The 53,347-nt window shown below is 54.9% G+C and carries 53 protein-coding genes, 2 tRNA genes and 1 pseudogene; 27 read left to right on the plus strand and 29 right to left on the minus strand.

What is annotated here, in order from left to right; genetic code table 11:
* Positions 1-404: 404 nt before the first annotated feature.
* The 6 genes from FYJ24_RS11455 to fepB form a co-directional block, all read right to left on the minus strand.
* Entirely contained in the window at positions 405-1,652 is a 1,248-nt protein-coding gene (locus FYJ24_RS11455; protein WP_154546522.1) for an enterochelin esterase domain-containing protein, read from the minus strand.
* 4 nt (positions 1,653-1,656) lie between these two features.
* Entirely contained in the window at positions 1,657-2,760 is a 1,104-nt protein-coding gene (locus FYJ24_RS11460; RefSeq protein ID WP_154546524.1) for an LLM class flavin-dependent oxidoreductase, read from the minus strand.
* Positions 2,761-3,618, minus strand: coding sequence for an ABC transporter ATP-binding protein (locus FYJ24_RS11465; protein ID WP_318656684.1), 858 nt, complete (start codon positions 3,616-3,618; stop codon positions 2,761-2,763).
* 3 nt (positions 3,619-3,621) lie between these two features.
* On the minus strand, positions 3,622-4,734 hold the full coding sequence (locus FYJ24_RS11470; RefSeq protein WP_154546526.1) for a FecCD family ABC transporter permease: 1,113 nt from the start codon (positions 4,732-4,734) through the stop codon (positions 3,622-3,624).
* On the minus strand, positions 4,731-5,879 hold the full coding sequence (locus FYJ24_RS11475) for a FecCD family ABC transporter permease (RefSeq protein ID WP_206192691.1): 1,149 nt from the start codon (positions 5,877-5,879) through the stop codon (positions 4,731-4,733). The genes FYJ24_RS11470 and FYJ24_RS11475 overlap by 4 nt, the downstream gene beginning before the upstream one ends.
* A 129-nt stretch (positions 5,880-6,008) precedes the next feature.
* Positions 6,009-7,046 (minus strand): Fe2+-enterobactin ABC transporter substrate-binding protein, encoded by a 1,038-nt coding sequence (gene fepB / locus FYJ24_RS11480; protein ID WP_206192692.1) that lies wholly within the window; start codon positions 7,044-7,046, stop codon positions 6,009-6,011.
* Positions 7,047-7,437: 391 nt separating this feature from the next.
* Here fepB and FYJ24_RS11485 point away from each other — a divergent pair, with 391 nt between their 5' ends.
* Positions 7,438-8,400: a hypothetical protein gene (locus FYJ24_RS11485; RefSeq protein WP_154546528.1), complete on the plus strand. Its 963-nt coding sequence runs from the start codon at positions 7,438-7,440 to the stop codon at positions 8,398-8,400.
* Positions 8,401-8,483: 83 nt separating this feature from the next.
* On the opposite strand, the gene FYJ24_RS11490 is transcribed toward FYJ24_RS11485, so the two are convergent.
* Positions 8,484-9,524 (minus strand): DNA adenine methylase, encoded by a 1,041-nt coding sequence (locus tag FYJ24_RS11490; RefSeq protein ID WP_318656685.1) that lies wholly within the window; start codon positions 9,522-9,524, stop codon positions 8,484-8,486.
* Between the two features lie 246 nt (positions 9,525-9,770).
* Between FYJ24_RS11490 and rpsF the strand changes: the two genes are divergently transcribed.
* Genes rpsF through rplI form a run of 4 tightly spaced genes read left to right on the plus strand, consistent with a single transcriptional unit; the run spans position 9,771 to position 11,395 of the window.
* Positions 9,771-10,061, plus strand: a complete 291-nt coding sequence (rpsF, locus tag FYJ24_RS11495; protein WP_154546532.1) for a 30S ribosomal protein S6 — start codon at positions 9,771-9,773, stop codon at positions 10,059-10,061.
* 26 nt (positions 10,062-10,087) lie between these two features.
* Entirely contained in the window at positions 10,088-10,648 is a 561-nt protein-coding gene (locus FYJ24_RS11500) for a single-stranded DNA-binding protein (RefSeq protein WP_154546534.1), read from the plus strand.
* A gap of 34 nt (positions 10,649-10,682) precedes the next feature.
* The gene (gene rpsR / locus FYJ24_RS11505; protein WP_154546536.1) at positions 10,683-10,922 is read left to right on the plus strand and encodes a 30S ribosomal protein S18; all 240 of its coding nucleotides are present in this window, start codon (positions 10,683-10,685) and stop codon (positions 10,920-10,922) included.
* 20 nt (positions 10,923-10,942) lie between these two features.
* Entirely contained in the window at positions 10,943-11,395 is a 453-nt protein-coding gene (rplI, locus tag FYJ24_RS11510) for a 50S ribosomal protein L9 (protein ID WP_154546538.1), read from the plus strand.
* A gap of 246 nt (positions 11,396-11,641) precedes the next feature.
* On the opposite strand, the gene FYJ24_RS13075 is transcribed toward rplI, so the two are convergent.
* Together FYJ24_RS13075 and FYJ24_RS13080 are read right to left on the minus strand one after the other, a co-directional pair.
* Positions 11,642-11,851, minus strand: a complete 210-nt coding sequence (locus tag FYJ24_RS13075) for a helix-turn-helix domain-containing protein (RefSeq protein WP_318656694.1) — start codon at positions 11,849-11,851, stop codon at positions 11,642-11,644.
* A pseudogene (locus FYJ24_RS13080) lies at positions 11,837-12,100 on the minus strand (transposase); the annotation flags it as partial. The pseudogene FYJ24_RS13080 and the gene FYJ24_RS13075, both read right to left, overlap by 15 nt.
* A 273-nt stretch (positions 12,101-12,373) precedes the next feature.
* On the opposite strand from FYJ24_RS13080, the gene FYJ24_RS11520 reads away from it, so the two are divergent.
* Both FYJ24_RS11520 and FYJ24_RS11525 read left to right on the plus strand, forming a co-directional pair.
* Positions 12,374-12,877 (plus strand): phosphoribosyltransferase, encoded by a 504-nt coding sequence (locus tag FYJ24_RS11520; protein ID WP_318656686.1) that lies wholly within the window; start codon positions 12,374-12,376, stop codon positions 12,875-12,877.
* A gap of 70 nt (positions 12,878-12,947) precedes the next feature.
* The gene (locus FYJ24_RS11525) at positions 12,948-13,832 is read left to right on the plus strand and encodes a diacylglycerol/lipid kinase family protein (protein ID WP_154546542.1); all 885 of its coding nucleotides are present in this window, start codon (positions 12,948-12,950) and stop codon (positions 13,830-13,832) included.
* A gap of 24 nt (positions 13,833-13,856) precedes the next feature.
* Here FYJ24_RS11525 and dnaB read toward each other — a convergent pair whose 3' ends face one another.
* The gene (dnaB, locus tag FYJ24_RS11530) at positions 13,857-15,212 is read right to left on the minus strand and encodes a replicative DNA helicase (protein WP_318656687.1); all 1,356 of its coding nucleotides are present in this window, start codon (positions 15,210-15,212) and stop codon (positions 13,857-13,859) included.
* Between the two features lie 232 nt (positions 15,213-15,444).
* Here dnaB and FYJ24_RS11535 point away from each other — a divergent pair, with 232 nt between their 5' ends.
* On the plus strand, positions 15,445-16,833 hold the full coding sequence (locus tag FYJ24_RS11535; protein ID WP_206192693.1) for an MATE family efflux transporter: 1,389 nt from the start codon (positions 15,445-15,447) through the stop codon (positions 16,831-16,833).
* 11 nt (positions 16,834-16,844) lie between these two features.
* On the opposite strand, the gene FYJ24_RS11540 is transcribed toward FYJ24_RS11535, so the two are convergent.
* Positions 16,845-18,266 carry a CCA tRNA nucleotidyltransferase gene (locus FYJ24_RS11540; RefSeq protein WP_154546619.1) on the minus strand — a complete coding sequence of 474 codons (1,422 nt, stop codon included), beginning with the start codon at positions 18,264-18,266 and terminating at the stop codon, positions 16,845-16,847.
* 116 nt (positions 18,267-18,382) lie between these two features.
* On the opposite strand from FYJ24_RS11540, the gene FYJ24_RS11545 reads away from it, so the two are divergent.
* From FYJ24_RS11545 to trxB, 4 genes are read left to right on the plus strand one after another with little or no spacing between them, the layout of a single operon-like run.
* On the plus strand, positions 18,383-18,907 hold the full coding sequence (locus FYJ24_RS11545; protein WP_154546544.1) for an NUDIX hydrolase: 525 nt from the start codon (positions 18,383-18,385) through the stop codon (positions 18,905-18,907).
* Positions 18,904-20,649, plus strand: coding sequence for a DUF6049 family protein (locus FYJ24_RS11550; RefSeq protein WP_154546546.1), 1,746 nt, complete (start codon positions 18,904-18,906; stop codon positions 20,647-20,649). The genes FYJ24_RS11545 and FYJ24_RS11550 overlap by 4 nt, the downstream gene beginning before the upstream one ends.
* A complete protein-coding gene (gene murJ / locus FYJ24_RS11555; RefSeq protein ID WP_154546548.1) occupies positions 20,646-23,312 on the plus strand; it encodes a murein biosynthesis integral membrane protein MurJ in 2,667 nt (888 codons plus the stop codon). Before FYJ24_RS11550 ends, murJ begins: the two co-directional genes overlap by 4 nt.
* Before the next feature lie 10 nt (positions 23,313-23,322).
* The gene (trxB, locus tag FYJ24_RS11560; protein ID WP_154546550.1) at positions 23,323-24,252 is read left to right on the plus strand and encodes a thioredoxin-disulfide reductase; all 930 of its coding nucleotides are present in this window, start codon (positions 23,323-23,325) and stop codon (positions 24,250-24,252) included.
* Positions 24,253-24,297: 45 nt separating this feature from the next.
* On the opposite strand, the gene FYJ24_RS13595 is transcribed toward trxB, so the two are convergent.
* On the minus strand, positions 24,298-24,510 hold the full coding sequence (locus FYJ24_RS13595) for a WYL domain-containing protein (protein WP_404814713.1): 213 nt from the start codon (positions 24,508-24,510) through the stop codon (positions 24,298-24,300).
* 207 nt (positions 24,511-24,717) lie between these two features.
* On the opposite strand from FYJ24_RS13595, the gene FYJ24_RS12705 reads away from it, so the two are divergent.
* A complete protein-coding gene (locus FYJ24_RS12705; protein ID WP_206192694.1) occupies positions 24,718-24,981 on the plus strand; it encodes a hypothetical protein in 264 nt (87 codons plus the stop codon).
* Between the two features lie 651 nt (positions 24,982-25,632).
* Here the strand turns inward: FYJ24_RS12705 and FYJ24_RS11570 are convergent.
* The 8 genes from FYJ24_RS11570 to rpmH form a co-directional block, all read right to left on the minus strand.
* Complete coding sequence (locus FYJ24_RS11570) at positions 25,633-26,667, minus strand: ParB/RepB/Spo0J family partition protein (RefSeq protein ID WP_318656688.1); 1,035 nt, start codon at positions 26,665-26,667, stop codon at positions 25,633-25,635.
* Complete coding sequence (locus tag FYJ24_RS11575; RefSeq protein ID WP_154546552.1) at positions 26,664-27,545, minus strand: ParA family protein; 882 nt, start codon at positions 27,543-27,545, stop codon at positions 26,664-26,666. Before FYJ24_RS11575 ends, FYJ24_RS11570 begins: the two co-directional genes overlap by 4 nt.
* Before the next feature lie 44 nt (positions 27,546-27,589).
* Positions 27,590-28,243 (minus strand): 16S rRNA (guanine(527)-N(7))-methyltransferase RsmG, encoded by a 654-nt coding sequence (gene rsmG, locus FYJ24_RS11580; RefSeq protein ID WP_154546554.1) that lies wholly within the window; start codon positions 28,241-28,243, stop codon positions 27,590-27,592.
* Positions 28,209-28,709 (minus strand): Jag family protein, encoded by a 501-nt coding sequence (locus tag FYJ24_RS11585; protein ID WP_154546556.1) that lies wholly within the window; start codon positions 28,707-28,709, stop codon positions 28,209-28,211. Before FYJ24_RS11585 ends, rsmG begins: the two co-directional genes overlap by 35 nt.
* 6 nt (positions 28,710-28,715) lie before the next feature.
* A complete protein-coding gene (yidC, locus tag FYJ24_RS11590) occupies positions 28,716-30,083 on the minus strand; it encodes a membrane protein insertase YidC (RefSeq protein ID WP_318656690.1) in 1,368 nt (455 codons plus the stop codon).
* 80 nt (positions 30,084-30,163) lie between these two features.
* A complete protein-coding gene (gene yidD, locus FYJ24_RS11595) occupies positions 30,164-30,463 on the minus strand; it encodes a membrane protein insertion efficiency factor YidD (protein WP_318656691.1) in 300 nt (99 codons plus the stop codon).
* Positions 30,463-30,807 carry a ribonuclease P protein component gene (gene rnpA, locus FYJ24_RS11600; protein WP_154546558.1) on the minus strand — a complete coding sequence of 115 codons (345 nt, stop codon included), beginning with the start codon at positions 30,805-30,807 and terminating at the stop codon, positions 30,463-30,465. Before rnpA ends, yidD begins: the two co-directional genes overlap by 1 nt.
* 27 nt (positions 30,808-30,834) lie before the next feature.
* Positions 30,835-30,972, minus strand: a complete 138-nt coding sequence (gene rpmH, locus FYJ24_RS11605; RefSeq protein ID WP_318656693.1) for a 50S ribosomal protein L34 — start codon at positions 30,970-30,972, stop codon at positions 30,835-30,837.
* A 353-nt stretch (positions 30,973-31,325) separates the two neighbouring features.
* On the opposite strand from rpmH, the gene dnaA reads away from it, so the two are divergent.
* The 11 genes from dnaA (at position 31,326) to FYJ24_RS11660 (ending at position 41,976) form a co-directional block, all read left to right on the plus strand.
* A complete protein-coding gene (dnaA, locus tag FYJ24_RS11610; protein ID WP_154546560.1) occupies positions 31,326-32,723 on the plus strand; it encodes a chromosomal replication initiator protein DnaA in 1,398 nt (465 codons plus the stop codon).
* A gap of 350 nt (positions 32,724-33,073) precedes the next feature.
* Complete coding sequence (dnaN, locus tag FYJ24_RS11615; RefSeq protein WP_154546627.1) at positions 33,074-34,210, plus strand: DNA polymerase III subunit beta; 1,137 nt, start codon at positions 33,074-33,076, stop codon at positions 34,208-34,210.
* A gap of 2 nt (positions 34,211-34,212) precedes the next feature.
* Entirely contained in the window at positions 34,213-35,361 is a 1,149-nt protein-coding gene (gene recF, locus FYJ24_RS11620; protein ID WP_154546562.1) for a DNA replication/repair protein RecF, read from the plus strand.
* The gene (locus tag FYJ24_RS11625; protein WP_225872150.1) at positions 35,351-35,899 is read left to right on the plus strand and encodes a DUF721 domain-containing protein; all 549 of its coding nucleotides are present in this window, start codon (positions 35,351-35,353) and stop codon (positions 35,897-35,899) included. Before recF ends, FYJ24_RS11625 begins: the two co-directional genes overlap by 11 nt.
* A gap of 115 nt (positions 35,900-36,014) precedes the next feature.
* The gene (gene gyrB / locus FYJ24_RS11630; protein ID WP_154546564.1) at positions 36,015-38,012 is read left to right on the plus strand and encodes a DNA topoisomerase (ATP-hydrolyzing) subunit B; all 1,998 of its coding nucleotides are present in this window, start codon (positions 36,015-36,017) and stop codon (positions 38,010-38,012) included.
* Positions 38,013-38,024: 12 nt separating this feature from the next.
* Entirely contained in the window at positions 38,025-40,595 is a 2,571-nt protein-coding gene (gene gyrA / locus FYJ24_RS11635) for a DNA gyrase subunit A (RefSeq protein ID WP_154546566.1), read from the plus strand.
* Entirely contained in the window at positions 40,588-40,983 is a 396-nt protein-coding gene (locus FYJ24_RS11640; RefSeq protein ID WP_154546568.1) for a DUF3566 domain-containing protein, read from the plus strand. The genes gyrA and FYJ24_RS11640 overlap by 8 nt, the downstream gene beginning before the upstream one ends.
* A 63-nt stretch (positions 40,984-41,046) precedes the next feature.
* Positions 41,047-41,120: transfer RNA gene (locus FYJ24_RS11645), tRNA-Ile, on the plus strand.
* A gap of 66 nt (positions 41,121-41,186) precedes the next feature.
* Complete coding sequence (locus FYJ24_RS11650) at positions 41,187-41,387, plus strand: DLW-39 family protein (protein ID WP_206192695.1); 201 nt, start codon at positions 41,187-41,189, stop codon at positions 41,385-41,387.
* A 9-nt stretch (positions 41,388-41,396) separates the two neighbouring features.
* A tRNA-Ala gene (locus FYJ24_RS11655) sits at positions 41,397-41,469 on the plus strand.
* A gap of 150 nt (positions 41,470-41,619) precedes the next feature.
* Positions 41,620-41,976: a transposase family protein gene (locus FYJ24_RS11660; protein WP_154546570.1), complete on the plus strand. Its 357-nt coding sequence runs from the start codon at positions 41,620-41,622 to the stop codon at positions 41,974-41,976.
* Positions 41,977-42,008: 32 nt separating this feature from the next.
* Here the strand turns inward: FYJ24_RS11660 and FYJ24_RS11665 are convergent, their stop codons facing one another.
* Genes FYJ24_RS11665 through FYJ24_RS11700 form a run of 8 tightly spaced genes read right to left on the minus strand, consistent with a single transcriptional unit; the run spans position 42,009 to position 50,325 of the window.
* Positions 42,009-42,365 (minus strand): hypothetical protein, encoded by a 357-nt coding sequence (locus FYJ24_RS11665; RefSeq protein ID WP_154546572.1) that lies wholly within the window; start codon positions 42,363-42,365, stop codon positions 42,009-42,011.
* 54 nt (positions 42,366-42,419) lie between these two features.
* Positions 42,420-43,112 carry a response regulator gene (locus tag FYJ24_RS11670; protein WP_154546593.1) on the minus strand — a complete coding sequence of 231 codons (693 nt, stop codon included), beginning with the start codon at positions 43,110-43,112 and terminating at the stop codon, positions 42,420-42,422.
* The gene (locus FYJ24_RS11675) at positions 43,109-45,604 is read right to left on the minus strand and encodes an ATP-binding protein (protein WP_154546595.1); all 2,496 of its coding nucleotides are present in this window, start codon (positions 45,602-45,604) and stop codon (positions 43,109-43,111) included. The genes FYJ24_RS11670 and FYJ24_RS11675 overlap by 4 nt, the downstream gene beginning before the upstream one ends.
* A gap of 2 nt (positions 45,605-45,606) precedes the next feature.
* Positions 45,607-46,221, minus strand: coding sequence for a potassium-transporting ATPase subunit KdpC (kdpC, locus tag FYJ24_RS11680; protein ID WP_154546597.1), 615 nt, complete (start codon positions 46,219-46,221; stop codon positions 45,607-45,609).
* 26 nt (positions 46,222-46,247) lie between these two features.
* A complete protein-coding gene (gene kdpB / locus FYJ24_RS11685) occupies positions 46,248-48,395 on the minus strand; it encodes a potassium-transporting ATPase subunit KdpB (RefSeq protein ID WP_154546599.1) in 2,148 nt (715 codons plus the stop codon).
* Positions 48,396-48,398: 3 nt separating this feature from the next.
* Positions 48,399-50,072, minus strand: coding sequence for a potassium-transporting ATPase subunit KdpA (gene kdpA / locus FYJ24_RS11690; RefSeq protein WP_154546601.1), 1,674 nt, complete (start codon positions 50,070-50,072; stop codon positions 48,399-48,401).
* A complete protein-coding gene (locus FYJ24_RS11695) occupies positions 50,072-50,161 on the minus strand; it encodes a potassium-transporting ATPase subunit F (protein WP_206192696.1) in 90 nt (29 codons plus the stop codon). The genes kdpA and FYJ24_RS11695 overlap by 1 nt, the downstream gene beginning before the upstream one ends.
* Positions 50,158-50,325, minus strand: coding sequence for a hypothetical protein (locus FYJ24_RS11700; protein ID WP_154546603.1), 168 nt, complete (start codon positions 50,323-50,325; stop codon positions 50,158-50,160). Before FYJ24_RS11700 ends, FYJ24_RS11695 begins: the two co-directional genes overlap by 4 nt.
* Before the next feature lie 350 nt (positions 50,326-50,675).
* Here FYJ24_RS11700 and FYJ24_RS11705 point away from each other — a divergent pair, with 350 nt between their 5' ends.
* Both FYJ24_RS11705 and FYJ24_RS11710 read left to right on the plus strand, forming a co-directional pair.
* A complete protein-coding gene (locus FYJ24_RS11705; protein ID WP_206192697.1) occupies positions 50,676-50,999 on the plus strand; it encodes a hypothetical protein in 324 nt (107 codons plus the stop codon).
* Between the two features lie 177 nt (positions 51,000-51,176).
* Positions 51,177-51,674: a hypothetical protein gene (locus tag FYJ24_RS11710; RefSeq protein WP_154546605.1), complete on the plus strand. Its 498-nt coding sequence runs from the start codon at positions 51,177-51,179 to the stop codon at positions 51,672-51,674.
* 70 nt (positions 51,675-51,744) lie between these two features.
* On the opposite strand, the gene FYJ24_RS11715 is transcribed toward FYJ24_RS11710, so the two are convergent.
* Complete coding sequence (locus FYJ24_RS11715; protein ID WP_206192698.1) at positions 51,745-52,224, minus strand: DUF6611 family protein; 480 nt, start codon at positions 52,222-52,224, stop codon at positions 51,745-51,747.
* A 240-nt stretch (positions 52,225-52,464) separates the two neighbouring features.
* Between FYJ24_RS11715 and FYJ24_RS11720 the strand changes: the two genes are divergently transcribed.
* The coding region (locus FYJ24_RS11720; protein ID WP_225872151.1) for an IS256 family transposase at positions 52,465-53,347 on the plus strand (883 nt) is incomplete at its 3' end.

Raw genomic sequence — 53,347 nt, forward strand, 5'->3', positions numbered from 1 at the left:
CTTTCAAACTCACCAAAGCCTGAAGAATCAACGTAGGATCAGAGACAGTGAAGGTGTTTCTATTATCTTTTTGGATCACACCTAAAAGTATGAAACACCTTCACACCCCACCAAAGTCCGAAGAGCCGGTATAGAGCGTTCTTCACTGGTGAGTGCTTGGTTTTTACCGATTTGTGCGAAAGAAAACGGTAAAAAGCAGACACTCACAAAAGCACCCACAGACTTGAACGCTTTCTCGCACCGGTTGTGTGGCCAACTCTCACAAAAACCTGGCATCCTATTCGCCCCTGGGGCTTCCCGTACAACAGCCTGGGCGTTCTGGTAGCTGCCGGGGCGGCACACAGCCCCAGGAACAGTATCATGTCCCCGTACGTGGGAAGAGGAGAACCCAAGAGCCACATTTATTATTCACCGGCATGTGAGCTCCTCAGGTGCCTTCCTCCCAGCAGCACCGCAAGTGCATCTCCGATACCACCACGCCAGCAGGCCATATCGTGTCCCCCCACATATTCGCGATAGTGAACGGTGGCCCCAGAACTGCGCAACGCAGAAACCAACGGAGGATGGTACGGCAACAAAACTGGTTCGTACGCTCCTACCTCAAGCCAAATATTCGCATCTGTGCGCGCCTGAGAAGCCCGATCAAGCATGTCACACTGCCATAGCGATGATGACTGCGCAACAGCGTTACCGACACAATCAGGATGGTCTAATGTGATCTTGAGTGCACTGAGCCCACCGAGGCTCTGACCAACAACAACGGTATTGTGGGCGGACGCCGCAATCGGAAGATGTTCCCTCGCCCATGGTAAAAGCTCAGATACGACGTAGGAACTGATGTTCCCGTCGATCGCCAGGTCACGCAGTCTCTGCTCGGTTCCTTGCGAGTCGACAAGCAAGAAATACGGTGGTCTGATGAATCCACTGAGCGCAAGATTGTCTGCAGTGTGAGTGAAGCTATCGGAAGTTCGCCACACGTCACCGTCAAGCATAACAACGCACGACGCCGGATCCGTCTCACCAACCCCCGGAGGCGCGTAGATCCACACGGTACGTCCTGAGATCTCTATTGCTGGGGACATACTGCCACGCACATTATCGGGACTGGGGCTTTCGATCCATTTTTGCACCGGTGCCCGGTCAAGATGTGCAACGGAGGTTGCGCGCCCTCCAAAAGTCATCTCGCTGTCGGGATTCTTGGGGTCGAAGCGCGCCTCTTGACGCAATGCTCGTAGAGCAGTGAAACGATCCCCCCGGGACATTGCTTCGTATTGCTTAGCCCCTAGAGAAACAAAGGCATACGACCCACGCCATGCGCGGTCCAGTATGAATGTTGCTGCCCATAAGCCGCTTTCCGCAACTCGGCACATTTTCCCCTCTGACGGACTATTGGTTACCTTATTGACGTTGACAAGAACGCATTCGGCACTCGGGTCTTCATAGAGGAATGTGACGAGTGCTTGGTCTGGCGACTCGTCCATATCTTCAACCAGGGGAGTGCTCTCTATTGTCTTCCAGAATCGATCGATTGCCCGCGGGTCGTGTTTTGCTCTCTTTTCTAATGCGTCGATCGTGGGGCTGTATGCTCGCGGCGCAGCCGGAAAAGACTCTGGCATGGGTGGTCGACGCGGAATAGTAAATGATGATGACACGTGGTTACTCGCCCATTCCGAGGTGACCGCGCAACGTGTGAGAATGATACTCGGAACGGAAAAGTCCCAGTTCAGCTAAGCGGGGGATCACCTCGTCCACCAAGAGTTGCAAGGAGTTCCACGAGCCGGCTGGCAGTGCTATGAAGCCGTCAGCGCCACCTGCCTCATAGCGGCGCACAATCGCTTCGACGGCGTCACTGGGGGTTCCCACCACACTCCAATGCTTCACATGGCCTGGGGCATAAGAGTCAAAGGATTGCGCGGCCAAATCCTCGGCCTTCTCACGGTTAGAAGCCAAGCACAAACTTAGTCCGGGCAACACCCTCACGGCCGTTGGTTCACGGCCCTCGCGCTCAGCCAATTCTGCGAGTTCCTCTTTGAGTGCCACTCCCGACTCTGTTGTAGCATTCATTGCGAATACAGCATCGGCATATCGCGCCGCACAATGCTTTGACTGCGCAGATCCTCCCGCATGTAAGAGTGGGAGTGGATGGTCGTCGTAGGCGGGAACAGTCAAGGGCCCAGCCACGTCAAAAACTCCGGGCGAACTAATCGGTCTCACAAGCTCCGGTTTCGCGAATATCCCTTGATGCCGGTCAAGAACTATGGCGGAAGCCGGATAGCTGCCCCAGAGCCGTCGTACAGTTTCAACGTAATCTTGAGCATCTTGGTAGAGCTCAACGGAAGTCCGCTGCTCGACTCCCACAAAATTATCTTTCCCGCCCAGCGAGGTGACTACATTCCATCCTGCGCGACCACGACTGATGTGATTGAGGGATTGGGTCTCTCGAGCAACGAAATAAGGTTGTGTAAAGGAAGAAGAGAAGGTGGGAACTAAGCCGATCGAGTGAGTTTCTCTGGCGATGACACTCATCATCACTACCGGGTCAAGTCCTGTAAAGCCGGGCCATGTTACCAGCGGTTCTTTCTTGAGAAGTAGCGCATCGGGTTTGAAAACAAAATCCATATGCGCTTGTTCAGCAAGTTGAGCAGCGCGGATGAAGAGTTCGCCCGATAGAAGGTCTTCGATACCGGAAGAGGGGTCGCGCCACGCACCACCGCGCAACCACGTGGGTGAAAGTGAGAGTCCAATAGTGAGGCCAGTCATTTACGCATCACTTCTCAACGCACCAATGGGAATGACCAAGGGGGTGCCGAATACTGGATCAGGGATTATCCGCGCGTCTAGATCGAATACTCGATGAAGTAGCGATTCGGTCATAATGTCCGAGGGGACGCCCTGTTCGACGATATCGCCGTCTTTCATGACAATAAGGTGATCGGCAAAGCGACACGCTTGGTTCAGATCATGAAGGACCAACGCCATAGTCCTCCCCTCTTCCCGATTGAGACGTCGCACCAGTTCCAGCACCTCAAGCTGATGAGAAATGTCAAGAAATGTTGTGGGCTCATCCAAAAGCATCAGCGGAGAATCTTGGGCCAATAGCAGTGCAATCCACACTCGTTGGCGTTGACCCCCGGAAAGCTCCTCAACAGGCCTTGTAGAAAGGCCAGCAATGCCCGTAGCTTGGAGCGCGCGGGCAACAGCGACCTGGTCATCCTCCGACCACTGCTGCAGCATTTTTTGATGGGGAAAGCGGCCACGCCCAACCAGCTCAGCAACAGTGATTCCAAAAGGAGCAACTGACGATTGCGGCAACAGGCCAAGTTTCCGCGCCAACTCCTTGGGGGCCATGCTACGAATATCCGTTCCGCTGAGGTAGACAGTGCCCTGCGAAGGTTGCAATAGGCGTGAAAGAGCCCGCAACAGTGTAGATTTACCACAAGCGTTCGGCCCGATAATGACACTGACTTTCCCTGAAGGAATCTCGACGTTGAGTGATGAAGAGATGACGCGGGCATCATATGCCAAAGTGAGATCCACGCCGGTGAGAGCAGATGGCCGTTCCTGACTCATGCTGCTTTCGCGGGATGCTGTTGACGCGTGAGCTTCGCGGTTATTCACGTTTTACACCTGCCTAGACCTGGTCAGAAGCCAGATCAAATAAATACCACCGATCACACCGGTGATACGACCTATTGGAACTGTCGCGTTCATCGGCAACAGTTGCGTGACAACATCAGCCATGACGAGCAACAGCGCTCCCATAGCCGCTGAGCTCACCACAGGCACAGCGCTTGAGTGAGTGATACGGCTAGCCAACTGCGGAGCAGCCAGGGCAACAAAGGCGATCGGACCCGCGGCTCCAGTTGCCAACCCCGCTAAGATCACTGCCAAGGCGATGAGAGCCAGCCTGGTGCGCTCAACCGAAATGCCCAACTGACTGGACATGTCATCGCCCATTTCCATCAAGGTTGCCCGCCGTCCCAGTGCGATCACCAGCGGAGCGATCACAACGGTTCCTATCATGATGGTCAACGCCTGAGACCACTTGCGGGCCTCTAGGGATCCGGACATCCAAATATTCGCGGTGATCGCGTTATCCAGGTCCCCCATCACCAACAAGAGATTATTGGCTGCGGAGAGTACCGCCCCCACGCCGATACCCACCAATATCAGTCTGAATCCACCGGTTACACCACCTTTAACCGACAATAGATACACGACTAAAGCTGTCAGAAATCCTCCGATAACGGCACTTGCTGCCACAGCAAGTGCGTCACCTTGGAAAATAATGATTTGGGTGATAGCCCCCGTGGCAGCGCCGGTAGTAAAACCAATCACGTCAGGAGACCCCAAAGCATTGCGCGACACCGATTGAAAGATTGCCCCAGAAATTCCCAAAGCAGCCCCTGCAAAGAGTCCTGTCACAACCCGCGGTAGTCGTAGTGTTTGCACCACCGTTGCGTTCGTCTCTTCAGAAAAATGTCCGCGCAGTGGGTCGATAAGGGCTGCAAACACTTCACCGGCCGGAATCCATAGACTCCCCACCATCATGGCAACGATGCCTAGGAGAACAGCACACGCAAGGAGTATCACGGTTGTCCATGCGGTGCGAGGCCGCACGATGATACTCACGTTTCTCACTTTGACCACTCGGCCCGGCGGTGCTGCAGCATTCCATACCTCGGCATTGATTCCTGCAGGGGCACCATCATCCACACGTATTTGGTGGGTCATAGTTGAATTAACCGTTTTCTTCTTACGAGAAAGACAAAGAAAGGGCCACCGATAAGAGCAACCATGATTCCCACACTTACCTCGGCTGGTGGCGCTATCAGGCGGCCAAGGACGTCTGCCAACACCATGAGAACTGCTGAGATCATTGCAGAATAGGGCAAAACCCATCGGTGATCAACGCCAGCAAGAAGGCGAGCAATGTGTGGGGCTGCCAGACCTAGAAAGGTGATCGGACCAGCGGCTGCAGTGGCGGCACCTGCCAACACAATGATCGACACTCCTGCGATCGCCCAGGTTTTGGTGGGGTTTGCACCCAATGCTCGGGCGGTATCTTCCCCCAAAGCCGTTGAGTCTAGTGAGCGGGCAACTGAAAAAGCTAAAAGCAACCCGACTAAACCTAGAGCCCCTGTGGCAGCTAATACTTCGAAGCCGCGACCAGCAAGAGAGCCAGCGATCCAATTGCGGTATCTGTCATACACCTGCTCCACGCTATTGAGGAGGATGAGCTGGGTGAGTGCAAGCAACACTACAGATAGCGCCGCTCCCGAGAGCACTAATTTGACCGGGTTGGTTCCTTTTCTTACGCCACCAAGAATGTACACAAAAACCCCGGCGATAGCAGCACCCACCATTCCCAACCACATGTATCCCAGGACGTTACTTATCCCCAGAAATGCTATACCGGCGGCGATAGCGGCAGCGGCACCAGCATTAACTCCAAGCAATCCAGGTTCTGCCAGAGGATTGCGGCTTAGAGCCTGCATTACTGCGCCCGCCACGCCTAAACATAGGCCCACAACAACGCCTAAGAGGACCCGCGGGAGTCTGAGTTGCAGTACCAACAAGTGCTCACTATTTGCTGGGTCAAAAGCAGTGAACGCCTCCCAGATTGTCTCCCACGATATTGATCGGGACCCAACTACAATGCCGGCAATGCATAAGAGCATTAAAGCTCCTGACATTAAAGCCAGCCCTAATATCTTGCGCCCGGTGCGCTGCTGGCGCGCTCTTTCGGCTACAGCTCCCACTTCCTCAGCCGGCCGTGTGAGTGGCTGCTTTGAATACCGTAGAGGAGGGACTATCGCAGTGCGTTCTCGTGGGGGAGCAACCTGTGAAGAAGTGGGCATCGATTCGCTAACTACCATATGGCCAAAGTTCTACGTTGTCGTTGTATCTGAGTAGCTGGCGTGTAGTGCGGTCAGCATGCTTTTCGATACATGCCAACCGCACTATAGCCTCGCCTTATCGATTAATCTGTCGTGGCAACAATGGCTTTATTTGCCGAAGTTTTCAAGGACAGATTCGACAATTTCCGTTGCACTGAACTGGTCAATGCGGAATGAGTTCGCTCCCAGTCCATAGACTTGCCCAGCCTTAACTGAGGGAAGGTTGGCAAGTAATGGGTCCTGAGCAAATGCCTGAGCCTTTTCATTGTCTGCAGAGAGAATAAAGGTGGTCTCGGCGGTAAGTTCGCTGAGATTTTCATATGTTGCCCACACGAAATCTTCACGTGCTTGAGGCTGTGTATGCCATTCGCGGTTTGGTTCTTCGATAGTGAACCCCAGTTCTTGAAGGATTCCTGCCTGAGCGGAACCTGGGAGTGCAATGGGGTTGTTTTCGCCCGCGCCATTGAAGGAAACGATATTCGCCTTGCCCTCAGGAACAGTAATCTTTTCCTTGGCATCAGCAACAAGCTGGTCAAACTCTTCAACAGTTTCCGCTGCTTGGTCTTCCAGACCAGTAGCCTCACCCAACTGTGCAGCAAGCGATTGCCACGTCTGGCCACCGTAATCAACAACAATGGTGGGAGCGATATCTTGGAGTTCTTTTACCTGATCAGCCAAAGAATCAGCACCCGCGGCAGATACCACAATAAGATCTGGCTTCTGACCAATCAGCGCTTCTAAATCCACGCTTCCTGCTGACCATAGGTTGGCAACATCGCGCTCTTGGGCAACGTCTGCCCACTGGGCAAAGAATTCTCCATTAGCTGCCGAAGCACTGGCAAGGACCGGAGCGTCAATTGCCAACAGCGTTCCAGTCACGGTAACCGACGTTGAGGCGATGCGTTCTGGCTGCGCGGGAATCTCGGTGGTACTTCCATCAGCATTATCAAACGTGCGAGGCCATTCGCCGTCAGTTCCGGTGGCTTCAGCAGCACTCGATTGTTGGTTTGCATCACTTTGACTGGACTGTTCAGCATTGGACTGCGCGTCGTTTCCGCTTCCGCAAGCGGTCAACATTAACGCGGCACTCGCTGCCAGGCCAACTAGTGTGCCAATTCTTCCGTGCGACCTTAGCGTCGTACTCATTGAGTTCCCTTCTGTGTAGATTGCGCCTCATGAAAAGGGTGTGGTCTGAATTGCCGTCCCCCACATTTCACATGGCACGGTTATGGCCTCCCGCTACTGGCGGCCAATAAGGTAAGGCTACCCTCATTTATTTCTGGATACCAGTAGTAGCCTGCATCAGATTGAACTGCAGCATGAATTTTTATATGCACGAGTCCGACACCAGTTGCGGTAGCTTGCCTATCTGGCATAAAACTGGCGTCGCATGTGACTAAGTACATACCTTCGACATATTGCCCTCATACGTCAGATATTCGTGAAGTACCGTCACTGCTAGCGCCTACTAGAGAGCGATGATAATTCGGAGTAAACTCCGGTTGATATCAGCTGACACACCTTGAGCGGAGCAACAATGGAGTACAGCATACAAGCAGGTGGGACCACCGCATTCGTTCAGGCACACGGCGCAATGGTGACAGCTGAATTTACTGTCAATGGACACACTGTTCGGCCCCTATATCAGGCACCGTGGTCTGACTATGCGCATGACCCTCTACTAGCTCATTTACGCGGAGACTTTCCTTGCGTGCCATTTGGCATTGCACCTTCCTCAACAGTGAGCTTCCCACCACCATGGAACCTTCTTGACCCCGGCACTACGGCTTACGCTCACGGCTATTCATCCGTCGGATTATGGGATGAGATTGAAGAGGGGACGTTTCACCTACAGTATCCGGAAGAGGACACGGTAGAAAGTATTACTCGCACGGTTGCGCCAACAGGTGGGCGCATCGACATTAAAGACCGCATTCATATGCGTCGCGAAGCCAACCTCCCGCTCGGATTGCACCCTATAGTGCGTTTACCAGAGAAGCCAGGGGCAGCTCGACTAAATCTTCCGCCGATGCGGTCAGCGCGAACGTATCCGGTACAACCAGAAGAAACCTCGGTACTAGTCCCCGACACACGTCTCATCGCATTGGATCAAGCTCCAATGTTGGATGGGGGAAGCCTGGACCTCACGCGACTGCCCCTTCGTCAACACACAGAAGAGTTGGTTGGACTTTTTGATGTCACTAAGCCGGTCGTATCTTTAGACAATCTGGATGAGGGGTACAGGGTCACCATCGAGTGGGACAACACCTACCTGAAACACTGCATGTTGTGGATCTCTAACTACGGTCGCGGATACGAGCCGTGGAACGGAAGAAACCTGTGTCTGGGAATCGAACCGATCACTTCTGCTTTTGATCTAGGACAAGCCATCTCTGCAACATCAAATCCTCTCAGCGCTGAAGGCCTACAGACATCGGTTCCACTGGCGGGTGGCATGTCATACACGCTGAAGCATTCGATCAGTGTGGAAGAGCTCTAGAAGCACCTCAGGTGCTGGATTTTTGCGACCTCGTAGCTTCCATTACAGACACATAACACGCACCTGATGAGGTGGGAGGGATGCTAGAGGCTCACCATCGCATCCAACCGCTCCGAGTCTCCTGTCAGGATCACGTATTCCGTGTTTTTCGTGTGGGAAACCTTCCCCACCTTTTTTCCTTCCAGATTATGGATGCCGATTTTTGCCCCCACGTACCGCCGGTAATCAAAGGACAAAACCCTGGTGTCGCCTCCTCGGGCTTCACACAGTTCAACAAGCTCTTCCAGAGGAAGAAAACCTTCGTCAGAAAAACTCAACATCACTATGTCTGCCTGCACATTGCTAATCACATGAGCTAAAGCTGCAGGCATCTCACGTTTCCGATTGAAAACGCTCTTATTCTCCTCATCGCGAGTATCTGCGCGTTTACACGCGACGCCATAATGTTCAGGCGAGTCCCAACGGACCAGCGTCTCCCATACGTGATAGTTCCCAAAATATCTGTGCTGGTTGTATGGGGGATCCAAATATGCAAGGTCCACATGGGGAAGCTCGTGAACCAACTCAACTGCGTCACCGCGAACGGCCCGACCTGGACCCGGCGTCAATTGGGGAACGCGCAGTTCAAGAGGTTTGAGCGCCCTAGGCGCCCACTGTTTCAAATATGCCATCTGTATCCCAACGGTTGAATCCACGGCATCGGCGGCTTCCAAAAGAGACGTCAACAGAATCGGGCGTAGCGGCGAATCGGAATATAGTTGGTCAATCCCTTCACGAATGGCGTCAATGCGCTGCCCGTTATCGGGATGAAAATACCGGGACGCCTCACAAAACGTCTCCGTAACATAACCTCGACGAGGTGGAAGTGCGCTCAAGCGATCTAGCGCCTCTTGTATCTCCCGCGTATCAACCTGAGTGGCATCAGCCTCCACGTAGCATTGTGCCAGAACCTCAGAATATGTAGCGAGGTCACTAGCGGTTGTGAAAGCGCCTCTGCGACAAAACTCTTGGGCAACTCGGGTTGTTCCTGTGAAGAGGTCCAATGTAGTGCGGGCACCACTTGCCTCCATCAGGTCACCCAATACTGGTACCAGGAGACGCTTGGAGCCAAGATACTTGATCACGCTGGCAATGATGGCACATGCACCTCCCATTGGTGCAATACAGTGTCATAATTCTCAAGCCCTGCCGCTATTTCACACTGTGTTGAGAATTATGACACTGTGTTGCGGGCGAGGGGGACAGCACTTCATCCAAACTGGTAGCATGATTGCTTGGAACAATAAGGTAAATGCTTTGTTGCTCCACCGCATAGCCCTCCTGTCACGGACCGTCCGTGACCGTTTAGACCGTAGGAGGTGGGTATTTATATGCGCGCATATGAACTGATGGTGATTCTCGACCCAAGTGTCGATGAGCGCACCGTCGCCCCTTCAATGGAAAAATTGCTGGCCCAGGTAACTGAAGCTGGTGGCTCCGTTGAAAAGATCGATGTATGGGGTAAGCGCCGACTAGCATACGAAATCCTCAAGAATTCTGAGGGTATCTATGTTGTCATCAACATGACCGCCACCCCTGAGGTAGCTCAGGAAGTGGATCGTCAGCTGACCCTCAATGAGACCGTCCTGCGCACGAAACTGCTGCGCGCGGACTCTAAGTAACCACCGCCAGCCCAGGAGCAATAGCAATGGCGAATGACACGATCATTACAGTTGTCGGCAATTTGACCGCTGACCCAAATCTGCGTTTCACCAATACTGGAACTGCAGTTGTTGATTTCACGGTCGCGTCCACGCCGCGCACATTCGACCGCCAATCAGGCCAGTGGAAGGATGGGGAAACCCTGTTCTTGCGCTGCAGTGCATGGCGTGAATACGCGGAGAATATTGCTGAGTCCTTGGGTAAGGGAATGCGCGTCATCGTGCAAGGCCGCCTGGTGCAACGTTCTTACACTCCACGTGAGGGTGGAGAACAGCGCACAGTGGTCGAACTTCAGGTGGACGAGGTGGGACCAGCACTGCGCTACGCAAAAGCACAGGTGACCCGGACACCTCGTCAAGATGGAGGGAATTACGGTGGCGGAGGCCCGCAAGGTGCCCCACGCCAGCAAGCACCAGCCCAACAAGGCGGACCCGCGCAGGCGGATTATTCGCAAGGTGGCTATGGTGCTCCCACCGGAGGCCAAGAAGGCGATCCATGGGGCGCAGCCCCAGCTGGGTCCAGCTTTGACGACGCACCCCCGTTCTAATACATCAATCTTTCACATCATTTAGGAGACCATCATGGCGAAGCCACAACTTCGCAAGCCGCTTAAGAAAAAGCCCGGCCCAGTAAAAACCATCAAAGTCGGCGCGGTTGACTACAAAGACACCGCTCTTCTTCGCAAGTTCATCTCTGACCGTGGCAAGATTCGCGCCCGCCGCGTCACTGGCGTTTCCGTTCAGGACCAGCGCCGCATTGCCAAGGCCGTGAAGAACGCCCGCGAAATGGCCCTGCTGCCTTACTCCAGCTCAGGCCGCTAAACCCAGGAAGGAAAGACGACATGCGTAAGCTAGTACTAAACCGCGACGTCGAGAACCTGGGTAAAGCCGGGGATGTCGTAGAGGTAAAAGACGGGTACGCCCGTAACTACCTGATTCCTCGCGGCTATGCCGAGGTATGGACCCGTGGAGCACAACGTCACATTGACCAGATCATCGAACAACGGCGCAAGCACGACATTGCCACTGCTGAGGAAGCCATCGCCCTGCGCGATGCCATCCAAAGTGGTGACTCCGTGGTTGTGACTCGCAAGTCCGGAAGTAACGGACGCCTCTTCGGTGCTGTTTCGCCGAAGCTGGTTGCTGAGGCCCTCTCAGCTGCCTTCGGTCGTGTGATCGACCACCGCAAGGTCGACTTGGTTGAGGTCATCAAAACCACTGGTGAATACCCCGTAGTGCTGCGTTTGCACCCAGAGGTAACCGCCACAACTACCGTTCAGGTGGTTGCTGAATAGCATTCAGATGCTCTTGCGGTGAGGATGAGAGACCTTAGAGTTTCTCATCCTCACCGCATTTGTATTTGACCCCGCACCCTCATAAGCATTACCGCTCATGGAACCGTTATCTTTCGCGCAGTCGAACAGCACGCTTAATATGGGACTGATGTTCCTATGGGACTGTCTTTATAAGTGTGATGCTTCTATATGTGATGCTCCTATTGTGTGTCAAGGCGGTTAGGTGTGATGTGGGTCGTGGGTGGTTTAGGCGGTTTGGAGTCCTTGTTGGTAGTTGGCTCGCAGGGTTTTTAGTGGTCGTCGGTCGGTTTCGATGTCGCTGATTCTTGCGGGCCAGGTGTCTAGTGCTTTGGCGGCTTGGGTTTGGCTGATGCCTTGGGCTGTTCGTCTGGCGCGCAGGTCAATACCACGGACAGGTTCTTGGGTGGTTTGGGGTCTGGTGAGGGCCCGGTAGATTTCCCGGCAGAGAGCTCGTTTGAGTTGGCGAAGGGTCTCTTTCTTGGTTTTCCCGCGACCGGTTTGGCGCTCCACGTAGTCTTTGGTGTTTTGATCGGTAGACATGCGGACCAGAGCGATGTGATGCAAGGCTTTGTTACCGCGCCGGTCCCCACCCCTGTTTAGCCGGTGCCGGTTGGTTTTGCCGCTGGAAGCGGGGATGGGGCAGGCTCCGCATAGTTTCGCGAAGGCCGCCTCGGATCGGATTCGTTCGGGATTGTCCCCTCACCCAGCAATTAGATAAACGACACACCAAAGCGCCCCTAGCTGGGGGCAGCTGCGCCTCTGCCTGAAGTGACGATTCGGTTGGCTCTCACTGTCAATCGATATCCTTGCTGTTGCTGCCGCATCATTGGGCGGCGTAATACAATCAGTCAAGTGTCTTGGTGAACCAATCCAAAGCCGATCTACGTAACGGGAAAACATAGGCTGAAGAAAACTCGCCGCTACAGAAAGAACCTGAGGTGCAGGTAGAGTAGTTGAGTGACTGAACGTGAAATACTCACCTGGGAAGATTTTGGCCAAGCATCAAGAGATGTTGCGCTAGAGATTGTCGACTCTGGATGGCATCCAGATTTCATCATCGCGGTTGCTCGTGGGGGCTTGCCACTGGCTGGAGCCTTGGCCTACGCGTTGGACATCAAGCCCGTTGGCGCGCTCAATGTTGAGTTCTACACTGGTGTTGGTAAGACCCTCCCGGCCCCGGTCTTACTTGAACCTGGTATTCGCCTCGATGCCTCACTTGGGCAACGAGCTCTCATTGTCGATGATGTGGCAGATTCGGGTAGGTCGCTTCGCCTGTTATTAAGACTTCTTCGGGATGAGGGAATACCCACCGATCAGGGTCTTGCCACCTTCGATGTGCGGACGGCTGTTCTTTATCACAAGCCGCGTTCAGTCGTGATTCCAGACTATTCGTGGATGCAAACAGAAAAGTGGATCAGCTTCCCCTGGTCTACATTGCCACCAGTCACATGGCCTCAATAGAGACTACAGTAGGTATTGCTAGTCAAAAAAGAGCTATATTGCCGGTCCCTATGTACTACGCTTCAAAGTAATGCATAACCACCTACATCTCCTAGTATCATCAATGTCGGCGCGCGGAAAAGCACTTGAAGTTGGCAAAGAAGTTGTCCGAATATTACGTGGTGCCGGATGGGACGTTACTGTACAGGTCACCAGGTCTTCAGATAGTATCCCTGCTGCCGCACAAAATGCTGATACAAGATTGGTTGGTGCAGTTGGTGGCGACGGCTATATCGCGGCTGTTGCTCAAGGATTGGCAGAAGATCCTGACCGCGTAATGGTCCCATTCCCGGGTGGACGAGGCAACGATTTGTGTCGGTCTCTGGGAATCGGAACAGATTCCTTGACACATGCCAAAACACTTACTCAACCAGACCTAGAAAACCGAATTCGTGCCATCGACGGCATGTGGATTGGCTCGAAGCGACAGCTGGCTTTGGGAGTTGTATCCCTTGGAATCGACGCGACAGCTAACCGCTTTGCCAATCAGTCTAGGTTTCGATCAGGCCCCTTGGCATATTCGTGGGGTGCAATAGCCGCCTTTACCCAGTCGCACCCCAATGAGTTTGTGGTTGACGTTGATGGTGTAGTCTGTGATCTTCCCGGCTGGGTATGTTCGATTTCCAATAGCGGGTGGATCGGTGGGGGAATCAATATCCTTCCCACGTCAGATCCCTATGACGGGGTCCTAGAAGTACTCCAGGTTGCCCCCACATCGAAAGCACGAGCATTGCCTCTATTGGCAAAAGTCCTCGGGGGGCGCAATCTTGATAGTCCTTTGGTGCAAGTAATCTCCGCTCGTGAAGTGCACTTTATGGCACCAACAGGAATTGTTGCAATGGCTGACGGTGACATGGTCGCAAAAGTACCATTCACAGTACGTGTAGCCCCTCAGGTCGTTCGTGTCGTCATATGACTCTGTAATGCGCAGAAGGAGTGGCTAGAAGGAATCTGGTGGCGTGGTCCGAGCCATATTCACAAAGCGCGCCATCTGCCCTTGGAAGGCAACAGGAATCGTCCGCGTTTCACCATTGCGGTGTTTGGCGACAATAATGTCTGCCTCTCCCACCCGCTCATCCTCGTTGTAGTACTCGGGCCGGTGCAACAACATGATGACGTCTGCATCCTGCTCTAGCGAACCCGATTCACGCAAGTCCGCAATCATCGGCTTTTTATCCGTACGCCCCTCAGGACCACGGTTTAGCTGCGCTACAGCAATGACTGGAATCTCAAGTTCCTTTGCCAACAACTTCAACTGTCGTGAAAACTCACTGACTTCCTGCTGTCGAGACTCTACTTTTCGCCCCGAACTCATCAGCTGCAGGTAGTCAATGACGACCAAGCCCAAGTTATATTTTTGTTTGAGACGTCGACATTTTGCGCGAATTTCCATCATCGTCATATTGGGAGAGTCGTCAATAAAAAGCGGTGCTTCAGAGACTTCCCCCACCCGCTTTGACACACGTTCCCAATCTTGTGCGCCCATGTTGCCTGAACGCATCTTCGAGAGAAAAACTCCGGTTTCAGCTGACAACAGACGCATGGCAATTTCAGCGCGAGACATCTCTAGGCTGAAAATCCCAGCAGTGACATTATTGTGTATGGCAGCTGAGCGGCAAAAATCTAAGGCTAACGTTGACTTACCCATGGCGGGACGTCCAGCAACGATGATCATTTGGCCAGCATGAAGTCCTTGGGTCAAATCATCAAGGTCTTTGAATCCGGTCGGAACCCCGCGGAATTCATCTTTATGGCGCTCGATATCAATGAGTTCATCAATGAGCTCTTCAGACATATCGGCAAGCTTCACATAGTCTTCTTTGTCGCGCCTTTCAGCAATCGCGAAAACTTCTGCTTGGGCTTCATCCACAATCATGTCGACTTCACCGCCGTCCTCAGAATATCCGAGCTGAGCAATGCGAGTTCCCGCGGTGACAAGTCGCCTCATGATAGCGCGTTCCCTGACAATGCGCGCATAATATGCAGCATTCGCTGCCGTGGGGACAGTCGCGATCAGTGTATGGAGGTAAGGAGCTCCCCCAACGCGCTGCAGTTCCCCGCGCCGACGCAACTCTCCTGAGACGGTGACGGGGTCAGCTGGTTCTCCGCGCCCGGAAAGATCGATGATGACGTTGTGAATAAGCTCATTGGCTGGTTGATAGTAGTCCGCTGACGTGACAATATCTGCCACTTCGAGAATTGCGTCTTTGGATAGCATCATCGAGCCAAGCACCGAACGCTCAGCTTCTAAGTCCTGTGGTGGCACACGGTCAAATGCGTATTCTGTTGCCTCCACCAAACCTCCTGCACTATGTCCTGTTCGAGGGTATCGGGTGCAATGCTCAAAACCAATTCTTCAATGTGGACAGAGGGGCTATAGCTTGTGTATTAGTTGTGAATTGCCTGTGGATTAAGCGGGGATAGACTGTAGCGCGGTGGGTGAGAATCCGTCACCCCTTGGATAAAAGCGCTGGAAGATGTCCACATATCTGTTCACAGCTTGTGGATAACAATTGAGGATAAAACTGGTGGATAACTCGCAGGGTGCCGCTCACGATGCAGACAAGTCTCAACCTCACACTGAGACTTACTCTACTCGGTCAATATTTGCGCTGGCCATCCCAGCTTTGGGTGCTCTAGTTATCGAGCCAACTCTCACATTTATCGACTCCGTTATGGTTGGTCACCTGGGCGTTTCACAACTAGCTGGCCTCGCCGTCGGTGCAGCAGTTATGAACACCCTTGTGGGTATCTTCGTGTTTTTGGCGTATTCCACAACCGCCTCAACCGCCGCACACATCGGCGGTGGGAATCGCACGCGCGCGTTAGAAACCGGTGTCCACGCAATATGGTTAGCCTTGGGATTAGGAATCGCAGTTCTCATCCTCGTCGAAGTATCAGCCCCGTGGTTAGTAGAACTTTTAGGCGCCGACAGTCAGACGCTAGCCCCCGCAGTTGAATACTTGCGTTTCGGAGCACCCGGCATGGTTGGAATGCTCACTATCCTGGCGGCCACAGGAACGTTACGCGGTATGCTCGATACGAAGACACCACTCTATGTTCTCGCTGGCGGAGCAGTAATCAACGTCAGCGGAAATTTCCTTTTCATTTACGGACTCAACCTCGGTATTATCGGCGCCGGAATCAGTCTTTCTATTACTCAAACTCTCATGGCCTGTGTACTGGTGCTTAAAGTTCTGGCCGAGGCGAAACGCACTGGCGCTAGCCTGCGTCCTCAACGCACCGGAATATGGGACAGCGCCCGCACGGGAATACCACTCTTGTGGCGCACCATCTCGCTTCGCATAGCACTCTTAGCTACTCTTTCAGTGGCAGCAGTTACTGGGGCTACTGCCCTGGCAGCTCACCAAGTAGTCATGTCGATTTGGACTATAGCTTCTTTTGCTCTTGACGCTCTTGCTATCGCTGCGCAGAGCTTAGTGGGCGTCGCAATTGGGGCGGGAAACTTAGAGGAGTTACGGCGCTTGGTGCGTCGACTGACTCTGTGGGGAGTCTGTGGAGGGGTGGGCCTTGGCGTAATTCTGGTCGCCTCCTCCCCCTGGACACCATTGCTTTTTGGTTCTGATCCCTCAATGCATCAGATAGCAAGCGGCGCGCTCCTTGCTGCAGGTCTTTGCCTTCCCATAGGCGCTTTGGTATTTCAGCTTGATGGAATACTCATCGGCGCACAGCAGGGCCCTTACTTGGCAAAAATGGGTGTTCTTACGCTAGTTGGCTATCTTCCGGCTCTCGGGATTCTTTACTGGTGGATTCTTCACCAAGGGACTCTTGACGTGGCCGCACAAAGTACCGTGATGATCTGGCTGTGGATCGCGTTTAGCGGGTGGTTCATGACACTTCGAGCGGGCACCAACTGGATGCGGGCTCGCTCACTGGGCGAGCCTCGAGCCAACTAGGACTACTTCTCTCATTGTGCTGAGCGCTGCTCCCACCACTCCAATAGTCGCCGCGATGCCTCTTTCTCGCCCAACGGGCCTTCCTCCATGCGCAGGCCCAACAAGTATTTGTATGCCTGCCCCACCTCGCGCGAAGGTTTCAAACCAAGAAGTTTCATGATTTGCTCTCCATCGAGATCTGGACGTATCGCTTCCAGGGCTTCCTTTTCTCGCAATGCAGCAATACGAGCCTCTAAATCGTCATATGCAGCGGAAAGAAACTGTGCCTTGCGACGGTTCCGGGTTGTGCAATCAGCCCTTGTCAACCGATGCAGACGTTCCAGTTGGTCACCCGCGTCACTGACATAGCGGCGCACAGCCGCGTCTGTCCACGATTGCTCTCCATATCCGTGGAACCGTAAATGTCCAGCCACGAGGTCTGTTACGGCCTTTGTAGTTTTTTTGTCGAATTTGAGTGCATTCATCCGCTTACGTGTCATCTTCGCTCCCACCACCTCGTGATGATGGAATGATACTTTCCCACCGCCTTCAAAACGACGCGTAGCGGGTTTCCCAACGTCGTGCATCAACGCAGCAAATCGCAAAATAAAGTCAGGTGCTGGCACAGGTCCATCTGCATCGGTCTCAAGATCCATAGCCTGGTCAAGTACAGTCAATGTGTGTCGGTACACATCTTTATGACGGCCGTGCTCGTCAACGGTTTCTCGCAAAGCAGCCAGTTCTGGCAACACATATTCGGCAACACCCGTATAGACCATCAACTCGATTCCTCGGCGAGGCTCTGCGCTGATGATAAGGCGTTCCAGCTCGGCCCGTATCCGCTCTGCCGAGACTATTTCCAGGCGAGGTGCAAGCTCTTCCATCGCCTGCATCACTTCGTAGTCCACATCCATGGACAGTTGTGCAGCGAACCGAGCGGCCCGCATAATGCGCAACGGGTCATCATCAAAGGACTGGAAAGGGGAAACAGGCGTAACAAGGTGTCCACCGGCAAGTGCCTGCAAGCCATCAAAGGGATCGACAAGCACCATAGTTGGTAGGCGCATAGCCATAGCGTTAACGGTGAAGTCTCGTCTCGAGAGATCACCCTCCAAGGTTTTCCCGAAATTGACAGTAGGCTTGCGCGAACTCGGATCATATTCTTCCGTCCGATACGTCGTGATTTCCACCACGAGTTCACCTTGGCGCGCTGCAATAGTTCCAAAGTCCCGTCCCACGTCCCACACAGCATCTGCCCACGGCTTTACTAATCCCATGACATCATGTGGAAGCGCATTCGTAGTCAGATCAAAATCATGCGGTGTAAGACCCAAGAATGCGTCGCGCACAGGCCCTCCCACCAGCGATAACTCGTAGTCTGCTTTTGAGAATGACTGTGCAAGGTCTGTGAGCTGAGATGGCAGTTGAGCAAAGGTCTTGGTCGCGTTGGCCATCATCTGGGGAATAGTCAGTGTTTCCATCACCTCCAAGATTGCCACTAAGTTACGCCGCTTGGGAATTCTATCTGCGCAATGGGGTAAAGCCCGGCAGGTCCACCTAAGCTGTAGTCATGAGTTTTCCCCGTCCGGAGCCGACGCGCCCGCAGCCACCGCAGCGCATCCGCAAGCGCACGCGCGTGCGCAGGGGACTGCCTGTCTCGGAGGAGGTATCAGCGGGGGGCGTATGCGTGAGGATTGATGAGGGGATTGCCTATGTCGCGGTTATCGCCCGGCGAAATCGTTCCGGCTCAATTGAATGGTGTCTACCCAAGGGACACATTGAAGCCGGTGAAACCGCAATTGCAGCAGCAGAAAGAGAAGTTGCCGAGGAAGCGGGCGTAACGGGACGAGCTATTCGCCACCTTTGTTCCATTGACTATTGGTTCTCCAGCCCTCGTACTCGTATTCATAAAACTGTTCACCACTATTTACTGGAATATCTTCATGGCGAGGTGACAGCTGAGCTGGATCCTGACCACGAAGCTGAAGATGCCGCGTGGATCCCGCTGAAGGAAGCGCGACACATTTTGGCCTACCCTAATGAACGACGCGTGATCGAGACGGCATTGAGCTTACTATACCCGGAGGTTCCATGAGGCGCGTCTTCGGTTGGATCCTCGGCATTGCAGTACTTGTATTGGGCTGGTGCATCCCAACGTTCACGGCCAGTGCAGCCGAATCTTCCGATATTGAGATTTCCTCACTCTCCCCAGAAGTATGGACAGGGGGTTCAGATCTCACGATTTCAGTGAAATCGTCACTTCCTGTCGCCCCAGGTTGGGATGTCGAAGTTTTTCTCTATGATTCCTCCCTCACCGATGATGAACATGCCCAGCGATATGTTGCTGGTGAGACATTTCCTGGGTGGAGAGTGCTAGCTGGGAGCCTTAGCCGAGAACAAATCACCACTTCAGATTCGACTAGTTCAGTTCACGTCACCATACCTGCAGACATCATGGCAGACGTGATTCCGGATGGGTCCGGCTTACGCGGCCTCAGCGTGGAACTCACCGGACCTGACGGAGCCTCATGGGTTGCGCGTTCACTTGTGGTGTATAACCTACAGGAAGTTCCTTCCACTCAGATTAATGTGGTGGCATTGGACCCCGAGGACTCCCAGGAGTGGTCCGCGCTTCCTGGAGTTTCCGTCGCTAGCCCCACACCTACCGGTACCGATCTACCATTGCCAATGGAGAATGCTGATTTGTCTTTGCTTGCGGCCACTGGATCAAAGGATTTACTGGATCTGGCACTATCAACACGTTCCCCCTCGGACATACCGGTTGTATTTGCGTCCGAGGCGGGATTCAGCATAGACGCAATATCAGCACTGCCAGAACAAGTGTGGGTAGCACCTCCTTCATGGAGCGCGCCACAAAGCCTGGTGACGCCCACCTCGCGCACAGAGGTGGATGGAGTAAGCCTCTTGGATCAGTGGGATCCGGGAGCTGAGTTGCTCAACATGCCCGAGGGCTCTGATAGCGAAGAGCTTCAGATTAGGCAGCGCCTGCGCGCGTCAGCTCTATGGGTTGGACTGGAAGACCCTGAAGATCAACGTACATTATTCATGGTTGTTAACAAGCCAGATACCGGCACCGCTTTGCACCGAGTGAGGGCTCTACTAGATGGCTCGTGGATAACTCCAGTTTCTTTCCAAGCTGTTCTTGACTCTCCATTGTCAATTGTTGAACGTGGGATACTTCCGTCGATCGGTGACGATGCCTTGGCCGCTGCACACATACTCTCCCCCCTGTCAGAGCATTATTCTCAAGCCCGCTCCGTGGCAGAGGCAACTCCTCTAGGTGTCTCCGCACTGGACGCCTACCTACCGAAGGTTTTGGCTCCAACTGCATATGATTTGAGTCTTGGCGACCGAGAAAAACTGGTATCGGCGGCCCTGCGTGAGCTCCATGCTTTCGTCGATATTATTGACGTTGTTCCTTTAGGAACAGTTAATGTCGTCAACAGTTCGGCAAATTTTCCCGTATCGGTAATGAATAAGGGAGATACCGAAATCTCACTTCGCGTAGCTTTACGGCCCAGCGATCCTCGTCTTCAATCGAAAAAGCCCGCGTATATTCAAGTCCCCGCAAGAGAGCAGGTAGAGGTGCAAATACCTATTACGGCGGTAGGTTATGGAGATGTGGAAGTTGCGGTGGAAGTCGCAACAGCGGCAGGCGTAGTCTTGGATGATTCTGAAGTGGTGAGCGTACGAGTTCGCGCTGATTGGGAGGATACGTGGACAATCATCGCCTTGTCGGTCTTTGGGGCGTTATTCGTATTTGGGCTGGCCCGCACTATTATCAAGCGTCGCAAACCTGTGGGAGATAATCAATGACCGATGCCGCCTCGCCCGATGACGAGGGCATACTTCAACCGAAACAACAGTCTCTACTACGTTCCTCAGCTCTCATGGCCTCAGGAACCCTAGTGTCCCGGTTACTTGGTTTTATTCGCTCTGCCCTTCTCATCGCGGCCTTAGGGAGTACCGCGGGTGCAGCAGCAGCCTTCCAGGTAGCCAACACTCTTCCGAATACGGTATATAACCTGCTTGCCGCCGGTATCCTTGACGCAATTTTGGTTCCACAAATCATTCGGGCACTCAGGCGCCGTGGAGGAAGCGAATACCTCAACAAGCTCATCACCTTAGCTGGCACTATACTTTTCGGAATTACCGTATTGACTATGATCGGAGCACCCCTTCTGATCAGTATTACTAGTGCACAATACGGCGGATCAATCCGCGCGCTGGCGATTACTTTCGCTCTATGGTGCCTACCTCAAATCTTCTTCTACGGGGTATACAACCTCTTTGGAGAAATTCTCAATGCCAGGGGGATTTTCGGCCCGTATATGTGGGCACCGGTAGTGAACAACATCGTGGGTATTGCCGGTTTAGGTGCTTTCTTAATGACGTGGGGTCCTTCAGGTGAGACGCTACCCCCAGAGGGATTCACTTCAGCGCAAATATGGGTTATTGCAGGCTCAGCAACATTAGGCGTTATTGCGCAAGCTTTATGTTTGGTGATACCTCTTCGCGCATCAGGGGTAAAACTACGCCTTGATTTTCACTTTAGAGGTACCGACTTTGGCTCTGCATCAAAGGTTGCGGGATGGACCTTTGCGACTCTCATGGTCAGCCAGTTAGGGGTCCTTTCCACAAGTAATCTCAATGGCGCAGCAGATATGTGGTCTGAGGGTACCGGAGTGGCGGTTGCTGGAACTCCTGCATACAACATGTCGTTCATGATCTATATGGTTCCGCAGTCTTTGATAGCAGTCACATTAGCCACTGCTATCTTTACCCGGCTGGCAAATAATGTTGCAAATCGTAATTTCAAGGCGGTAGCCCAGGACTATCACACCGGCGTTCGTCTGATCACGATGCTTTCTATGTTGGCAGTAGCTGTCCTCATGGCCGGAGCCGTTCCCATGATGCAGATGGTGATGCCCAGCCAGGGCCCTGAGGCTGCGGCTATTTACGCTCCTGTATTGATAGCCCTGCTCTTAGGCGTTCCCTCGACTGGCATAGTCATCATTTCTCAAAGAGTGTTCTTTGCGTTCGAAGATGCCAAGCCCGTATTCCTCATGGGTATCGTGCCGACCGCTCTCCAACTCATCGTTGGATGGACTATTTACTTCACTGCCGATGCCCAATGGTGGACTATCGGCGCAGCAGCGGCTGAAACGGTGTGCCGCGTTGTCCAAGGATTCATTGCGATCATCTGGACGGCGAAGCGTGTTCGCGCCATCAGCGCCGGCCGTTTGATTGCCTCGTATCTTCTCTACTTCTTCGCTTTCGTCGGCTCGGCGGTCTGTGGTCGGCTTTTATTGCGGTTAGTTTCTCCATTCAGTACCAGTTCGGGAACACTGTCACGTTTTTTCGGGGCGTCATGGCGTCTAGTGATGGTCGCTGTCGTAGTCACTGTGATTTTTCTGCTCATTTTGCGCCTCTTAGACCCAGAGGGATCACGCGCTGTCACTGAGCAGATTCGCGACCGGCTGGGTAAGGGGCCAAGCACTCCAGCCAATGAGCCGACGCCAGCGTCTGGCGTTACCGACGAAAATCTCGAAGAGCCTGAAGCCCTCACCTCCCAATTACAGACAATTTCCGACGCTGGAATCAATGCTTACGCAGCTGGAGCTCTTACTCCCCCGCCTTCCTGGGAAGAGATTATGGCTGAAGAGCAAGCTCACCAAACCCTCTCGCGTGCAATGGGAAGTCAGGATCCAACTGCGACCGGAAGTTTCCCCAGGCCCATCACTCCCACACGGGCCCCCCAGACCGAGTACGATGTGAACCAGAGTCCACATGCAAGAGGATCCGCTTTGACACCGACATCTACTCTCCAGTCATCCGATAACCGCTTCAACCCCACCGCCATATCTTTGGTTTTCGGTGCGGTCCTTGTCGTAATCGCATTGATCTTTGCGGTAAGGACACTGGGGGCTCCGGCTGGTGGCTCGCTTCTTGGCGCAATAGAACAGAGCGAATCGCAGCAGTCTCAGCAAAGTGACTCGCAATCTGGCGAAGAGCCAGCACCTCCAGCACCTCCAGAGCCGGAAGCCGGTACGCCAGTTATCTCTACTATCGAAGTCTTCTCCTGGAATGATGATGGTAGCGATCACCCAGAGCTCTCAGGGGCACTCACCGACGGAGATCCAGAGACCCTATGGTATTCACGCTACTACGATGCAAATCAGTTTTCGGAAGACAATACCGTCTCACTGCTCGTAAACTTTACTGAAGAAGCTAAAGTCTCAGAAGTCGTGCTCGATTTCATTGGCGGATCTGGAGAAGGTGAAGTGGTCCTACGCGCCGCCCAAGACGGAAATCCTCGTGCAGGAGATGTTCTAGCGACCGCAGCGATCACTGAACGCACCGTCATTAAACTTCCCGAGCCTGCAACCTTGTCTTCATTGGGTATCAATTTCACACGTATGCCTATTGATGATGAGGGAGTCCCCCGCGCTAAGGTATCTTCACTAACGATCAACTGAAAGAGTGCATATGTCTGATCTTCACCAACTCGTCATTGTCGGTTCAGGACCCGCTGGCTATACGTCTGCTATTTATGCAGCTAGGGCCGGGTTTAAACCAGTGGTTGTTGCGGGAGCAATCGATGCCGGTGGCGCTCTCATGACAACGACACTGGTAGAAAACTTTCCAGGTTTCCCTTCCGGTATTGATGGCCCTGACCTCATGGCGAATCTTCAAGCTCAAGCCGAAGCATTCGGAACTGAGGTGATTTTCGAGGATGCCAATAAGCTGGAATTGGAGGGGTCTATCAAACGTATACACCTCGACAACTCGATCTTAGAAACACAGTCTGTCATTCTTGCTACCGGCTCAGCATACAAACACCTCAATGTTCCTGGCGAGGACCTTCTTTCTGGGCGAGGTGTCTCTTACTGTGCGACATGTGATGGGTTCTTTTTTAAGGAAAAACACCTAGCTGTCATCGGTGGAGGCGACTCGGCAATAGAAGAGGCTACATTTCTTACACGATTTGCTTCGAAAGTGACTATCGTACATCGACGTGACCAGCTTCGTGCGTCCAAAGTCATGCAGGATAGAGCTTTTGCTAACGACAAAATCGATTTTGTGTGGAACTCCATTGTTGAATCCATAGAAGGGTCCGATTCGGTGACGGGCGTGAAACTTCGTGATACCGAGACCGATGAGACTTCGGTTCTTCCAGTAGACGGAGTGTTCGTAGCAATCGGACATCTGCCGCGAACAGACCTCGTTAAGGACCAACTGCAATTGACTCCGGATGGCTATATTTCGGTTGATGAACCCCGGACCGGTACATCGCTTGACGGTGTTTTTGCTTGCGGTGACGTCGTCGATCACATTTATCGTCAAGCAATTACCGCAGCCGGGTCGGGATGTAAGGCTGCTCTGGATGCTGGTCGATGGTTGGAGGAACAAGCCTGATGTGTGCCTGATCCGCCTCCTCAAGAGGTAGTTTTCGGTAACTGATTACTCTAGGCCCACTATGCTTTTAGCATGTGGCGGTGGAACACCTATCTCTTGAATTGTGTGAGCTGAATAGGGCTCCATCGTAATGACAGCCTTTCGCACCCGCACAATGGCAAACCAACTAACTGCGGATCGTAGACGACACCAAGCGATAAGGTACCAACGCCCTCCAGTGGACGCAAAGAGAGTATGGGCTCCATTTCTCAGCGACACAGCAACGGCTATCAATAGCGCGGTTGCCTCAGGCGGCGATCATACTTGCAGGCCATTGGCTTGGGGGCGTGATCCTGAGACAAGGTCATTGAGTGCCTCGCGTGTTCTGGACTGCACGTGATCGCAATGACGCTACCAGGTCGCGATAAAGAGGACCCAAACCGCACAAACGAAACTCTGGAAGAACAGAGTGCCGCCATATAGGCGATGGTCGGCGCCCAAGGCGGAGACATTGTCCTCGTAGCGCACGGCGGTGCTAATGCTCCGGTCAGTGTCATTGTCGATCGACATCCAGAGATAATCAGGTGCGTGATATGGGTGGACTTCGGCCCAGTGTCCTCCGTTCGTGCTTTCGCCCTCGAATTGCCGAAAGTGATTGCAGAGATCCCCTCCCCACTCTCGACATACGTGCTGAACAGGCTAGCCTTGAAGGACTCAGTCCTGACGATTCTCAAAGATTCCCTACCATGACTATCCCCGAACCAGGGCCGTTTGCCCGTGAAACTGTGTGCTTAACCAACCAAGCTCACAGGTGAGTTTCTAAGACCCTGGTGTACTGCTCGATTTCCCAGACACAGGTGATCGAATTCTCTTAGGTAGGGCACCCATGTTCCGCGAAGTATCTATGCTCCAGCATATTTATACTATCGATCTCCCCACGGGACACCGGCCAATGTGGAGCCGCTCCAAGAGAACTAACAAAAGTGATATCCGGGGTCGCACTCCGACTATTTTGAAGCAGTTTTCACCTGGCAAGAGTATTTTCGTTGGGGCGTTCCTATTTCTCCATTTCGTGTCTAACACCCCACAAGTGCCATCTATCGCGCCATAACTTCTAGGATTGGGGCCGAAGATATACTATGGCACGGCGGACCAAATCGATAGTTTTTTACACGTCGTCATATCAATCTTGTGAGATAGGAAGGTGGCATACCAAATGTGCTATCGGTATGCCACCTTCCCCAAATTCACATCTCGTTAAGTGCGACGCTACCATGCCAACAGGGAAGAAGACTTTGTTGAATTACACCAATCGTACGATGTGCGAGTGCACCTGACCGGCGTGGTGTTCTGTGCGCAAGGCGCCAGCAGTCGGCAATAATCACAGACGTAACCCTAACGCTATTGGCTAACAGTACCTGAAAGAATTTCTGTAATTCTTGCTAAATCTTCTTCGTCCGCAAAGGTAATGGTAATTTTCCCCCGTTTCTTTCCTTCAGTGACGGTAACTGAAGTATCCAAACGATCAGCTATCGCATTAGCCACCTGTAATGCGAATGCTGAGGGAGGCTTTCGTTCATTTTGGCCTCTCCGTTTTGCTCCATCGCCATCTTTCATTAGCCGAGCGAGCTCTTCGGTGCCTCTCACCGATATGCCCTCGGTAACAACCCGCTGAGTCAACACTTCCATCTGTTCTGGAGAATCAAGGCTAAGAATTGCCCGAGCATGACCTGCAGAGATTATCCCTGCGGCGACTCGTTGCTGCACGCTCGCAGGCAGTTTCAATAGCCTCAGCGTATTAGCGATTTGCGGACGAGACCTAGCTATCCGATCGGACAATTGTTCCTGTGTACATCCAAAGTCACGTAGAAGTTGTTGATATGCAGCCGCTTCTTCAAGTGGATTCAGTTGGACACGATGAAGGTTTTCTAGGAGGGCATCCCGCAGTAAGTCTTCATCTTCTACTTCCCGAACGATAGCTGGAATCTCATCCAATCCCGCAACTTGTACCGCGCGAAGACGGCGTTCACCCATGACAAGCTCATAACTATCCTGGTCTATGGGGCGTACGACGATTGGTTGTAAGACGCCAACTTCGCGAATAGACGCGGCAAGTTGATCGATGTCCGATTGCTCGAATACTTGCCTAGGTTGTTTTGCATTCGCGACAATCTTCTCGATAGGTAGTGCAACGAATGTTGCCCCAGGAACTTCAACTAACTCTGTTGTTTCACGTGAAACATTCTCGTTTGATGTTTCACGTGAAACATTGCGTTGAGGATTAAGTAACTCTCGGGCTGACCCGCCTTCTAACCCAGAAGCATTTTTACCTAAACGATCCGGAATGAGGACATCTACTGGCTTTTCAGAAGCCGGTGGAATTAGAGCGCCCAGTCCTCGGCCTAGTCCCTTTCGAGGCTTACTCTTTGCCGTCACTTTTCATCTCCTAGGCGCTTTGCTAATTCTAGCGCTGCTTCACGGTACGCCACTGTACCCGTACCTCGAGGATCGTACGCGATTACAGTCTGCCCGTAACTGGGAGCTTCCGAGATGCGAACTGACCTGGGTATTTCAGTATCAAAGACCTGCTGAGGAAAATGTTCGCGCACTTCATGAGCGACCTCAGCGCTCAACCGAGTTCGACCATCAACCATTGTCAATAGTAATGACGCTACAGATAGGCGCGGATTAAGGCTTTCGCGTATACGTTCGACCGTCTGGACCAACAACGACAGTCCTTCTAGTGCGTAATACTCGGTCTGGACCGGAATTAGCACCTGATCAGCAGCCACGAATGCGTTGACAGTAAGAAGGCCCAGTGAAGGTGGACAATCAATAAGAATTATGTCGAACTGACGCCCGTTCCGAATATGATCTTCCACCGCATTTGCTAGAAGATATTCACGCCCTACCCGACCTGCCAGTTCTACTTCGGCACCAGCTAAGTCGATCGTGGCAGGACAGACGAAAAGCCCTTGATGCTCGGGAGATCGGACAATAATGTCTTCTAAGGCTTCCTCACCTACCAGGACATCATAGGTTGAAGGAACGCCTGACACATGTTCTATACCAAGCGCGGTTGAGGCATTTCCTTGCGGGTCCACGTCTATGACGAGAACCTGTAGCCCTCCTGCTGCGAGACCGGCCGCTAGATTAACTGCGGTCGTAGTCTTCCCAACGCCACCCTTTTGATTACTTACCGCGATGACAGTGGTGTTCAATGGACGAGGGAACACAGCGTTATCAAGCTGTGCAAGCCGACTATTGTTTCGTGCTAACTCCGTAGCTAACGGTGTACTAGCTGAATTCGACAATTCTTCACCTCTTCCATGTGTAGTCTAATCGTATCTACCGACGACTAACTTGATACACGCGAACACTCAACGACATAGGTGGATTCCCCATCGAGAACCGACACCACTTCATGTACAGATGCATCCAAATGATAGCGGCGAAGTTCCGTTGCCGCTCTCTCAACTTCTTCGGTCGCCCTCTTTCCTTTGAGTGCGAGTAACCGCCCGTGCGGGGCAATCAACTTCGACGTTAGTCGAATCAGCTTATCGAGACTCGCCACGGCTCGAGCTGTGACTACATCGGCGCGGATTTTTCCTTTAAGATCTTCGGAACGTGCGCACATAATCTCCACGTTATCGAGCCCAATCTCGCTTCGTACCTCGTCGAGCCACTGGCAGCGACGTTCCATCGCCTCGACCAAAAATACTTCTAAGTCGGGGCGAGCGCACGCTATAACAATCCCAGGAAGTCCCGCGCCCGAACCAACATCGAGAACACTACCTTTAGCTGGCAGATATGGAAGAAGTGCCGCACAGTTAACGATATGCCTCGACCAGATACGAGAAACTTCGCGAGGTCCTATGAGCCCTCGTTCCTCTCCCTCTTCAGATAGCATGTGAGCAAAATGCTCAACCGCTGGAAACCCAGTTCTGAAGAGGGAGTGGACAGCTTCCGTTGCTTCTTCACTCACTGGCTTCGACCGGAGCCAAGATAACAACGCATCGTGATGGTTCGACGCCTTCTGACTCAGACACTAGTCCTGCTTCGGCTACCACATCGTGGCACACCTTCCGCTCAAAAGGATTCATCGGGTCAAGCTTTACGTTTTCACCGTGAGCTCTCACGCGTGCGATCGCCTCTTCTGCGACCCCCCGCAGTTCAGCTTTCCGTGAAACCCTATATCCGTCAATATCCAGCATCAGTCGAGTACGTTCACCGGTGGAGTTCTGCACCGCCAGGCGGGTGAGTTCTTGTAGTGCATCAAGTACCTCACCTTCTTCGCCTACTAACCTGGATAAACTAGTACCGGGACGATCTGCGATTACAGCCACCGATGCCCTGTCGTTCTCTACATCTATCTCGATATCGCCTTCCATGTCAGCTATATCTAGCAACTCTTCTAGATAATCTGCAGCAAGGTCGCCTTCTTCTTCAAGCTGTTTAATGCGTTCCTTATCGCTCATAGTTCCTCAGTTCTTACCTTTAGAACCCTTGCCTGGGTTCCCACGCTTTCTTTGTTGAGCTCGCCGTGCTTGACGTCGTTTCTCAATTTCTTCAGGGGTTAGATTAGCGCCCGGCTTAGAGGCCTTCCGTTGCTCCTTTTTCGCAGCACGCGCCTCAGCCTTGGCCTGTTCCTCGACACTACGCCGTTCCAACTCGGCTCTGCGGGCCCGCTGCTCACGCGTCAATTTCTTTGGCTGACGTGCTTGACGAGATGAACTATTCTTTTGCGCGACACGCGCTGCAGCAATACCTTTCATCCACTCTTTGTCAGGCAATGTTTTCCACGGCTCGACAGCTAGATTGCGGTAGATACCTAGTTGATCAGCCGCAGTCCAAGACTCAGGAAAATTCTGGTCCACATGGTCACGTTTGGCCTTTGACTTAACTTCAACCAAAGTCTTCTCTTGTAATTCCAGCAACTCAGGGGAGTCTTTTACTAACTCTGCACTCGCTGACTGATATTGCTCAAAGAAAGGTTTAGCCCACGCCTGGTACTTTTTCTCTCTCTTCTCCACCAATTCTTTGTATGCAGGAGAACCTGGCGTTGGAAGTACTTTGATAACCCACAACTGCTGCGCCCAAGAAAATACAGTTGTTGTCACCATATAGATAAGAAGGGCCATCATGAAGACAAGCCCCGTAAAAACAAACATCGCTGGCATCAGATACATCATCATCTTTTGCGAACGAACCATAGGATTATTCGGATCCGACGCAGCAGGCATGTTCTTTGTCGTCGACATACGCATAGTGAGGAATTGGAAAGTTACCATCACTAGAATTAGGAATACGAAGACAAGTTTGAGTGCACCCGGGGTTGTTGTCAGTGTGTCAAAAAGAGAAACACCCAAGAAGTCTGAATTGTAAATATTTGTGGCAACCTCAGTGTCCAGTGGCCCCAAATTAGGATACAGATAGGTTCCGCTATGAAGCGCGACTACCGCAAAAATGACGCGATAGAGGGCAAAGAGTACCGGCATTTGCACCAGCATCGGTAGACAAGATGAATACGGTGATGTCCCTGCTTTTTTGTACAGAGCCATCATCTCTTCGCTTTGACGCTGCCTCGATGCAACGTCAGTCTTTCCTTTGTACTTGGCTTGAAGCTTTTGTAACTGAGGCTGAATTGCCTGCATGCCTCTAGTCGAGCGTATCTGCTTGATATAGAGAGGAATAATTGCAGCACGAATAAGCAGCGTGAGTATGACGATGGATACTACCCATCCAGCACCGCCCGAACCTAAGCCGATGAATACGACAAAATCGTGAATCTTCATCCAGATCCAGGCAAACGCAACAATAATCCAGTGAAGATACTTATCCACAAAGTCCACTAAGGGAACCTCTCTCCTTAAGGCGCCATTCGCCTTTCATACTTTAGACCGGAAGCTACCAATCGCCCCAATTTGGGAAATCATGGTTCTTCCTCCGACAGATCATAGCCAACCCAGTCCGGCGGGGGGACCCACTTCGGTGCATGCCACATTCCTTTACTCGGGACATGGTCAACACCGCCTTTTGACCAGGGGTTGCAACGAAGTATGCGCCACGTAGCCAAAAGAATCCCCTTCATCGGTCCGTGTCGCTTCAAAGCTTGCACAGCATAGTCCGAACACGTTGGATAATAACGACAACGCCGCGGCAGCCCGGGCGAAATGTACTTCTGGTATAAGACGACCGGATATATAAGCAGTTGGCTTACCCACCCGCTCACTATTTGTCACCAAGTTTCTCTATTGCCCGGCCAAGGAGTTCATCCACTGCCTTCGCCAAACATGTATACGACGCGGATGATGCTCTAGATCGCGCCAGTACCACAACCTTGCTGCCCGATGGCAACCGATCAAGGCGCTCACGCATCAGGTGCCGTAACCGTCTTTTAACTCGGTTGCGATCTACCGCCAATGGAATTTCTCTCTTAGAAATAGTGAAACCTACCAAAGGAGATACGCTAATCGCCGCACCCTCATCGGGTACGGCGATTGCAATAGTCAACAGACCATTTCCACATTTGACGCCACATCGCATGGAGCGGCCAAAATCTTGACCGTCCACCATACGATTTAGGCGACTAAGCACCGCTATCTAGACAGCGATACGGGAACGGCCTTTGCTGCGACGGTTCGCTAAAACCGCGCGGCCCGCACGCGTACGCATGCGCAGACGGAAGCCGTGCACCTTATGGCGACGGCGGTTATTCGGTTGGTATGTACGCTTAGTCACGACAGATCTCCTCGTTCACATATGCCCACAAAGACTATCGGCACATGGTTCAGCGGTCAATGTCATCACCAACGACAACCGATTTCGTCGGATATCCCCAACTGTGCACATATCTGTGGATAAGTAATCCCCACACTTGTGGGTTTTCCACAACGTCGGTGGATAACTAACATGAACAATGCGCAACAGATAAGGGAAAATCCTTGAAATAACAACAGTGTAACTACATCGAAGGATTTCCACAGGTTTAGCCCCAGGGTGGGGATTGAACTCAAAAAGAGGTAAGCTAGGCAAGACTTATCAACATCTAACGTGTGTAAAATCACTGGCAATCACAGGAGCATCCGGAGCATATGGCCGACATTCCTTTGACTGAGGCCTGGCATCAGGCCCTCGATAGTCTGGACCCTTCCTCAGTCGGCCCCGCACACGCGGCTTTTTTGGCGAATACCAAGCCTTTAGGGGATATCGAAGGCACCATTCTTCTCGCTGTTCCCAATGAATTCACCAAAAGTTTCATCGAAAATAGGCTTTCTGGCGAACTCACTGCAGCTCTTCAAAATTTTTTGAGTAGGAATTTACGAATTGCAGTCACCGTTGATTCCTCTCTCGAAGAAGAACCTCAGCCGCAAGCAGTCCCAGAAATACCTCTCGCACAGCCGCCTACGCAATCACCTTCTACTCCCGGTACTTTTTCCATCGACACTGCTGAAACGACACAGCTCAATCCGAAGTATCTCTTCGACACCTATGTCATTGGTCCTTCCAACCGTTTTGCCCACGCTGCAGCTGTTGCCGTAGCGGAAGCTCCTGCCAAAGCCTACAACCCTCTCTTTATCTATGGTGGCTCTGGCCTTGGTAAAACTCACCTACTCCATGCAATCGGCCATTACGCACTTTCTCTCTACCCCCATTTAGGAGTGCGGTACGTTAACTCAGAGGAATTCACCAACGATTTCATCAACGCTATTCGTGAGGATCGCACGGAAGAGTTTCAACGTAAATACCGTCAAGTCGATATTCTTCTCATTGATGACATTCAGTTCATTCAGGGCAAAGAGCAGACCGTCGAAGAATTTTTCCACACCTTCAATACCCTCCACAATGCAAACAAACAGGTAGTGATTACTTCCGACCTGCCTCCCAAACATCTATCGGGATTTGAAGACCGTTTGCGTTCACGTTTTGAGTGGGGTCTCTTAACAGATGTACAACCACCAGATTTGGAAACACGCATTGCCATCTTGCAAAAGAAAGCTGCTGCAGAAAACATTGAAGTCCCCCCGGAAGTACTGGAGTTCATCGCCTCACGAATCTCAGCAAACATTCGTGAGCTTGAAGGATCAATGCTGCGAGTAACTGCCTTCGCAAACCTCACTGGTAACCCCATTGATCTTCAGTTAGCAACGATGGTCCTCAAAGACATCATTTCAGATCCCGAAGACCAAGAGATTACTGCTGCGCTCATCATGGGACAAACTGCCGCCTATTTTGGCGTGACGATGGACCAGCTATGCAGTACTGATCGGTCACGAACAATGGTTGAAGCGCGACAAATTGCCATGTATCTATGCAGGGAACTCACAGACCTTTCCCTTCCCAGGATCGGCGAAACATTCGGTGGGCGCGACCACACCACTGTCATGCACGCGAACAAGAAAATCACGGGCCTTATGGCAGAGCGCAGGGAGACTTTCAATCACGTCACTGAACTGACCAACCGCATAAAAAATAAGGCTCGTGGCAACTAAATTCACAGCACGTGTGAATTCGTTGTGTATAGACGGCGTGTCGCTGGGGATTATGGAGAACTTTTTGTGAACTCGTTTCAGTCACGTTTTTTCAGATTCACAGATCCTCAGCGTTCTTACCCACTCCCTCCACAGGCTGTACCCAATTCAATTCGCACATCGAACTGCGTAAACTCAAAGTATCCACAGTCTCCACACCCCCTACTACTATGACTAACTTATTCATTAGAAGTTTCCTGTGGACCCGCACATCAGTGAAATGTGGGGCTGCAACACACTTACAGCCATCAATGTAGAGTTAGACCCAGAGCGAGAAGGAGTCACCATTGTTTGAGACCTCACATCAGGGAATGAAGATTAAAGCTGCTCGTGACGCGCTATCTGAGGCTGTGCAATGGGCAGTCCGTGCTTTACCTGCACGCCCACCTGTTCCAATCCTCGCCGGAGTGAAGCTATCTGCACATGATGGGATTCTTCAACTCTCAACATTTGATCGTGAAGTTTCAGCGCGAGCAGAAATACCCGTGGATATTGAGTCCAGCGGCGAGGCACTGGTTTCTGGGAAACTTCTTTCTGAAATCACGCGGTCACTGCCAAACAGGGATGTGAGCCTCAATGTTGATGGTTCACATGTGGTTCTTACATGCGGAAACGCAAGTTTTAATCTTTCAACAATGTCGCTGGATGACTACCCAACCTTTCCTCCACTTCCAGAAGAGTTGGGGACTATTGATGCTCAAGAGTTCGCTCGAGCCATTCAGCAAGTTGTGATTGCCGCATCGAAAGATGAAGCAATACCACTTCTTACTGGCATTCAAGTGATGATTGACGGCAACAAAATTACACTTCTTGCCACTGACCGTTATCGTCTGGCACTGCGTGAAGTTGAATGGGAACCTGTTTCTCCTGATCTTCAGTCGATTATCCTCGTCAAATCGAAAGTCCTTGCTGATGTCGCAAAATCGATGGCGGGGGGTGGGAATACTTCTCTTCACCTTAGTGATGGCCAGGAACCGGGAAGATCATCACTCATAGGTTTTAGTGCTGGATCCCGACAGGCAACGTCTGTCCTCATGGATGGTGACTATCCGCCAGTAATGAAACTCTTCCCGGAAGAAACACCTTTGACTTATGCCTGCAATAGGCAAGAGCTTCTTGAAGCTGTACGTCGTGTATCCCTCGTTGCAGAACGTAAGACTTCGATCCGGTTACATTTCACTGACGGTGCACTTCATCTTGAGGCCGGTCAAGGCGATGTTGCTGCAGCGCGCGAATCTGTCGAAATGCATACCGAGTGCGAAGATCTTCTCACAGCATTCAATCCTCAGTATCTTCAGGAAGGATTGGCGGTTACAGATACTGATTTTGTGAACTTTGGTTTTACCGATCCAAAGAAAGCTGCTGTTGTTCAAGGGCAGGTTTCATTAGAAGAACAACCCGACCGGGCTTTCCGTTACCTTCTGATGCCAATACAATATGGTGTTTAGGCTTGTATGTATCAGCGTTAGCACTTGATAACTACCGGTCATACCATACGCTGGTAGTAGAGTTTTCTCCTGGTGTAACGGTATTTCATGGGAGAAATGGTCGAGGTAAAACTAACATTGTCGAGGCCCTTGGGTATCTTTCAACCCTTTCGTCTCACCGAGTTTCCAGTGAGAAAGCACTAGTTAGGCAGGGACAGTCAGCAGCAGTAATTCGTGCCAGGGTCAATGACGGTAGAGAAAATCTTCTTGAAGTCGAATTGGTTTCTGGAGGAGCTAATCGTGCTCGGATAAACCGGGCAATGGTGGCCCCCCGTGAGATTGTCGGGTATTTGCGCACGGTGACATTTGCACCAGAGGACGTTCAAATCATTCGAGGTGATCCTTCAGGACGTAGGCGATTTCTTGATACGGCACTTATGCAGATGAAGCCAGCCTATTCGAGTATGAAACGTGATCTCGACAAGGTTCTGGCTCAAAGGGCAGCAGCATTGAAGAATGCATCGTTTCTTGGCAGTGACATGCTTGATGTCTGGGATGAGTCTCTGGTGGAACTCAGTGCTCAAGTAGCTGCGCACAGAATTTCATTCGTCGCGTCTATGGCTCCGATACTCAGTCAGGCTTATGGTCACGTCGCTGATGACACAAAGACTGCGACCATGGAGTTTCGTTCAAAACTCGGTGAGATTCCTGATACAGTCCCCCATATCGAAGATGGGCACATGCCGGACCTCACTGACATGGTTGACTCCATGCGTCACCTGTACCGCCACAGCATAGAGAACAATCGCGATGAAGAAATAAGAAGGCGACAGAATCTTGTAGGAGCTCACCTTGACGACTTTGATGTATATGTCGATGGGTTACCCGCTAAAGGTTTTGCCAGTCATGGTGAAACCTGGTCATCTGTGTTGGCCCTTCGCCTTGCCCAAGCACAAGTGCTTTCTACAGAGGATGCTCCGCCAATACTCATTCTCGATGATGTCTTTGCCGAGTTGGACTCGCGAAGGCGGCTAGCGTTGGCTTCACGCATGGCAGACTTCGATCAAGTTTTTGTGACGGCAGCTGTTGAGGAGGATCTCCCGCACCTTATGGAGAGTGATCGCATAGAAATCACCTGGAGTGCGGAGGAGGGCAGTCAGATTGGAAAGTGAAGACGATTTTATCTCTCAGACATATCAACGAATGGTTGAGGCTACTGCAGGACAATTTCGATCAACTACCCGCATAACGAGAGTAAGCAAGCGCGATAATCCAGGAAAAGACAACGACTTAGGGTCTGCGAATACTGGCTGGGCACCTCCTCCAGGTTTTCCACGGTCACGAGGCGTTCTTTGGTCACATCCACGTGCTCTCGGTAACGTAATAGGTTCTCTCGCTCAATCGCGTCAATGGCAAGAACCGCTATCGCTGGGAACTGTGATTGCACGTTGGCCTGAAATTGTAGGTCCGCAGGTGGCACGTCATTGTAGTGTGACATCGATAGAAGAAGGTAAACTACACATCCACGCAGATTCGACTGCGTGGTCAAAACAGTTGAGGCTTTTATTACCACAAATCGAGCGTCGGATTGCAGAGACGGTGGGATCAGGGCAATCTCCTCAAGTAGTCATTCATGGACCACAGTCACCCTCGTGGAAGCATGGCATGTATTCAGTGAAGGGTCGAGGACCGCGCGATACCTATGGATGACTGTAAGGTAGGTCACCTCTTTTTTGATCAAAAGTGCAGGTCGACGGCAATCTGAGCTCAGGTTTTGATTGCGAGTTTTTGGTAGAATAGGTGTCTTGGACAGGAGGGCAATCGCATGGCCACAAATGACCACTATGAAGCGTCTGACATTACGGTGTTGGAGGGCTTGGAAGCGGTTAGGAAGCGCCCGGGCATGTATATCGGTTCTACCGGAGAGCGCGGCTTGCACCACCTGGTTTACGAAGTCGTCGACAACTCTGTTGACGAGGCGTTGGCCGGATACTGCGACCATATTGAAGTAACGATTCTGCCCGACGGTGGAGTTCGTGTAGAGGATAATGGTCGTGGTATTCCCGTTGATCTACATCCCTCGGAAGGTAAGCCCACCGTCGAAGTAGTGATGACGATTCTGCACGCAGGTGGAAAATTTGGTGGTGGCGGCTATGCCGTCTCAGGTGGCCTTCACGGGGTCGGTATCTCTGTTGTTAATGCGCTCTCTAAACGCGTCGACACTACCGTCAAACGTCAGGGATACGCGTGGAGAATGTCATTTGCCAATGGCGGACACCCTATTTCCCCGCTCGTCAAAGAAGAAGAAACTGAAGAGACAGGTACTTCACAGACTTTTTGGCCCGACCCAGAAATCTTCGAGACCGTAGATTTTAGTTTCGAGACGCTGCGGCAACGGTTCCAACAAATGGCATTCCTCAATAAAGGACTGCGGATCACTCTTACAGATCAACGCCCGGGGCAAAGTACTGCCGGGGATGAGATCACCGGTGAAAGTCGTGAGGAGCCGGAGGAAGAATTCCGTGCGGTAACGTATTGCTACGAAAATGGGTTGCGGGACTATGTGCAATACCTTGATACTACGAAGCGCGTAACGCCAATCAACGAAGACATTATCTCCATTGAGAACGAAAATGATGAAGGTACATTGTCCCTAGAGTTAGCTATGCGGTGGACCGAGGCATATTCGGAAACTATTCACACATATGCCAACACCATCAACACCACTGAAGGTGGAACTCACGAAGAGGGATTCCGCACTGCTCTTACCACGGTTATCAACAAGTATGCCCGCGAAAAATCTCTTTTGAAAGAAAAAGACGATAACCTCATTGGCGATGACGTGCGTGAAGGACTTACAGCAGTCTTGTCTGTCAAACTCACAGAGCCGCAGTTTGAAGGGCAGACAAAAACGAAGCTAGGTAACACTGAAGCTAGAACGTTTGTGCAAAGTCAAACATATAAACTTCTAGGGGACTGGCTTGATGCTCACCCAGCTGAAGCGCGAGCGATCGTTGGCAAAGGTATGGCCGCTCAACAGGCGCGTGTTGCTGCTCGTAAAGCCCGCGAGGCCACACGTCGGAAGACAGCATTGGACTCAGTGGCAATGCCATCGAAACTCCATGATTGTTCCTCATCAGATGCAGATGTGTGTGAACTATTCATCGTAGAGGGTGACTCTGCTGGAGGTTCGGCGGTAATGGGAAGAAATCCTGATGTTCAGGCTATTCTTCCTTTGCGTGGAAAAATTCTTAATGTGGAAAAGGCGCGCATCGACCGGGCAATGAATTCTGAGACTATTCAAGCCCTCATTGGTGCATTAGGTACCGGTATTGGCGAAGAATTTGATCGTGGAAAACTCCGCTATGGAAAAGTCATTCTTATGGCTGATGCTGACGTTGATGGCCAGCATATTGCGACTCTATTAATGACATTCTTCTTCCGTTATATGAAGCAACTAGTTGAAGAAGGACATATTTACCTGGCCACACCGCCGCTATATCGTATTCGTTGGAGCAATGCGCCACACGAATTCGTCTACTCTGATCAACAACGTGATGAAGCTCTAGCTGAAGGCCTTGAAAAAGGGTGGCGACTGCCAAAGGTCAATCCAATTCAGCGTTACAAAGGCTTAGGCGAAATGAATGATCAAGAGCTATGGGATACAACAATGAATCCCGATGCGCGTCTACTCAAACAAGTAGAAGTTGGCGAGGCTGCCGCTGCTGATGAGACTTTCACAGTTTTGATGGGGGACGATGTTGAAGCGCGTCGTTCCTTTATTCAGCGTAATGCTCAAGACGTCCGCTTCATTGACGCATAGAGGGTAGAAGCAATGAGTGAAGAGAACCCAGATAACGAACTGATTGCGTCTGAGACTGCTGAAGCGGTTGCCGATGCTGCTACTGAGGCCGTTGAAGAAGGAGCCATTGTTGTCGGCGAAGGCCGCGTTGATCCTGTAGATCTTGAGTCGGAAATGCAGCGGTCATACCTTGACTATGCGATGAGCGTGATTGTGGGCCGCGCTCTTCCTGATGTTCGTGATGGACTCAAGCCTGTGCATAGGCGCATCCTTTATGCAATGTATGACGGTGGTTATCGCCCCGATGCTGGATACTACAAATGCATGCGCGTCGTTGGTGATGTTCTGGCGCATTATCACCCCCATGGTGATAGTTCCGTTTACGATGCGCTGGCACGCCTCGTCCAGTGGTGGTCACTTCGTTACCCTTTAGTCGATGGGCAAGGAAACTTCGGTTCACCAGGTAATTTGGGGCCTGCTGCCGCGCGTTACACTGAATGTAAAATGGCACCGTTGGCTGTGGAAATGGTGCGCGGCATTGATGAGCAAACCGTTGATTTCCAAGACAATTATGATGGACGTTCCCAAGAACCCACCGTCTTGCCAGCACGCTTCCCCAACCTCCTGGTCAATGGATCTGAAGGTATTGCCGTTGGTATGGCGACACGCATCCCACCTCACAATCTTCGTGAGGTTACTGAAGGCGTACAGTGGTATCTCGATAATCCGGAGGCCACAAGAGAAGAGCTACTAGAAGCGCTAATGGAGCGCATCAAAGGCCCAGACTTCCCAACCGGTGCGACTATTCTTGGTCGGCGCGGTATTGAACAGGTGTATAGGACTGGACGCGGCGGCATTATTCAACGAGCAATTGTTGACGTCGAAGAGCTCCACGGACGTCAATGTCTTGTCATAAAGAAGCTGCCCTACCAGGTAAACCCCGATAATCTGACAGCTAAGATTGCCGAGTTAACGCGAACCGGTCAAGTCCAAGGGATTGCCGACATTCGCGATGAGACTTCTGGTCGCAATGGGCAGCGACTCATTATCGTCTTGAAACGGGATGCCGTCGCGCAAGTAGTGCTCAATAATCTATATCGACGCACGTCATTACAGGAATCATTCCCGGCTAACATGCTGGCATTGGTTGATGGAGTTCCCAGGACGTTGTCTCTGGATGGTTTTGTCCACTATTGGGTCAAACATCAGATTGATGTTGTTGTTCGCCGCACGCAATTCCGTTTGGCGAAAGCACGCGAACGGCTTCATATTCTTGACGGGTATCTCAAGGCTCTCGATGCTCTTGACGAGGTGATTGCTCTTATTCGGCGTTCACCTACGGTCGATGATGCCCGCACGGGATTAATGCAGCTACTCGCCATTGATGAAATTCAAGCAAATGCAATTTTGGCAATGCAGTTGCGACGTCTGGCAGCACTGGAACGTCAAAAGATTTTAGATGAGCATGCTGAGATCAAAGCGCGAGTACTCGACTTAGAAGACATTTTGGCCACCCCTGGGCGGCAACGGCGGATTATTTCCGAAGAGCTCACGGAGATCACTGACAAATTTGGTGACGATCGACGTACGACCATCGTCCCCTTCGAAGGGGAAATGTCGATGGAAGACCTTGTACCTGAAGAACAAGTAGTCGTCACAATCACGCGTGAAGGATATACAAAGCGGACTAGAGAAGACCAATACCGTGCGCAAAAGCGCGGTGGTAAAGGTGTACGCGGAGCTCAGCTGCGTGGAGATGACGCAGTTAACCACTTCTTCGTCACCTCGACTCATGATTGGCTGCTTTTCTTTACCAATTTGGGTCGCGTCTACCGCGCAAAGGCCTATCAGCTTCCCGAAGGGGCACGTGACGCCAAAGGTCAACATGTGGCAAATATTCTTCCATTCCAACCGGGAGAACAAATCGCACAAGTGATGACCATCCACGACTACAAGCAGGCTGACTATCTTGTCCTTGCGACCAAGTCAGGTTTAGTAAAGAAATCTCGTTTGGCTGACTATGATTCGCCTCGGCAAGCGGGCATCATTGCGATCAACCTGCGCGAAGATGCACATGGCAATCCCGATGAAGTTGTTTCCGCAGCGATTGTTAACGCTGAAGACGACGTCATTTTGGTTTCAAAACAAGGCATGTCTATTCGCTTCCAAGCAAGTGATGAACAACTGCGCCCAATGGGTCGCTCAACTTCAGGTGTCACTGGAATGCGGTTCCGCGACGATGACGAACTCCTCACCATGGAAGTGGTACGTCCCGAAGCTGACCTCCTCATTGTTACGGAGGGTGGCTATGCAAAACGCACGCCATTGTCTGAATATCGTATTCAAGGTCGTGGTGGACTGGGTATCAAGGTGGCAAATCTTGACGAAGAGCGCGGGGCTCTCGTTGGTGCCCTGGTGACAGAAATTGAAGAAGATGTTCTTGTCATTACAGAAAGTGGCAAACTGGTGAGGGTAAGTGCTGGGGATGTTCGCTCCACTGGTCGAAATACCAAAGGTGTGATTTTCGCTAAACCAGATAAAGAAGACCGAGTAATCGCGATAACACGGGACTCGGGCGATGAACAGGAGAACGACGATGAGTGACCAGGAGATCACTACAGTCGAAGTCGATCAACCGCGCCGTGTTGACCTAACCGTCACTCGTGTTGATCCGTGGTCAGTATTGAAGATTGGATTTCTACTAGCAGTAGCAGTGGGAATCATCACAGTCGTTGCAACAATTGTGCTGTGGCATGTCCTTGACGGAATGAATGTTTTCGGCACTATGGAAGATTTTCTTATCAAAATTGGTGCCGAGCAATTCCTCAGCTTGCTGGAGTATGTCCGCCTTCCTCGCGTGATTTCGTATTCCATCATTCTTGGTGTAGCTAACATTGTGATATTTACTGCTTTAGCTACCTTGATGTCCTTGTTGTACAACCTCGTTGCCGTTATGGTGGGCGGAATTCGCGTCACTTTGATGGATGAGTGAGCTATTACCTATTCTCTGTTTTGGTGCAGATACCTCCAGTCAGGTAGGCTAAATCCGCACCCCGGGCCTATAGCTCAGTTGGTTAGAGCGCAGTCCTGATAAGACTGAGGTCGCTGGTTCGAGCCCAGCTAGGCCCACTGCCCACATGCGGTATCGTATCGCTTGTGGCAGATTGTCCGTGTGAGAAGAATGTAGGAGGCGCCGTGAAGAAGCTTTTGACCATCGCCCTTGTCGGAGCTGCTGTTGCTGGCGTAGCCCTCATTGTGCGTCGTGCGGCGCAAGACATGCGGGAATCGGAAGAACTCTGGGCGCAGATCACCGATGAGGTGGATGCTCAGATTGCTGAGGCAGAAGCTGCGGCTGCTGCTAAGGTTGAAGAGGCTGCTGAGGCAGTCTCCGAATAACTCCATAACGGGGCTGTAGCTCACCTGGTAGAGCGCCGCCTTTGCAAGGCGGAGGTAAGGGGTTCGAGTCCCCTCAGCTCCACAAATACCCTGGTTGAAGTGCGAATATGTGAGATGTGGTTGAAACTGCACCGACAATTGCACCGACATGTTAAAGTTTTCTTATGAGAAGGCGACCTAATGGGGCTCTTCGGACTTTGGTGGGGTGTGAAGGTGTTTCATACTTTTAGGTGTGAAACGAAAAGATAATAGAAACACCTTCACTGTGTCTGATCCTACGTTGATTCTTCAGGCTTTGGTGAGTTTGAAAGATACTCGTGTTCTGGAGTATCGACGTGATCGGGCGGTCCAGTATCTGCGGGTTTGGCAGATAGTGAAAGACCCACTGTGTCCTGGTTGTGGGGGCCGGGCGTGGGTCAAGGACCGCGTTGAAGTCTCTTATATTGATCTGCCGGTCTACGGCAAACCCATGCGACTGGTGTGGCGTAAGCATCGTTTCTGGTGTCCGCGCCTGGACTGCCAGAAAAAATCGTGGGTGGGAACAGATCCTATGACGCTTGCCAGAACCCTAACGGCTACCTCACGTTGAACAGTTTGTGTGCAGCTTGCGCCGAGGTAAGGTCACCAGACCATCGGGAGGAGAGATGCGAGGAATCCTACTGCTGCTGTGCTGAGCATGGTGATTGCGAGGGTGCGGCAGAGACGTTCCGGGGGGCGTTTGTGCAGGTGGAGTCGGTCGGGCCGGCGTTCGGGAACGTATCCGGTGACGGTGGTCGAATCGTGGTTGCGAAGATCATCGCGGGATGTGAGGGGGCGGGTATAGGTGCGTTCCTTCACGTTCCATATCGCGATCCGCTGCTGATCGAGGTCCTCGACGACGGTGACGTTCGTTGGGGTGCGAGGACCGTCGATGGCGGTGATGATGAGCGCTGCGACCAGGAAGGGGATGCCGATGATTGCGCCGATCCAGGACAGCATTTCGCCGATGATGCCGATGGTGTCGAGAATGCTCATCTCTGGGGGTGCTGAGCGTCAGGTGGTCATGCCGTCGAGCCGGTAGCCCATGCCGGGTTCGGTGAGCAGGTGGACGGGGTTGGCCGGGTCTTCTTCGAGTTTGCGGCGGAGTTGGGAGACGTAGAGGCGAAGGTAGCCGGTGTCTTCGGCGTGCTCGGTGCCCCAGATGGTGGTGAGGATGGTTTGGCGGGTGACGAGTTTCCCGGCGTTGCGGATGAGGATGTCGATGAGCTGCCACTCGGTGGGGGTCAGCCGGATTTGACGTTCCCCTTCGGGGGTGTCGCGGGTGACGCTGTGGGCGGCGAGGTCGATGGTGACGCGGCCGAGGTGCACCACGGGCGTGGCGTCTTCTTGGGGAACACGTCGGGTCAGGGCGCGGATGCGAGCGAGGAGTTCTTCGACGGCGAAGGGTTTGGTGATGTAGTCGTCGGCGCCGGCATCGAGGGCTTCGACCTTATCGGCGGCGCCGGCGCGGCCGGACACGACGAGGATAGGCGCCTGGGACCAGCCGCGGATTCCATGGATGACTTCGATGCCATCGAGTTCAGGCATGCCCAGGTCGATCAGGAAGATGTCCGGGTGGTGGTCGATGGCAGCAGCGATCGCCTGGGCACCGTCAGCTGCGGTGAAGATCTCATACCCTTTGGCCGTGAGGGTGATGCGCAGGGCGCGAAGGATCTGGGGGTCGTCGTCGGCGATGAGGATTTTCATGATGGCTCCTTGCTCGTGCGGATCGTAGGGAGGGAGATGACCATGGTGAGTCCGCCACCAGGGGTGTCTTCGGGGGTGAGGGTGCCGTGCATGGCTTCGATGAAACCGCGCGAGAGGGCAAGGCCCAGGCCCAGGCCGGTGGTGTTGTCGGTGTCGCCGAGGCGTTGGAAGGGCAGGAAGATGTCGTCCAGTTTCTCAGGCGGGATGCCGGGGCCGTGGTCGATGATGCGGATTTCGAGCCGGTCTGCGAAGGTGCTGGTGCTGACCTGGATGGGGGTGCCGGCCGGGCTGTAGCGGTGCGCATTGGTGAGGAGGTTGACGAGCACGCGTTGGAGCAGGACAGGGTCGGCGTGCGCGACCGCGTCACCGTGATTGAGCGCGAGGGTGACGTCGGTGGGGCCGAGGTGGAGTTCGTCGAGGGCGGGCGCGATGGTCTCGGCGGGATCGGTCGGGATCTCCGCGATGGTGAGCACGCCCGCCTGAAGCCTGCTGACGTCGAGGAGGTCGGTGACCAGGGTTGCGAGTGCCCCGAGGCTCTCCTCGGCGGTGTCGAGCAGTTCCCTCTTCTGCGCGGACGCCAGGTCGGGTCCTGCCGCTTTGAGCCCACCGACCGCAGCGGAGGCAGCCGCGAGCGGGCGACGCAGATCGTGGCTGAGCGCCGAGAGGAGCGCGCCGCGCACTCGGTCGGATGCGGCGATCGGCTCGATCTGTTTCGCCGTCTGGGTGAGGTGCTCGTGTTCGAGGGTCGCGGCGAGTTGCGCGGTGACGACGGCGAGGAGGCGTTGCTCGGACGCGGCAAGGTCCGGGCCGTGCAGTTCCAGGGTGGTGTCGTCGGTGATCCGGATGCTGGCGTGATGGTTGTCGGGCAGCGGTTCCCCGGACCGGGCGAGGACGTCTTCGCCGCGCATGAGCCGCACGCCGGGGAGTTGGAAGGCTTCGCGGGTGCGGTCGATGAGTGCTTGGATCGCGTTGTCTCCGCGCAGGACGCTGCCGGCGATTGTCTGGATGAGTTCGGATTCGGCGGCGGAGCGTCTGGCGGCTCGGGTGTTGCGGGCGGCCCGGTCAACGACGAAGCTCACCAGGCTCGCGATGAGGACGCACAGGACCAGGGACAGTAGATGGTGCGGCTGGTGGATGTCGATCGTGTACAGCGGTTCGATGAACAGGAAATCGAGCGTGATGCCTGACAGGACGGCGGCGAACAGGGCTGGCCAGATGCCGCCGACGAGCGCGACGATGACGATGAGGAGCTGGTAGCTGAGGACGTCGGTGGTGATCGAGTCTTCGCTGCGGAACAGGCTCAGAAGACCGGTGAGCGCGGGCCCGCCCAGGAGTGCGACGACGAAGCCGAGGATGCGTCGTTTGCGGGTGAGCGCTCCGGTGAGTGGGGGCAGGGTGAAGCGTTTGCCGGCGGCGGCGTGGTTGACCATGTGCACGTCGATGTCGCCGGATTCACGGACGACGGTCGCGCCGATCCCGGGTCCGGTGAACGCGGCGGTGACGCGTCCGCGGCGGCTGGCGCCGAGAACGAGCTGGGTGGCGTTGACCGAGCGGGCGAACTCCACCAGCGCGGTGGGGATGTCTTCCCCGATGACCTGATGGTAGGTGCCGTTGAGTTTTTCGACGAGCGCACGCTGCTCGGCAAGGGTCGCCGGGTTCCCGGTGCGGAGTCCGTCTTGACTGGTGATGTGCACGGCGATGAGCTCGCCGCCGGCGGAGCGGGCCGCGATCCGCGCGCCGCGGCGCAGCAGCGTCTCGCCTTCGGGGCCGCCGGTGAGGGCGACGACGACGCGTTCGCGGGCTTCCCAGGTGCTGTCGATGCCGTGGTCTTTGCGGTATCCCTTCAGCGCCTGATCGACTTCGTCTGCGAGCCAGATGAGGGCGAGTTCGCGTAGCGCGGTGAGGTTCCCGAGGCGGAAGTAGTTGGACAGGGCTGCGTCGATGCGTTCGGCCGGGTACACGAATCCGCCGCTGAGCCGGTCGCGGAGCGCTTGCGGTGCGAGGTCGACGACCTCGATCTGTTCCGCGCCGCGGAGGAAGCTGTCGGGGACGGTCTCTCGCTGGGGGACGCCGGTGATCTGTTCGACGACGTCGTTGAGGGATTCGATGTGCTGGATGTTGAGGGTGGAGATGACGTCGATGCCTGCGACGAGGAGTTCTTCGACGTCTTGCCAGCGTTTGTCGTTCTTCGAGCCGGGCGCGTTGGTGTGCGCGAGCTCGTCGACGAGCGCGATCTCGGGGCGGCGGTCCAGCACCGCCTGCAGGTCCATCTCCTCGAGCGTGACCCCGCGATATTCGATGCGTGTGCGCGGGACGGCTGGGATTCCCGCGGTCATCGCCGCCGTCGCGGCGCGGCCGTGGGTTTCCACGATCCCGACGACGACATCTTTCCCGTTCCCGAGGAGGCGTCGCCCTTCTTCCAGCATGGTGAAGGTCTTGCCGACGCCGGGGGCAGCGCCGAGCAACACCCGAAGCTGCCCCCGTTTCGGCATGATCAGTCCTCCAACTCGTCCAGGGCGAGGTTCAGTTCCAGAACGTTCACCCTCGATTCTCCCAAATACCCGAAATCTGGGCCCTGGGTGTGTGCCGCGACGAGTTCCCGTACCTGCTCGGCGGGGATCCCGCGTGCGTCGGCGACCCGGTCGATCTGGATCCTAGCGTAGGCGGGGCTGATGTGCGGGTCCAGTCCCGACGAGGACGCGGTGACCGCATCCACGGGGACTTCGGCCTCGGTGACGCCGTTTAACTCCGCAACCTGGGCTTTGAGTTCGGTGATCGCGGCGATCAGGTCCTCGTTCTCCGGCCCGTAGTTCGACCCAGAGGAGTCGCCGCCGTCGTACCCGTCGCCGGCGGCGGAGGGCCGCGGCTGGAAGTACTCCGGCAGCGGGTTGCCGTCCGCGTCGGTGAAGGACTGGCCGATCAGCGACGACCCGACTGGGTCGCCGTCCTGGTTGGTGATGATCGACCCGTTGGCTTGGGCGGGCAGGGCGACCTGCCCGATGCCGGTGATCAGCAGGGTGTAGCCGACACCGAGGGCGAGGGTCAGGAGCGCCATGGCGCGGATGGCGACCCAGATGGTGCGCCCGATTCCACGAGCTTGTGTGGTCATGATGTGCTCTTCTTTCCGAAGGTGTGTCAGAAGCCGGGGATGAGGCGGACGAGCAGGTCGATCAGCCAGATCCCGACGAACGGGGTGATTACGCCGCCCAGCCCGTAGATGGCGAGGTTGCGGCCGAGGATGCTGGACGCGTTCCCGGGCCGGTACTTCACTCCGCGCAAGGCGAGCGGGATGAGGAACACGATCACGATCGCGTTGAAGATGATCGCCGACAGCACCGCCGAGGCCGGCGAGTGCAGGCCCATGATGTTCAACGCGGCGAGCTGCGGGAACACGCCCATGAACATGGCGGGGATGATCGCGAAGTACTTCGCGATGTCGTTCGCGATCGAGAACGTCGTCAACGCTCCCCGGGTGATCAGCAGCTGCTTCCCGATCTGCACCACGTCGATGAGCTTGGACGGGTCGGAATCGAGGTCGACCATGTTCCCCGCCTCTTTCGCCGCCGACGTGCCGGAGTTCATCGCGACCCCGACATCGGCCTGCGCGAGCGCGGGTGCGTCGTTGGTGCCGTCACCGGTCATCGCGACCATATTCCCGCCCTCCTGCTCCTTGCGGATGTAGGCGAGCTTGTCCTCCGGGGTGGCTTCGGCGAGGAAATCGTCCACACCGGCTTCCTTCGCGATGGCGGCCGCGGTGAGCGGGTTGTCGCCGGTGATCATCACCGTGCGGATGCCCATCGCCCGCATCTCGGCGAACTTCGCCGGCAGCCCCTCCTTGACGACGTCCTTGAGGTGCACGACCCCGAGCAGGTGCCCCGCACCGGTCGCGTCCTTGGTTGCGACGACGAGCGGGGTGCCTCCGGACTGGGAGATGCGCTCGACGTACTCGTCGAGTTCCGCGACCAGCGACGACGGCAACCGTTCACCGCCCTCTTCCAGCCAGGCCATCACGGCAGAGCCGGCGCCCTTACGGATCCGGGTACCATCGGGCAGGTCCAGGCCCGACATGCGCGTCTGCGCCGTGAACGGGACGATCTCCCCGGTCGTGTTCCGGTCGAACTCTCCGTGCTCCTGCTCGGCGAGCTCCATGATCGACACGCCCTCCGGGGTCGGGTCAGCCAGCGACGACAGCGCGGCGGCCCGGACCAGCTCCTGCTCCCGCACCCCACCCAGGCGGACGAACGCGCTGGCGCGCCGGTTGCCGTAGGTGATGGTGCCGGTCTTGTCCAGCAGCAGCGTCGTCACATCGCCCGCGGCTTCGACCGCGCGCCCGGACATGGCCAGCACGTTGCGCTGCACGAGCCGGTCCATCCCGGCGATACCGATCGCCGACAACAGCGCCCCAATCGTCGTCGGGATCAGGCACACCAGCAGCGCGACCAACACGGTGACGCTCACGGGGGCGGCCGCGTAGGACGCGATCGGGTTCAGGGTGAGCGCGACGACGACGAAGATGATCGACAGGGACGCGAGCAGGATGTTCAACGCGATCTCGTTCGGCGTCTTCTGCCGTGCCGCGCCCTCGACGAGAGAGATCATCCGGTCCACGAACGTCTCACCCGGCTTGGAGGTGATGCGCACCACGATCCGGTCCGACAGCACCCGGGTGCCGCCGGTGACTGCGGAACGGTCGCCGCCGGACTCGCGGACCACCGGGGCGGATTCGCCCGTGATGGCCGACTCGTCTACCGACGCGATGCCCCACACGATGTCCCCGTCGCCGGGGATCAGCTCGCCCGCGGTCACAACCACCACATCGCCCACCGTGAGGTCGGAGGATGACACCTGCGTGATCGCGGCCCGCTCCGCAGCAGCGTCGGCCTTCGCGTCGTAGCTGCTAACGCGGTTGGCCATGGTGCTGGTGCGGGTCTTGCGGAGCGTTTCCGCCTGTGCTTTGCCGCGACCTTCGGCGACGGACTCGGCGAGGTTCGCGAACAGCACGGTCAGCCACAGCCACACCGCGATCGCCCAGGTGAACGACCACGGCACGACCGTGCCGCCGGAATCGGCGGGTCCGCCGATGAACGGCTCCGTGACGGCGAGGACCGTGGTGAGCGCGGCGCCGACCCAGACGAGGAACATGACGGGGTTGCGCCACTGCTCTTTGGGGTTGAGTTTGCGGAACGCGCCGGGCAGGGCTGTCCGGACCTGTTCCCAGGTGAACCCGCCCTTCCGGGTGGGGGTGCCCGCCGTTTTCGGGCGGGGTTCGGTGATGGTGGACATTGTTTACATCAGCCCTTCTGCTAGCGGACCTAGCGCGAGAACGGGGAAGAAGGCCAGTGCGGTCACCAGGATCGTGACCACGGTCAGCAGCCCGATGAACATCGGACGGTACGTGGGGAGGGTGCCGGAGGTGGTCGGAACCTTGTCCTGAGCGGCTAGAGAGCCCGCCAGGGCGAGGACGAACACGATCGGCACGAACCGTCCCAGCAAGATCGCGAGCCCCAGTGTGGTGTTCAGCCACGGCGTGTTCGCGGTGAGACCGGCGAACGCGGAACCGTTGTTGTTCGCTGCGGACGTGAACGCGTACAGCACCTCGGACACGCCGTGGATGCCGGAGTTCCAGATCGACGTGTTCTCCACCTCTTCCCGGATACCGGGGATCGCGAAGCTCAGCGCCGTTCCGGCCAGCACCAGGGTGGGCATGACGAGGATGTAGAGCGCGGCGAGCTTGATCTCGCGCGGGCCGATCTTCTTGCCCAGGTACTCCGGCGTGCGTCCGATCAGCAGACCCGAGATGAACACGGCGATGACCGCGAGGACCAGGATCGCGTAGAGCCCGGAGCCGACGCCACCAGGGGTGACTTCACCGAGCATCATGTTCAGCATTGGCATCATCCCGCCCAGCGCGGTGTACGAGTCGTGCATCGAGTTCACCGCGCCGGTGGAGGTGCCGGTGCTGGTGGTGGCGAACAGGGTCGATCCGATGATCCCGAACCGCTGCTCCTTGCCTTCCATCGCGCCGCCGGCAAGGCCGGGGGCGGTGCCCATGCCGGCCGATTCCAGGGCGGTGAGGATGCTGAACGACGCCACGTACAGGATCGCCATCACGGAGACGATCGCGTAACCCTGACGGTTATCACCCACCATCCGCCCGAAGGTGCGGGGCAGGGAGAATGGGATGACGAGCATCAGCAGCACCTGGAACACGTTCGTCCACGCGGTGGGGTTCTCGAACGGGTGAGACGAGTTCGCGTTGAAGAACCCGCCGCCGTTGGTACCGAGCAGCTTGATGACCTCCTGCGACGCCGTCGGCCCGCCGGGGATCGTCTGTGTGGCGCCGGTGATCGTGGTGACGGTGGTGAGCCCGTTGAAGTTCTGGATCACTCCGCCGATCATCAGCACGATCGCACCGACCACGGCGATCGGCAGCAGAATGCGCAACGTGCCGCGGATCAGGTCGACCCAGAAGTTCCCGATCGTGCCTGAGCGCCGGTAGGCGAAACCGCGCACCAGAGCGATCGCGACCGCGATACCGACTGCGGCGGACACGAAGTTCTGCACCGCGAGACCGGCGGACTGGACGGTGTAGCCGACGGTGAGCTCCGGCGAGTACGACTGCCAGTTCGTGTTGCCGACGAACGATGCCGCGGTGTTGAACGACAGATCCTCCGAGGGAGCCGTCAGGCCCAGCGAGTACGGCAGCCACTGTTGGAGGCGTTGCAGGCCGTAGACGATCAGCAGGCCGATCGCGGAGAACGCGAGCACGCTGCGCAGGTAGGCCTGCCAGGTCTGCTCGGTCTTGGAATCGACGCCGATGATCTTGTAGATCCCGCGTTCGACTTTCCAGTCCTTGCGGGACGTGTAGACCCAGGCCATGTAGTCACCGAACGGGCGGTACAGGATGCCCAGGATGATGGCGACGGTGGCGAGGGCGAGAAGCGCGTACACCCAGGTCATCAGAAGCGCTCCGGTTTCACGAGAGCGAACACGAGATACACGATCGCCGCGACCCCGAGACCGGCGGCGAGAAATTCAAAGACGATCACAGCTTCTCCACCGCCTTCCCCAGCAGCCCGATGACGACGAACAAGGCGATCACGCCGAGCGCGTAGACGATGTCAAGCACAACAATCTCCATTCGGATAACAAGCGACAGCAGGACCACTAGCCGCGCAACCCGAAACAGCGGGTGCAACTCACGATTAAACACCCGCCCACACCCCCGAAAGAAGCGTCCTAACAGAACCCATACGAGGATCGGGCGGACTCTAACGGGCCGCTAACACCACAGGCCCGCAGAGCGCGCCGACGGCACGGACGCGAGTGGCCGCGCCCTCTGCGTGGTGCTGTTAGCGGCAGGCCGAGAAGGCGCATGAGTTCCGTGAGGGGCTGTTCCCTGCCCGGTGGTTGCCGCGTAGAAGTGGAGGCATGACCCTCACCGCCATCCTCCCCACCCTCAGACGCAGCATCCCTGACCCTCTCCAACCCCGACGTTGGCTCGAGCACACCGTCCCCACGGTTTCGGATGTCGTGATCGGCGGAGTGTCCCTGAGGCGACTGGTGGACATCGCCGGCACCCCGGCACTACTCACCGGGGACCTGCCGCACCCGAAACCGGCCCAGGCGCACGCCCAGGGGATCGGCAACGACGTCACCGTCCTGGTCTTCCAGGTCACCCTCCGTGTCGACACCGACACCGATAAACGCGTCGCCCTCACTGACTGCGGATTCGACCGGGTGGCCCCCTACTGGGACGAGTGCCGGCTCATCGGCCGCACGTCGACGGCGAAGAACACCACCATCGAACTCATCCCCGGCGAAATCGGGTCTGCGCCGTGGCCGTACCCGATCGTCACCCTTCCCGCAGACCTGCGCCCCCGGTGACCTCCTCGCCGTCCCCTGCGAAGGCACGATCGCACTCGGGCAGATCACCAGCCACCCCACCCGCATCCAGCCGGGCAGTGACGACGAGGAGTGGCAAGGCAGGTGCCTCAAATAATGGACACCATCCGACACGCCACCCGCTCGTCCCCGGCAGGCCCGCAGTCTGGGAAGGCTCGTTTGCTCCTCTACGGCGACTCGCTCGGCAGCCTCGCCTATCTTGCCATGCCCGTTCCTTACGATCACGACGCACTCGACGACCGGAGGGCGCGAACCATGATCGTGGGTATCCGCGTGCCCGACACGAACCACCCTCGGCAAGCGCTCCGGAGTCAGCTCCGGGCAGCGCATGACATCCTCACGAAGCCGCTGCGCACGCACCCCCTGGTGCGGCACATCTTCTACATCGTCGAAGTCCCGTCTGACTCACCGACCCCTGACCGCGCCGTCAACGCATTGTCCGCAGCGATCTGCGCACACCACGCTGAGATCGAAATGCGCCACGGCCGCGACATCTGCATCACCGGAATCGTCACCACCCCTCACACCGACCCCGCAGCACTCGCCGAGCGCGTACACCAAAGGATCACCACCACACCCTTCGAGAGCTACTACGCGACCTCCTGGGACCAAATCGCACACAGATCCATTGCCGCCGCCGCAGAAGCACTTCTCTAGCGTCGCCGAATCCCTACCCGTGGGCTCATCGATGGTCACGGGCGCCAGCTCCCAGCGCGAATCCGCGTGCTTACTTATCTCGCGCGGGAGACAGTGCATGCGTCTCCTCGTAGACGGCCATCCACACGCGGTCGTACACGCTTCGCGTGATCCTCCCGTGACGAAGATCCTCTGTTGCGCGCTCCATCAGCAACGACAGCGTCGTGATCATCTCTTCACGATCCTCATCATCACGACGAGGCCAGAACACGAATCGGCTCGACCACGCCATTGCCACCCGTCCACGAAGCGGACGTGCCTTCCACCAAAGGAACACTCCGGCCGACACCCCCACCAGCACGATCCCGACCGCCGACGCTTCAGGAGACGCGCCAACCGCGATAAGCACAAGCCACAGCAGCAGACCCATGCTCAGGGCCGCCGGCACGAAAGCACTCGCCAACCGTGCCCAGAACCGTTCACGCTCCGACGACACGGGCGAATAAACGATGAGCCGGGACGTTCCTACCCCGTGACGCGCAACAGCGTGATAAACGGCTCCCCAGCGCATGGGTCGCGGCAACCGGGAACCGCTGGGCTGTGGCGACCGGCCAGCTGTGGGACTTACGAGAGACATGCACTAATGCTTGTCCGCTTATGAGATCATCGCGAGAGAGCCATACGGAGCCCATGCAACAAACCCGCAGATCACCACCACCTGCTAACGCATTTCCAACACCCACGCACTCCACATTTCGGGAGTGTCAGGAAAACGGTGGATCTGGGACTGGCCTGACCGAAAGGAAGGGCAATGAGTCAGGCTATCGAGATGATCGATCCTGTGACGGGAGAGATCATCGATCAGCAACAGATCGCCGAGCAGCTGCTTGCGCAGGCGAAGGAACAGGGCGTCAGCCTCGTCGGGCCGGGAGGCCTGCTCGGCGGGTTGACGAAGACGGTGCTCGAGACTGCGCTCGAGGCGGAAATGACCGAGCACCTCGGCTACGAGAAGCACACGGTCAGCGAGAGCGAGAACGCCCGTAACGGGACCCGGTCCAAGACGGTGCTGACCGAGATCGGCGCCGTCGAGATCGACGTCCCCAGGGACCGTGACGGGTCGTTCCAGCCCAAGATCGTCCTCTCGCTCACCGCCCGGGGGCTGACCACGGGTGAGGTCGCCGCGCACTTCGACGACGTCTATGGTGCCAGTGTCAGCAAGGACACGATCTCGAAGATCACCGACAAGGTCATCGAGGAGATGACCGAGTGGCAGAACCGTCCGCTGGATCGGGTGTACCCCGTCGTGTTCATCGACGCGATCGTGGTGAAGGTCCGGGACGGGCAGGTCCGCAACAAGCCGTTCTACGTCGCCATCGGCGTCACCACGACCGGGGAACGCGACATCCTCGGGATCTGGGCCGGCGACGGCGGCGAGGGCGCGAAGTTCTGGCTCGGCGTGCTCGCAGAGATCAAGAACCGCGGCATCGAGGACGTCTGCATCGTGGTCTGTGACGGACTCAAGGGGCTGCCCGAGTCGATCAACACGACGTGGGAGTTCGCGACGGTGCAGACCTTATCTATGCACAATGGGGGTGACCAGGGTTCCTGGTTAGCCACCTGCGCCGTGGTGGGTAGGACCTATGCAGACGTGTTACTTGAGAGGTCCTCATGCAGACCCGTCCGCTCATCACGGG

The sequence above is a fragment of the Scrofimicrobium canadense genome, from assembly GCF_009696615.1.
Taxonomy (GTDB): domain Bacteria; phylum Actinomycetota; class Actinomycetes; order Actinomycetales; family Actinomycetaceae; genus Scrofimicrobium; species Scrofimicrobium canadense.

Coding starts and splice junctions, on each gene's coding strand:
- FYJ24_RS11675 (WP_154546595.1), bottom strand. CDS start 45,604: ATGCCGAAACGGGGGCAGCTTCGGGTGTTGCTCGGCGCTGCCCCCGGC.
- dnaA (WP_154546560.1), top strand. CDS start 31,326: ATGGCCGACATTCCTTTGACTGAGGCCTGGCATCAGGCCCTCGATAGT.
- FYJ24_RS11715 (WP_206192698.1), bottom strand. CDS start 52,224: ATGCGCTGGGGAGCCGTTTATCACGCTGTTGCGCGTCACGGGGTAGGA.
- rplI (WP_154546538.1), top strand. CDS start 10,943: ATGCGTAAGCTAGTACTAAACCGCGACGTCGAGAACCTGGGTAAAGCC.
- gyrA (WP_154546566.1), top strand. CDS start 38,025: ATGAGTGAAGAGAACCCAGATAACGAACTGATTGCGTCTGAGACTGCT.
- FYJ24_RS11665 (WP_154546572.1), bottom strand. CDS start 42,365: ATGCTGTCCTGGATCGGCGCAATCATCGGCATCCCCTTCCTGGTCGCA.
- rpsF (WP_154546532.1), top strand. CDS start 9,771: ATGCGCGCATATGAACTGATGGTGATTCTCGACCCAAGTGTCGATGAG.
- FYJ24_RS11585 (WP_154546556.1), bottom strand. CDS start 28,709: ATGAGCGATAAGGAACGCATTAAACAGCTTGAAGAAGAAGGCGACCTT.
- trxB (WP_154546550.1), top strand. CDS start 23,323: ATGTCTGATCTTCACCAACTCGTCATTGTCGGTTCAGGACCCGCTGGC.
- FYJ24_RS12705 (WP_206192694.1), top strand. CDS start 24,718: ATGGTCGGCGCCCAAGGCGGAGACATTGTCCTCGTAGCGCACGGCGGT.
- dnaN (WP_154546627.1), top strand. CDS start 33,074: ATGAAGATTAAAGCTGCTCGTGACGCGCTATCTGAGGCTGTGCAATGG.
- FYJ24_RS11500 (WP_154546534.1), top strand. CDS start 10,088: ATGGCGAATGACACGATCATTACAGTTGTCGGCAATTTGACCGCTGAC.
- fepB (WP_206192692.1), bottom strand. CDS start 7,046: ATGAGTACGACGCTAAGGTCGCACGGAAGAATTGGCACACTAGTTGGC.
- FYJ24_RS11545 (WP_154546544.1), top strand. CDS start 18,383: ATGAGTTTTCCCCGTCCGGAGCCGACGCGCCCGCAGCCACCGCAGCGC.
- FYJ24_RS11485 (WP_154546528.1), top strand. CDS start 7,438: ATGGAGTACAGCATACAAGCAGGTGGGACCACCGCATTCGTTCAGGCA.
- kdpC (WP_154546597.1), bottom strand. CDS start 46,221: ATGACCACACAAGCTCGTGGAATCGGGCGCACCATCTGGGTCGCCATC.
- gyrB (WP_154546564.1), top strand. CDS start 36,015: ATGGCCACAAATGACCACTATGAAGCGTCTGACATTACGGTGTTGGAG.
- FYJ24_RS11550 (WP_154546546.1), top strand. CDS start 18,904: ATGAGGCGCGTCTTCGGTTGGATCCTCGGCATTGCAGTACTTGTATTG.
- kdpA (WP_154546601.1), bottom strand. CDS start 50,072: ATGACCTGGGTGTACGCGCTTCTCGCCCTCGCCACCGTCGCCATCATC.
- FYJ24_RS11475 (WP_206192691.1), bottom strand. CDS start 5,879: ATGGTAGTTAGCGAATCGATGCCCACTTCTTCACAGGTTGCTCCCCCA.
- FYJ24_RS11540 (WP_154546619.1), bottom strand. CDS start 18,266: ATGGCCAACGCGACCAAGACCTTTGCTCAACTGCCATCTCAGCTCACA.
- kdpB (WP_154546599.1), bottom strand. CDS start 48,395: ATGTCCACCATCACCGAACCCCGCCCGAAAACGGCGGGCACCCCCACC.
- FYJ24_RS11640 (WP_154546568.1), top strand. CDS start 40,588: ATGAGTGACCAGGAGATCACTACAGTCGAAGTCGATCAACCGCGCCGT.
- FYJ24_RS11670 (WP_154546593.1), bottom strand. CDS start 43,112: ATGAAAATCCTCATCGCCGACGACGACCCCCAGATCCTTCGCGCCCTG.
- FYJ24_RS11470 (WP_154546526.1), bottom strand. CDS start 4,734: ATGACCCACCAAATACGTGTGGATGATGGTGCCCCTGCAGGAATCAAT.
- FYJ24_RS11525 (WP_154546542.1), top strand. CDS start 12,948: ATGCATAACCACCTACATCTCCTAGTATCATCAATGTCGGCGCGCGGA.
- rnpA (WP_154546558.1), bottom strand. CDS start 30,807: ATGGTGGACGGTCAAGATTTTGGCCGCTCCATGCGATGTGGCGTCAAA.
- rpsR (WP_154546536.1), top strand. CDS start 10,683: ATGGCGAAGCCACAACTTCGCAAGCCGCTTAAGAAAAAGCCCGGCCCA.
- FYJ24_RS11460 (WP_154546524.1), bottom strand. CDS start 2,760: ATGACTGGCCTCACTATTGGACTCTCACTTTCACCCACGTGGTTGCGC.
- murJ (WP_154546548.1), top strand. CDS start 20,646: ATGACCGATGCCGCCTCGCCCGATGACGAGGGCATACTTCAACCGAAA.